This is a genomic window from Bradyrhizobium sp. Arg237L (assembly GCF_029990105.1).
In the GTDB taxonomy this organism is placed as follows: domain Bacteria; phylum Pseudomonadota; class Alphaproteobacteria; order Rhizobiales; family Xanthobacteraceae; genus Bradyrhizobium.
Genome location: NZ_JAQMIL010000037.1, coordinates 1 through 57,671 on the forward strand (window position 1 = coordinate 1; position 57,671 = coordinate 57,671).

Sequence of the window (57,671 nt, forward strand, 5' to 3'; positions counted from 1 at the left end):
AAGGACATCTATAAATGGCGCCACCTGATCGAGAACTTCTTCGGCAAGCTGAAGGAATTCAAACGCATAGCAATGCGATCCGACAAGACCGACAGCAGCTTCGAGGCGATGATCTACCTCGCCACCGCTGTTATCCATTCTAGATGAATCTCAACAGGCCCTAGTCAATGAAGCGAAGGGTGAGCTGCGATGCAGCCCACCCCTTGTTTCCTTCAGCCGGCTTCAACGCCTCTTGCCGGTCGAAATACGCAATTCTCCCATTCCGGTTGACGTGGAAATTCACCCGACGGCCACTTGCTTCAAGGCTGGAGGGCGTCTGGTTGAGACTTGACGAAGCCGAGCACCGCGCCGGCCTTGCCGGCGGCACGACGCGCACTATCGAAGGTCCGCTCTATGTCGCCGGTGCGCCGCTCTCGAAGGGCGAAGCCCGGCTCGACGACGGCACCGATGATGGCGAGATACTGCTCATGGAAGGCCAGGTGTTCGACACGGAGGGCAGGCCGATTTCCGGCGCGATTGTCGATGTCTGGCACGCCAATTCGTTCGGCTTCTATTCGTTCTTCGGTCCGCCCCAGTCGTCCTACAATCTGCGCCGCCGGATCGAAACCGACCTCGACGGCCGCTATCGCTTCCGTTCGATCATGCCGTCGGGCTATGGCTGCCCGCCCGGCTCCAACACCGAGACGCTGCTCGCGAAGATGGGGCGCCATGGCCAGCGGCCGGCGCACATCCATTTCTTCTTCACCGCGTCAGGCTATCGGCAGCTCACCACCCAGATCAGCATCGACGGCGACAAATACCTGCACGACGATTTTGCTTTCGGCACCCGCGACGACCTGATCCCACCGGTCGTACGCGTAACGGAAGCCACCGAAATCCGGGAAGCAGAGCTCAACAGGCCATTCGCGCGGATCGGATTCGACTTCAAGGTCACCCGCAAGGTCGCGGGCGCTCCGGCGACCGTTGTGCACCGCGAGCACGCGGTGGCGGCGTAACTCGAGGTGGTTAACAGCACTGCGCGAACGTTCCGATCCATGGGGAATCGTGCTGCCGTCTGATGCGTGTGAATCCGCGTGGCTCGCCGGGCACGCAGCTGGATTTCTGCCGGTGGCAGCTGACGCGGTGCCAGGATCTGCGGAACTGCTTGGCCAGCGGCCCTTGAAGTTGGACTCGCTCTCGCGCCCATGAACAGCGTCAGGCGGAAGATTGGATAAGATATCGCAGGCTCGGTTGGTGTGGGGAAACGCGGGAGCCCTCCCCCGCCACCAGATCTGCGAATTTACACGCCAGACTACATCTCGCACAGGCGGTGCAAATTTACCGCCGTAAAGCTCGATACTGCGCCGCGCATCAAACACCCAAATCGATCATTAGTTCGGGATGAGACGACGTCTTTCGAGTAAACGACGGCCTTAGCATTGGGTGACACTAGGTCCGTAGTCGAGGCGTGTCACAATACCGTCTTGCGCAGCGTCGTAAGTTGGGAGGAGTTTCTGATTGACCGGCGTCTGGTTCAATTCGTAACGGATCGATCCGCAGCCATCCGTGAGTCTCGTGTTTGCCAAGGTGAACCAGCATTTCATGAACATCGTCAGCTGGTGGAAGTGTGTGATCACGCGCGATCTTGCCGCTGTTGTCGCGCATTTGATGATGGTTTCGGCTCTGTGGCACGCATCGCCGGCGGGGGCGACTTCCTTCGACATCCCCGCGCAACCTCTGGCGTCTGCCATAGACGCGTTCTGCGCGGCGACCGGGACCGAGGTGTATTACGACGGCGCAGCGGCGATCGGACAGCGATCTTCTGCGGTGACCGGCGCCCTTGCGCGTGACGATGCTCTCAGAAACTTGCTCGCAGGGACGCAACTCGTCCCACTGCGCGCGCGCGAAAACAGCTACTTGCTAATTCATCCCGGCGACGATACGGCGCATGCGTTCGCTACGGCACGGATCGCCCAGGATGGTCAATATCAGCGCTATTTCGCCGTGGTGCAAGACGACATCCTGCGCATTCTGTGCCGGTATCCTGACACGCGCCCCGTGAGTTATCGGCTGGTGATCAAGTTGTGGATCGGTTCGTCGGGATTGGTGCAGCGCGCAGAACTCGAAGGATCGGCCGGCGAACAGGCAAGTCACCGGATGCTGTTGGCGACGCTTGGCAAGTCACGCATGACCGAACCGCCACCGGCGCAGATGCCGCAGCCGATCACCATGGTTGCGCTGCCGGGGGGAGCGGCCGACGCGAGGCTCTGCGCATCACCCGTCGACCAGAAGGCCGGGCGCTAGCATGTCGGTGCGCGAGACAGCGGGCGCGTACGATGCTCACGGGACAAGGGTCCAGGGTCGCGATTCCGCATGACCCACAGCAGCCGCGCCGAATTGCGCCGTTTTTTGACACTCTGCTATGATGATTTGCGAGCCAAGTTGGCCCGTCGATTGAATTCGGTGGAGCTTGCCGGTGACGCCTTGCAGGACACGTATATGGAGCTTTGCCGGGGCGCGGATCTGCCGCCGGTGCAGCGGCCGCGCTCTTACTTGCTGCGCATGGCCAAAAATATCGCCCTGAGGAAGTTGAGCTCGGAAAAATACACGGTTTCGCTCGATGACGCGAAGATCGCCTTCGACATTGCCGATGAAACGCCCGGTCCCCAACGAAGTCTGGAAGCGAAGATCGAGCTCGAAGCCTTTCAACATGCGATCAGGGAATTAACCCCGCGACGGCGCGTTATCCTGCATGCAGCGCGCGTCGAAGGAAGACCCCTGCACGCAATTGCAGCACAGTTGGAGATATCACAAAGACTGGTTGAGATCGAGTTGAAGCATGCGTTAGCCCATTGCGCGCTTCGTCTGGATCGGCAACTCGTGCAAAGATTCGGCCCTCAGCCCGTTCAGCAATCGCATGGACAGAGGGCCGACAAGCGTGTTGATGACAGGGATGACCGATAGCCCACCCGAAAAGTTGGACCGGATCGAGCGCGAAGCGCACGATTGGCTGGTCCGTTTCACCTCGGGGGAAGCAGGACCTGCGGACCTGCGGGAAGGCAAGATGTGGATCGAGCGCGATCCGGCGCATCGTACCGCGTTTATGAAGGCCACCCGGATGTGGGAGGCCTTGGGGCCGGAGGCATTTGAGGGGAATCGCCCAGCCGCGCGGACGTTCGCCTCTATCTCGATGTCACGTCGTGCCGTGCTTGGCGGCGGGGCCGCTGCCATCGCCGCGAGCGCGGCATATCTCGTCGTGCAGCCGCCGCTCGGCCTCTGGCCATCCTGGTCGGAAATGGCGGCCGACTATCGGACGCACACCGGCGAGCGGCGGCGTATTGTGGTGGCCGACACGACTTTCGTCGAGATGAATACCCAGACCAGCATTGCGCTGCGCCAGGTCGCGAAGGAGGCCGCGGGGATCGAGTTGATCTCGGGCGAGGCGCTGGTCGCGACGCCATCCGGTGCGGGGCCGGCCTTTGTCGTGACGTCCAGTCAAGGCCAAACCAGCGGAATTGAAGCGAAATTCAACATACGGAATGATGGGCACGCGGTTTGCGTGACCTGCGTCGAGGGGAACGTTCACGTCTCGTACGGCGCGGCGATAGCGTCGTTGCGCGCCCGCGAGCAGATCACCTATGATCGATCAGGCTTGGGGAAGCCCGCGTTCGTCGATGCAGCGATCGTGACCGCCTGGCAAGACGATCTGTTGATCTTCCACTCCAAGCCGCTACGTGAAGTCATCACGGAAATCAATCGTTATCGTTCCGGAAAAATCATCGTCGTGAATTCTGCGCTCGGCGCGCGGTTGTTCAGCGCCAATTTCCGGGTTCGCAACGTCGATGCGGTCCTCGAGCAAGTCGAGAAACTGTTTGGCGCGACCGTCACATCCTTGCCGGGCGGCATCGTCCTGCTGAGCTAAACGCCGTCGATCGCTCGGGAATTCCTGACCTCAAATTATTTCTTACTTTTTTTTCGGTGCCGCGCTTCGGCATGTCTCTACGCAGAGGGAAAGCGTCGCTTCGAGTGACGTCATCCACGTGAAATCAGCTTCACGTCAAAGTCTTTGCCGAGAGATCAAGCCATGTCCGTCCAGCCTGCCGCCTGCCGATTCCGCCGCGCTACCCTCAAGAACAACTTGCTCGTTGGGGTCAGTACCGCTGCTCTGCTGCTCGGCAGCATTGCGGGGGCGGAGGCGCGCAGCCTGGGGAGCGCAAGCACGGGTTCGGGTTCGGGTTCGGCTACGGCAGCCGCTGCCGCGGCCGCGCAGTTGGCCACCCAGCAGTCGTCGCTCGCGGCCAAGCAGGCGGTGGAGTCGATGGCGCGCGCGGCGGCTTCTTTGCAGGCACTGCGCGACAGTCAGGCCGCCGCGCGTGCGGCGGCGCTGGCGGCACAAAGCGCGGTCCCGAACGGACTGACTCCCGGAGGACTGGTGACGGCGCCGGGGGCCGGAGCCGTCCCAGGCGTCTGGACCGGCGCCGATCTGCCGACGCAGGCGCAGGGCGGAGGCCGCACCACGGTGACCGTTAGGCAGACCGAGCAAAAAGCAATCCTGAACTGGTCCAGCTTCAATGTCGGCCGCGAGACCAATCTATATTTCAACCAGACCGCCGGTGGTGCCGACGCCACCAACTGGATTGCGCTCAATCGTGTCCGGATCCTCGGCACGATCAAGGCCGAAGGACAAGTCTACGTCATCAACAGGAATGGCATTATTTTCGACGGCGCGAGCCAGGTCAACGTCAACACTTTCGTCGCCTCGTCGTTGGGCCTGTCGGATGAACAGTTCCGCGCCGGCATCAACAAACAGCTCATGGTCTTCGACGATCCATCGGGCAGCAGTATTGCCAAGCCGCAATTCGGCTATCTCGGACAACAAAATCCGAACCAATTTGTCGGGCTCAACGATCCCAGCCAGGTCGCAGGCGCGATCATCGGCGACGCTCCGGGCGATGTGCGGATCGAGGCCGGTGCGCAGATCACAATGGCGAGCGGCGGCAAGGCCCTGATCTTTGCGCCGCATGTCCTCAACTCCGGCCGTATCTCGGCGCCCGACGGCCAGGTCATCATGGCGGCGGGCGAACAGATCTACCTCACGACCGATCAGTCTGGCGTTCGTGGTCTCGACGTCGCCGTCTCGGCGCCGATGCGTTGGATGTTCGACTACTACCATATGGCGACGGTGACCGGTCAGGGAAACTGGGTCGGCGACAACGACTACACGCTGGGCCTGAAGGACGTCGTGTTCCCGGAGATGGCAGCGCGTGGCGCTTCGGTCGGTTACAACGTCGTCAATAATGGCATGGTGCGGGCCGACCACGGCAACATCACCCTGATGTCTCGCGAGATCGTGCAGAACGGCGCGCTCGAGGCCTCAACCGCGTTGAACAACCGCGAAGGCTCCATCCGGCTGCGCGCCTGGGGCGAGGGCATGTTGTCCTACGGCAGCTCGATGCCTGTTGGATCGCCGCTGCGCTACTGGTCGGCTGGCACGTTGGTTCTGGGATCAGGCAGCGTCACCACGGCGATGCCGGACCTCACTGATACCAGCGACATCGAGCTGTCGTCGCTGGCGACGCGTTACAGTCCCGGTCGCATCGAGATGCGCGGGAAATTCATCGATATCGAAGCCAGGGCCAGCGTCATCGTGCCGGCCGGCACCATCAGCATCGTTGCCAGCACGTCGCCTCTGTCGGGCGATGTCCCCATCACAGGGGAGCCGGTGAAGCGCGACGGCAGCCGCGTGTATATCGGCGAAGATGCCTATCTCAGCGTCGCGGGTCTGCAGGACGTCTTGCTCACCATGGAGAGCAACGTCGTCACCGGTGAATTTCGTATCAACGAACTGCGCGATTCGCCTTTGTATCGTGACTCGTGGCTGCGCGGACTGACAGTCAGCGTCGACAAACGCGTCAGCGGCTTGTTCGGGGACGGGCCGATGGCCGATGTCAACTGGATCGCAGGTTCGCCCGGCAAATGGGTTGGCACGCCGCTCGGCGATTTCTCCGGCTGGATCGGCGTTGGCAAGACAACACTGGGCGAGCTGTCTACCAAGGCAGGTTCGATCTTCGTCAAGTCGAGTGGCTCGATCGTAACCCGCGAAGGTTCATTGCTCGACGTTTCGGGCGGCTCGGTGCGCTATGCGGACGGCTGGATCACCACGACCAAGATTCGGGGGGCGGACGGTCGAGTCTACGATATCGGTGAGGCGACGCCCGATCGTCTCTATGTCGGTCTCGCGGGCGGTTTCACTCGCAGGCATGAGCGTGCCGGCATCACCGAGACCTGGCGCAACCCGCTGGATCGCAGTAACGGCACGCGGTTCGAGCAGGGCTATACCGAAGGTCGCGATGCCGGTTCGATCCAGTTCTTCGCTGCCGAAGCCATGGTGCTCGAGGGTGGCTACTGGGGTGGGGTCATCACGGGGGAACGGCAGGCGGCGTCCGGCCAGCTCGCCACCGCCGGCACGTTCACGATCGGCGGCAACGCCGACGAGCATCGCCAGTGGCTGCTGGGCAATCTCATCATCGCTGCCGAGCCGGAGACGCTGCCTGCCAACTTTACCGCGAGCAGCCCGTTGGATCCGAAATGGTACCACGGCACCCAGGATAGAGAGACATCGGTTCGCGATAAGACCACCTATCTCGATTCCGATGTGCTGGCCGAAGCCGGCATGTCGAAGCTTGCCTTCTATGTCGCCACCAGTTTCACGCTGGACAAGGACGAGAAACTCGAGCTCGCGCCGGGCACGACGTTCAACGTGATTGCCAATGTTGGCACTCAAAATCCGGCCAGCTTTGCTGTTGACGGCAGCATTCGCATTGCTGGCGGCAATGTTTGGTTTGCCGGCGCGGAGACGGCGACCTTCGGTCGCGGCGCCGCAATCGATGTCAGTGGCGAATGGATCAATGGCCCAGGCGGCGCGCAGCTTCCCGTGATCAAGGGCGGCACGATCCAGCTCACCGGCGATTTCGCGCCGGGCATCACCCTGGACGTGTCCGGCGGCGGCTGGTACGACACGCGCGGCGCGAAGCCGAAGTTGAAACTCGGCGATGCCGGCGCCATCACGCTGTCGGTCACGGATGCCAATCAGTTGTCGGAACTCGATCTGCGCGGCTACGCGGCAGGTTCGGGTGGCTCACTCACGATTGTTACGTCAGGATCGGTCCAGGTAGGCGGCACCGCTCCGGCCGATCCCGCTGTGTTGCGGCTGTCGGAGACGCTCTACAGCGAACGTGGCTTCCGCGCCTTGTCGTTGACGAGTACCGGCAACATCACGGTCGCGGATGGCGCCACGATTTCGCAGCTTCCGTTGAATGTCGATCTCGCCGGCGTCGATGTTTCCGCCTTTGCATCGGGCACACCGATCACTGCAATTGGCAAGCTCGCGTTGCTCCCGACGGCGGACCGGCTGGATCGCAAGCCAACTTCGCTGTCCCTGATCGGCGACAGCGTCACCGTCGGCGCCGGCTCTGTGGTGCGGACCGATGTCCGCGGCTCCGTCACGCTGGCTGCCATCGGTCATAAGGATCCGGCCACCGATACCACCATCCCCGGCGACGTGATCGTGCGTGGCGCGATCGACGCGCCGGCGGGCTCGATCTCCGTGTCGGCCAATGGCGAGCTCGCGCTTGCGGCAGGAGCGCAACTGCTGGCACGCGGCACATCGGTGACGGAGATCGACGCGCAAGGTCTGCGCTCCGGGACGGTGCTGGCCGGAGGCGGTGTCAGCCTCGCTGAGGCGGCGGTGATGAAGATCGAAGCCGGTTCGCTGATCGATGTCTCGGGGTCGAGCGACACTTTCGATCTGGCGAGGGGGCGGGGCGCGGTCTCGACCTACAGCCTCGCCAGTAACGGCGGTACGATTGCGCTCAAGCTGAGCGGCGCCGCCAATGATGTCGTCGCGGGATCATTCCAGGGATATGCCGGCGGCGCTGGATCGGTCGGGGGCACGATCGATATCTCGGTGGGGAGCACTTCGGAGCCGACGCCGAGCTTCATGCTTCCGGCGCTGTACTATGTTGACAGGGACACCGGGGCGGTCGTCGCGGTCAACCTGCGGCAGAACCTGGACATCTACAGGGAATACAGCTCGGGTTCGGACCCGGCCTTTCAGTTCGCTATCGTACGAAACGCAATTCGGGACGCGACAACCGCTCTCACGCGCGGCGGGGGATTGGCCATCATCGATCTCAACGCGGACTCGACGCCCGGCAGCCTCCTCCAGCCGCTGGCATCGGTTACGCCACAACTCACCAACCAGATCGCGTTGCTGTCGAAAAACTTCTTCACGGATCCTGCCGCCACTCAACGCCTGGAGTTGCCTACCGCCAACGTCAAGGTCACGAAGATCTCGGCCGACACCGTGAACAACGGCGGCTTCGGTACCCTGAACGTGAATTCGACCGCCTTCATGGTTGCGCCGGGAATCAATCTGTCGTTCGGCAAGTCGATCTCGATCGGCGGCGCGATCAACAGCGGCGGCGCAGGAACGGCTAAGGTGACCGCGCCCTATATCGCGCTCCTCGGAGGATCCGGTTCCGCCGGCCCGGCCGGTGTCGGCAAGATCGTGCTGACTGCCGATCTGATCGACATCACCAGAATGGCCTTTAGCGGATTCGCTGAAACGCAGTTGGTAGCGCGGGATCTCCGGATGGGCGGCCTGCTGACCGATCTGCGGTCAAACCGCACCTCGTCGCTCGATGCAGACGGCCGTCTCGAGCTGAAGGTCGGGCAGGTCTATCCGGCTACCGGCATCCTTGCTTCGATCAAGGCCGGCACGCAATTGGTCATCGAGCGCAACGGCGATACTGGGCTGCCGCTGTCGGCCGCTGGCACCTTGAACCTCGAAGCGCCGGCGATCGCGCAGAACGGCGTAGTGCGCGCGCCATTTGGCAGCATCACTTTCACAGCCACGGACAGCATCGCACTGGGCGCCGGAAGTATCACGTCGGTGTCCGGCGACGGTCTCGTGCTTCCTTATGGGACCTTGAGCAACAACGAGTTCTGGAACGATCCGCTCGCGAAGCCGACCGAGGCCAATCCGACGCCAACGCTAGGCAAGCTGCCGGAAAAGAATATTGTCCTCAATGCGCCCGGCGTCACGCTCGCGGCCGGTTCGGTTGTCGACATTCGCGGTGGCGGCGATCTTTATGCTTGGGAGCACGTCCCCGGCCCCGGCGGCTCGCACGACGTGCTGACCCAGCCAGGACTTTACGCGATCATGCCGGGGCTGAATGCATCGACGGCTTCACAGGATCAAATCTGGCTTGCCGGGGGCAATGGCCTCGCCGCTGGCTGGTACGCCTTGCTGCCGGCGCGCTATGCCTTGCTGCCCGGGGCGTACGCGGTGTCCGTCGTGAAGGGATCCGCTGGCAAGGAGGTCCTCAATTCCGTGCCGATGGCGGATGGTTCGGTGCTGATGAGCGGTTACCGGGCAGATGCCTATGGCGGCGGCTTCGAGCAGCTCCGCTCGACGTGGCAGGTGATGTCGGGCTCGACCTTGCGCAGCTACAGTGAATACAACGAAGCCTTCGCCAACACCTACTTCGCATCCGATGCGTTCAAGCTCGGGCAATACCGTCTCACCGGCATCAATATCGTTACGCCGCGGCTTCCGGCCGACGGCGGATCGGTGGTGTTCAAGGCGACAACCGAGCTCGTGCTGCAAGGTCTGCTGCGGTCGCAACCGGCCGCGGGCGGTCGCGGCGGTCTGGTGGATATCGCCGGGAGCAGGATCGCGATCGTCGGCAGCGGTCAGGATCGCAGCGATCTGACCGGCTATCTGGTGGTCGACGCGAACTCGCTCAGCAATTTCGGCGCCGGCAGCCTGTTGATCGGTGGCGTTCGCAGTGGTGACGCGAGAGGCCTGCGTATCGATGTGACAGCGAGCGACGTTGTCATTCGCAACGATGCGACGAGCGCGTTGACGGGATCGGAAATCCTCTTTGCGGCGAGCGGCACGATCGGCGTCGGCGACGGCAGCGTCATCCTCGCAAGGGGAACCGCCCCGGGCAGCAGCGTTGATCTCGTGATGGCGCCGCAGGTCAAGGCGGTCTACGGCGACATCGGCGGCGTGAGTGATGGCAATCCCGACAACGATGTGCTGTTGAGCCCGTCGAAGGATTACGGTGCGCTGCTTCGTGTCTCCACCGGCAATGCTGTCAAGGTGCTGCGCGAGAATGTCGACATCACGATGGGCGGGATCGTGACGATCGGCGCCAATGCGACACTTGCGGGTGGCAATGCGCTGCTGATCGATGCGACGCAGGACACGGTGGTCGCCGGCAATGCGAAGCTTTCAGGCGTGGCTCTGTCACTGTCGAGCGGCCGGATCGGCTTCGGCGGCGGCACCTCCGGCCTCGTGCTCGATGCGGTGTCACTGGCGCAACTGGCCAATACGCAGGCTCTCACCTTGCGCAGCTACAGCACGATCGACGTCTACACCTCCGTCAATCTTGGCGGTGCCGGTCTGAATGCGGTGACGCTGGATTCCGCCGGGCTGGTTGGTTACGGCAATGGTACCATCGCGATCAGCGGTCGCAGCATCGCGCTCGACAACAGCGGCGGCAGCTTCAGCAGCCCCGTCGGGGCCGGCCATCTCCAACTGACACTGAGCGCCGACGAAATCGTTCTCGGCGGTGGCAACAAGGTATTGCGGGGCTTCGACGCGGTCACGCTGAATGCGGGCCGCCAGATCGTCGGGCAGGGCAACGGCAGCATCGAAGCCGATATGGCGACCGTGACGTTGGCTACTCCGGTGGTGACCGGGCGCGGCGGCGCATCGCAATCGATCGTCACCCAGAGCGCGCTTCAGGTGATCGGCGGCGGCGATAGCGTCATCGATCGTCCCGAACTCAGCCTCGGTACCCGCTTTTCGCTGACAGGATCGAGCGTCGATCTCAGTGGACGCATCGTGGCGCTCGGAGGTGCCGTCAATCTGACTGCGACCGGTGGCAATGTCGTGATCGGTCAAGGCGGCCTAATCGATGTCGGTGGCTTCAGGAAGGAGTTCTTTGACGTCGCGCAATTCGCCGATGCAGGGAGCGTCGCATTGACGGCGGTTGGTTCGGTGCAACTGACTTCGGGCGGAACGCTCAATCTTGCCGCGCATGCCGATGGCGGCGCGGCGGGCAAGCTCTCGATGGCCGCATCCAACGGTGGCACCGTGGTGCTCGACGGGCGCATCCAGGCCCAGGCGAAAGCCGGTGAGAAGGGCGGTTCGTTTGCGCTGGACATCGCGACCCTGCCGGACTTTGCCACCATGAGCCAGACGCTGAACTTGTCGGGCTTCTCCGCGTCGCGGCAGTTCCGGATACGCTCGGGCAATGTGGTGATCGATGGCATCACCAACGTCGCGGACTTCGCGCTGGTTGCTGACCAGGGCTCAGTCACGCTGGCGGGCTTGATCGATGCTCGCTCGGAATATGGCGGCAAGATCGCAGTCAGTGCCGGCAATGGGCTGACGATGTTGAGCTCCGCCCGGCTCCAGGCCGGCGCCACCGGCGAATTCGGTGGCGGGCGCGTGACGCTGGAAGCCAGCGGCGGCCAGTTGGATCTGCGCGGCGGCAGCATCGACGTTTCCGGCGCCGAGGATGGTCGTGTACGCTTCCGCGCGCTGCAATCGGCCGGTCACGACGAGATCGCTGTCAGCAATCTACAGGCCAGTATTGTCGGCGCACGTTCGGCCGTGCTCGAAGGCGTCAGCGTCTATGACAGCAGCTCGGTTGACGCGGTCCGTGCGGCGGCGATTGCCGATGCCAACAATTTCGCTGGCCATGCCGCGGCGATTGCTGCCCGCCTCAATGCCTCGGGCAGCCTTGCCGTGATGCCCGGCATCGAGATCCGCAGCTCGGGCGACCTCGTCGCCGAAACCGACTGGAATCTGTTCGCCGACTTCGGTGCCAACGCCCGCGCCGGCGGACTGACGCTGCGTGCGGCCGGCAATCTCACCATCCTTGGCCATCTCAGCGACGGCTTCTCGGCGGCGGACCGGAGTGGTGTACTGCAGGATACCGCGTCATGGGATCTGCGGCTCGTCTCCGGTGCCGATCTGACATCGGCAAGCGCACTTGCGGTCGCTCCGCTGACGGCTCTGCCGTCAGGCAGCGGTTCGCTCATCGTTGGCGATGCCGCCGCCGGCAAGGTCGTTCGCACCGGCACCGGTGATATCGATGTCGTGGCTGGCCGCGATCTGGTTCTGGCGCACAACGAATCCGTCATCTACACAGCGGGACGAGTTGACCCGACCTCGTTTGCCGACTTCATTGCGCCGGTGAGCGCGACCTATGGCATCAACGGCGGTAATCTCAGAATTTCGGCGCAGGGCAGCGTGCAGTCGGTGCTGCCGGCCAATCCGGATGACAACCAGCTGTTCGTGGAGTGGCTGAAGAAGGTCGGCTCGACCGACAGAAGCTATGTCTATCTGCCGGGCCAGCAGAGCTCATGGTGGGTCGATTACGGCAATTTCCAGCAGGGCGTCGGTGCGCTCGGCGGCGGCAATGTGTCGGTCAACGCAGGCGGTGATCTGGTCAACCTGCTGGTGGCGCTGCCCACCAATGGCCGCGTCCGCGGCGGACTGTCGAGCGGCGAACGGAAGCTTCTCGAAGTCCGCAACGGTGGCCTGATGGAGGTCGAAGCCGGCGGCGCGATCCGCGCAGGCTATTATTATGTGGGACGTGGCGCCGGCACCATCAGCGCGGGCGAATTCGCCGTCGGACGTGCGGTGCTCGCACAGAAGTCGGCGACGCAGATCGACGTCTATGCCATTGCACCGGTGATTGCGCTTGGCGACGCGACGATGAAGGTCAGAACCGCTGGTGACCTGCTCCTGCAGACGGTCATGGATCCCCTGTTGCTCAGCTCCGACTCCCTGATGTTCGGCGGTCAGGATTTCTACAACGCGCATATGAGCGGCTACACCGATCGAACGGCGCTCGACCTGCTGGCGGTAGGCGGCAACGTCACGTTGGCCAACCAGGGGAGATTTCTCTCCAAGGACATCGATCTGGCCAGCGGCGGCGTCTACACGAGCGATATCGACTATTCGATCATCGGTCTGATGGCGACCAATCTCTATCCCTCAATGACGCGCATCGCTGCTCTCAACGGATCGGTGACCAACCTCAATCGTTTCTACACGGCTCCCGGAAGCCATCCCGAACTCCGTATCCTCGCCGAAACAGATGTGATGCTCGGTGAAATCACCATGTCACGGGCAAATCTCGAGATGATGCCTTCGCCTTTCAGGCCTGTCGGCGGAGGCTCAGGTGCGGATATCCAGCTCGTGAAGTTTCCGTTCGAAGCCGATTTCCAATCACCGGCGAACAGTGGATTTCATGCTCTCTTGTTCAATACCCTGACGTTCGAGAATCCGATCAGCTACAATTCGCATGGCGGCTATATCGAAAGCGTTCGCAATCCGGATCACTTGGCTAACGAGGGCGACGAGGAGCCCAGTCGTATCTTTGCAAGAAGTGGCACAATATCGAACTCGCCGATCGTTGCCGGCAACGTGATGCGCCTCGGAAAGGTCACCACCAACGAGCAGACCTGGTTCCGTGCCGGGGCCGATATTCGCAATATCAGCTACGACCTGCGTAACGTTCATCGTTCTGACGTCTCGCTGCTCGAGGCCGGCAACGATATCATCGGTTATAACATCGATATCCAAGGCCCAGGCATGATTGCCCTGGCGGCGGGGCGAGACGTCTATAGCGCGAATTTCGTGATCAACAGTCGTGGTAACTACTACGCCTACGCCGACCACCGCCCGGTCGAGACCTCGGAGGTTCGGGGACTGCCGCGCGACGGCGCCGCGATCTCCGTGATGGCCGGCCTCAAAGGCAAGCAGCCCTCCTACGATGCGCTGGCGGCAGCTTATCTCGATCCTGCCGATGTCACGGCGATGCCGGATTACCTGAAGGCGACGATCGATGGTGTCATGCTGCCAATCTATCTGACCGATGCCTTCGAAACGCGCGGCGGATCTTCGCACAAGGTCAGGTCCGGCCTGGTCTCGTTCATCCAGGAGATTACCGGCGAGACCTTGTCGCCGCTCGGCGCCTGGGCGCGCTTCCAGTCATTGCCTGCGCTGACGCAGCAGCGCTTCCTGCGCCAGGTGTATATTCAGGAGTTGAGGGCTGCCGGCGACGATCAGAACACGCTCGGTGCGGATGGTCGGCCGATCCACGGCGGCTACAAGCGTGGCTACACCGCGATCGAGACCCTGTTCCCCGGCAAGGACTGGAGCGGCGATATCAAGATCGGCAACACCGCGTTCCTCACTATGGCTGGCGGCGGCATCGAGACGCTGACACCGGGCGGCGGACTACAGGTGGCGGCACTTGGCACGGTCGCGCCGCCCGGCGCCGGCTTGATCACGCTCGGCAATGGCGACATCAACATCTTCGCCCGCGACAGCGTCACCGTGAACCGCTCGCGCATCCTCACCTTCGCCGGCGGCGATGAGGTGATCTGGTCGACGCTCGGCGACATCGATGCCGGCCGTGGTGCCAAGACCACGCGTGTGCCGTCGGCGCCGGAAATCGTCACCGATGCCGACGCCGTTACGAAAGTCATGGAAAGGGCTGACATTTCCGGCAGCGGCATCGGCACCATCATCGGTTTCACTGGTGTCGAGCCCGGCGACGTCTCGCTGATCGCTCCGGTCGGCACGGTGGATGCGGGCGACGCCGGAATCCGGGTCAGCGGCGACCTCACCGTGGCGGCGATGTATGTGCTCAACACCGACAACATCAAGGTCGGTGGTGAGACCAAGGGCGTGCCGAAGGTGCAGGCCCCGGCCGTCAATCTGACGGTCGAAACCAAGGACAAGGCGGCGGCCGACGCGGTCAAGGACGCGACGCAGCAGCCTGCGAATGAGCGGCCGTCGATCATCATCGTCGAGCTGCTCGGCTTTGGCGGCGAGAGCGATCAGGAAACGCCGCGACGCGATGAACAGCCGCGTCAGGAGGAAGAACGTGGCAGGAAGGAGCGGCGCAGTTACAACTACGATCAGACAAGTCCGGTTCAAGTATTGGGGGCCGGTGCGCTGTCGGATATGCAGACCGAGGCTCTGATCTACGAAAAGAAAAAGCAGGTGCGCTGACCCCAAATGTGGCCGATATCACCAGCGACTCTCCCGGTATCGTTGACCCGCGGCTGGGGCTTCGGCCGCGGAGTCTGATCACATGCCGCTGACTGAGCGCAGCGATCAATCTCTTGAGAAGCTGAACTCAGGCAGGGTCATAGACCCGACGACCTTCCGCGCTTGGTTCGAGATCCAGGACGCTACCGACAGATCTCTTGCGATCCTCGGACGGATTGCTCCCAAACGTGGATTTGTACGCCTTGCTGAGATGGGATCCGTCGACAAATCCGGTTTCCGCAGCGATGGCGGCAAGCGTCATCTCGGTCTTCATCATCCAGCGTGCATGCTTCAACCGCAAGCGCAAATAGGCGTTCTGAGGAGACTGGCCCGTCTCGTCCTTGAACAGCCGCTCGAGTTGACGCGTGCTGAGGCGGACCTTGGCCGCCAGCCGGGCAATGGAAAGGGGAGACGACAGGTTCTGCTCCATGATCAACAGGGCGCGCGAGATCCGACTATCATTGCCGACGAACTCCGTAGGCGGAGCCGATTGAGCCGATGAGCCGGGTCGCATCCGGTCGATCTGCATGATGTGAAGCGCTTTCTGCGCGTTGGACAAGCCAAGGCGCAATTCCACTATATTTGCCGCAAGGTAGGCGGCGCCGATCCCACCCGAGCACGTGATGCGCCGGCCATCGACAACGAACAATTGGTCCGCAATCGGCAACGTGTCGCCGAACTCCTCCAGGAAGTCGCGATAGTGGTACCAACTGATACAGCACTTCTTCTGGCGCAGGAGGCCCAGGCGCCAGAGAATGAAGCTGCCGGTGCAGACACCGACGATCGCCGCGCTTGAGTCGGCCGCCGTCAAAAGATATTTGCCGGTGCGCTCGTCTATCTGTGGGCCGTCGTGAAGCAGGCCCCCGACCACAACGATGTAGTCGAGCTCGGACGGGTCGATGAATTTGGAGGTGGGCGTGACCAGCACCCCGCTGCTGGACCTGATGGGATCGCCGCCCGCGGACATGATGTGCCATTGGCATCGGATTGGACGACTGTTGTCCCCGTCGTCGGCCGCCAATCGCACGACGTCCAGGAAGTTCGAGAACGCCGTCAGCGTGAAGTTGTTCGACAATATAAAGCCGACGCGAAGCGGTCGTATCGTCCTCTCCATCCTTGCCTCCGTGCGTGTCCGCGCGAGGGCCGGGGCTTCGGCCTTGTCGTGGAACCGCATCTCCCCAATCTCGCGATCGGGGCGTCATATTGCGGGTATTACGAAAGCAAAAACAAGACCATTCGGGAGGCCGCGAGCCCGGACTCTGCGCCAGCGACCAACCAAGCGGGGCGAGGCCGCAGCAGATCGATCGCTCAGGTCGGGCCGCTGTCGTCCTCCAGATCGAGGTAGGAAGGATCGCGGCCCGTAACGGCCAGGAACTTCTCGAGCGACTCCCGTGACAACGACGTCGTCCTCTGGTTGCTGAGGGGATGGCAATTGATCGTCGCCACGCCGGCCAATCGTTGGTCCAGTACGACCCTGACTTTTCGTTCCTTGTCGTTGACAACCGCCAGCACCGAGACGGCGCCGGGTTGGATGCCGAGCAACTCCAGCAGCGCATCGGCCGATCCGAACGATAGGCCTCCTTTCGCTCCGATCTTTCGAGCCAACTGCTTGAGATTGATGGCTGCGTCCTCGTCGGTCACGAAAAGAAAGTAGTTCTTCTTGCCGTCGCGCAGGAACATGTTCTTGGTATGCAAGCCGGGAATATCGCCGCGAAGGCTCTTCGACTCCTCGACGGTGTGCACCGGCGGGTGTTGGAAAGTGCGCGCCTCGATGCCGTTGCTCTCGAGATAGGCCAGAAGTTCGTCGCTTTGGTTCATGCTGCTGCCCATAGATCGCCTTCCTCTAGCCGCTGCTCATGCCAACCGCAACGGCAGCTTGATGTGTGAGGCATTGCCGCCACCACGAAGTACCTCGATCCGCAGTGGGCCCGTCGCGGGGATGCGCTGGAAATGGTCCGCATCGGCGCCCGTGAGAGACAATCTGATCCTGCTCCCCGCCAGAAAGGTCCAGGCGACCGGAAGCAGCGAAAGGCGAAACAGATGCGGTTGACCCGGCACCAACTCTCGCGCCTGATCTCGCCTACAACCGTGGAATATGCCAGGCGTCTGATAATTGCGCGGCATGGGACTTTCCGCCCGATGGAGCGCACGAAGGCACCCTTCGGTGACGTAGAGGGATTGCCCATCGTGGAGTATCTCGGAGAGATAGGCGTGGACGGCGAAGTCACGCGCCGGAGCCGAGATCCAGAGATTGACCAGGCAATGGCCGCTCAGTTCGGCGCTGTGAGGCAATTCGGAACTCGTGTAGTTCAGCATGGAGCGGTCGCGGCCATCCCAGTCCGTGTAGTACTGGCGACTGTCGATCGCCGCGATCCGCTCGTATCGCGTCTGTCTGCCTGTTCCCGCACCAAAGTCGATCTCGTGGGAGTCGGTCGCCGCTTTGCCTGCCGCATCCTCGAGCTTTCCGTCGAGCGCCAGAAATAGCGTTTTCGATGCGTCGAACGGCGGCCAGGTATCAGCGCCGCGCCACTTCTCGTCATGTACGGAGAAATAGTGCACCGGCTTCTCCGAGCGGAGGCCGGTCTCATGTCCGGCGAGGTGCTCGTCGAAGAACCTCAAGACCTCAGCGAGAATGTCGAATTCCGGGAGTTCGTCCGCGCGCCACCGTGAGCAATTGATGCGCGCGCCATGATCCCAAGGGCCGAGGAGAAGGTACTTGTTTTCGTTCGGCAAGGTGAGAAACCGGCTGATCGCTCCGTTCGCGTAACCGGCGCCGTCCATCCAGCCGGAGACGGAATAGACTGCCACATCTCGCCTGATACCCTCGCAATAGCTCGCAGGGCTGATGGCATCGGACGAGTGCCCACCGAATTGGGAAAGGGGTTCGCTCCTGTATTCCATGGCGCGCATCAGCTCCGGCATGCGGAAATTGCCGGAGTGTGCGTCGATCGCCGCTCTGCAATCGGAGCCATCCGGATCGTCATCGACCGGATGCGGTCCCCTGAAGGCGGGATTGGAGTAGTAGACAAATTCCCTGAGCAGATCGCGCTTATCCTGGTCGAGGCCGGCCATCAGGCGATCGTAGACCTCGGCGAGATTGGTCAGAAGTATCCCGCCCGGGTAATAGTTATCCAGATAGGTGTCCCAAACGGAGAACAGCGGGGCGATCGCCTTGACAGCAGGATGCGATGTGGAGGCAAGGAAATCGCTCGCTGCTCCGAGATAGGATATGCCGGTCGCACCGATCGCGCCGTTCGCCCAGGATTGTTGGACAATCCATTGGGCCACTTCGTAAGCGTCGTCGCGCTCGCGGGGAGACCTGAAAATGTCGCGCGTACCAAAGCTCGCTCCCGTACCTCTGATGTCGACGACGACAAGCGCATGTCCTCGCGGGACGAAAGTATCGCGGTATTTGGCGACGTTCGGCGACGACTCCACATTTTCGGCTGACGGATCGACCGCGAAGCGCCGGTAGTACGGTGTCTGAATCAGGATGGTCGGCCAGCGCCCGCCTTCTTCCGTCGCGTCGGGAAGATACACATCGACGGCCAGCCTGCAGCCATCCTTCATTTTCAGGTAGATCGATTTCGGCTGAGTTACCTTGTGGGTCGCGGGCCTGCCGCGGATGTACCGGCTCGGCGATACCATCCAGGCATCTCCGCGCATGTCGTTGTCGGCCATCTGAAAATCCGTAAATTCGGGGTTCTGCCGCCTCGCGACGAGCGGCTCGGCAAGGAGCCGATCATCATGGCTGCGCGTCCATAGGCAAGATGCGAGGCCGTACGTGTCGCGTCGTTACGCGGACGATGTCGCAAGCTTCCAACCGCGAAGGGATGCGAAAGTGCACATTGGTTCACGGTTCGAACAAACGCGCCGCTCGGGTCATCCACGAGCCGACCACACAGTCAGGGGGAAATTCAAATGGGAGATATCACGGTCTATCGGGCGCGGAAAGTCATCACGATGGATCCGGGTCGTCCTTTCGCCCAATGCGTGGCGGTCAGGGATGGTCGCGTCCTGTCAACCGGTACCATCGAGACCATGCAGCCCTGGCTGAAACGGTACCCCTACAAGATCGACGACACCTTCGCGGACAAGGTCATCCTGCCGGGATTCATCGACCCCCACACGCACTTCGCGTTCTCGGCCGGCTATCTCGCGATGCACTACATCGGCCCGATCGACTCGCCGGGACCCCACGGCATCAACAAGGGACTGCCCACCCGCGCGGAAGTTGTCGCCAAGCTTCGCGAAGCCGCCAATGCCGACCCTGATCCGAATGCGCCGCTGATTGCCTGGGGATTGGACCCCGCATCGCAGGGCGGACATCTGCATCGCGATGAGCTCGATGCCATCTCCCTTAAGCGGCCGATGTGGGTGATCTCTTACGCTCCGCATTTCATCTACCTGAACAGCGCGGCGCTGGAACGGGCCAAGGTTCCAGACAACACGAACGTGCACGGCGTGATGCGGTATCCGGACGGCAGGTTGAACGGACAGTTCGTCGAACTGGAGGCGGGACGCCTGGCGCTCGGCGCGATGCGCGAAGCGATCGCAGAGCGCGGCGGCGTCGATGGCCTGAGGAGAATGGGTGACATCGCGCGGAAAGCCGGCGTCACCACGACCGCCGAAATGATCTTCGGCAAGGGAAACTTCGAGAACGAATGGGCGCTTCATTCGAAAGTGGTTCCGGACGAGAGCTTTCCGTTACGCATGGGTCTTGTTTCGCTCGAACTTGCACTCCACGCCGATCACGGCAGCAAGGGCGCGGATTTTCTTCTCGACGCGATGAAAAGGAGCGGCGACAAGCTTTTCTTTCATGGCGTGAAGTTTCTGTCCGACGGGTCGTTTCCCGCGATGTCCCTGCGGCTGAACTTTCCCGGCTATCTCGACGGAAGCAACGGTCTGCGCAACGATGTCCCGTGGGACGAACTCCACGAGCGAATGCTTCCCTATTGGAAGGCGGGTATCCAGATCCACTGTCACGCAAACGGTGACGAAGCGGTGGACGCTTCGCTGAATGCGCTGGCCAGGCTTCAGAAAGTGCAGCCGCAATTTGATCATCGCTTCACGCTGGAGCACTACTGCATCAGCACGCCCGACCAGGCCCGCCGGCTCAAGACGCTCGGCGGTGTCGCCAGCGTGAACAATTATTTCGTGCACTATCGCAGCCAGCTCCACGCCGAAGAGGGCTTCGGGCCGGATCGTTCCGAAGCGGTGGCGAGACTAGGATCCCTTGAGCGCGAAGGCGTGATCTTCGCGCTGCATTCCGACTATTCGCTGGTCCTGGTTCCGCTCCATCCGTTGACCGCCGCCTGGGTCGCGGTCAACCGCATCGCTCTGGACGGAAAAACGGTGTTGGCTCCGGGCGAGCGGATCGGTGTCGAGCGCGCGTTGCGTGCAATCACGATCGATGCGGCTTACGTGCTGGGCGCAGAACAGCGACTGGGGAGTCTGGAGCCCGGGAAATTCGCCGATTTTGCCATCCTCGAAGCTGATCCATTTGAGGTCGATCCCGTCGATCTCAAGGACATCAGGATCTGGGGCACGGTCCTCGGCGGCAAGCCGCAACCTGCATGACCGCCGGATCCCACGATCGAGCCGACGACATTATCGTGCCCGTCAGTCCGGCCGCCGGCAAAGAGACTCTGGCCATGTTGATGGGCATCTTTGAGGCCGCGAGGGTCGTCCCCCGCGCGGTTGCCACGGTATCGCTGCCGCTGACGATCGTCAGCGGCTTCCTGGGATCCGGAAAGACGACCCTGGTGAACCGTCTCCTTTCCGAGCCCGGCGGCAGGAGGATCGCCGTACTCGTCAATGATTTTGCGGCCGTAAACATCGACGAGGAACTGATCCGCTTTCAAAGCGAGGATACGATCGGCCTGACAAACGGTTGCGCGTGCTGTTCGATCAACGGCGATCTGGTCAACGCGATTCAGCGGCTGATCGAGCGAAAAGAACCTCCCGACGCCATCGTTCTCGAAGCGAGCGGGCTTGCGGATCCGCGCGGCATCGCGCAGGTGGCATTGGCCAATCCTGCGATACGGCTCGACGCCATCCTCACATTGGTGGATTGCGAAACATTCCCCGAGCGCATCAGGGATGAGAGAACCCGGCCGACGATGCTGGCGCAGTTGTCTGCGGCCGATATCATCGTAATGAGCAAATCCGACCTCATCGAGGATCGCCGGGACGCGATCAAGGGCCTGATCGAATTATCGGCTTCGGGCCGCACCATCCTCGAGGCGATGCACGGCAACATTCCTGCGGACATCGTGCTGGGCGTAAACGCCAGCCCCTCGTCCGCGTTCCGATGCTCTGCCGCTGACCATCACACCTCATTCGCATCAACGACGCGAAGCTGGTCGACACCGATACAAAGAGACGTGATCATGCGGGCGTTGCGCGAGCTTCCGCAGAATATCATACGGGCAAAAGGTCTCTTCTGCTTCAAGGACGACGAACGTCGAAGATTCGTCTATCAGCGAGTCGGCAAGCGCGAGAGTCTCGAGGCGGCGCCGGAGCTGTCGTGGATTGCCCAGCATGGCTCAAGGCTTGTCCTCATCGGCTTTTCCGACCAGTGGGATGAAGCGGAGGTGTCCCGGCTCATACCATGACCGGGCTCCGGCTATGCACTTCGGCCTGGTGAGGTGCCCCGGTCGCTACCGTCTGGGCCGAAAGTCAGGCGCCTCTGGCGACGTCAGCCGTCGGGATGTCGCTTTCATCCAACAAGCACGGCGAGCGGATGCTGGCGAGATCGTATCGGCAGGCGATAATAAATCGCAGTCATTCTGGCACGGGTACCCATGAGACGATTCTCTGCAATTTCCTTGTTTCGCGAAGCTCTCGGGGGACACGAGAAGTGGCCACGGCAGTGGCGTTCGCCCGAGCCGAAACCTGCCTACGACGTCGTGATCGTCGGAGGCGGCGGGCATGGCTTGGCGACGGCGTTCTACCTGGCTGAACGATACGGAATAACTGACGTCGCCGTGGTGGAGAAGGGATGGATCGGCGGCGGCAACACCGGTCGCAACACGACGATCATCCGATCGAACTATCTCTTTGACGAGAGCGCCAGGTTCTACGAGCATGCCTTGAAGCTTTGGGAAGGGCTCTCGCAGCAACTGAACTACAATGTGATGTACTCCCCGCGGGGCGTGCTGATGCTCGCCCACAACATTCACGACGTCCAGAGCTTCAAGCGGCACGTCCATGCCAACAGGCTCAACGGCATCGACAATGAATGGCTGTCGCCACAGGAGTGCAAGGAGTTCTGTCCTCCGCTGAATGTCGGCGGTGCCATGCGCTATCCCATCCTTGGCGGTGCTTTGCAGCGGCGGGGCGGTACGGCCCGACACGATGCGGTCGCGTGGGGATACGCAAGGGCCGCGGACGCGCGTGGCGTTGACATCCTGGAAAACTGCGAGGTCCTCGGCATCCGCCGCGCGATATCGGGCCGGGTAGAAGGACTCGAAACGTCGAGGGGCTTCATTCGGGCCGGCAAGGTCGGAGTCGTCGCGGCCGGCAATACCAGCGTCGTCATGAACATGGCCGGGGTAAGGTTGCCGCTGGAGAGTTTTCCGCTCCAGGCCCTGGTCTCGGAGCCCGTCAAGCCCGCCTTTCCCTGCGTGGTGATGTCAAACACCATCCACGCCTACATCTCGCAATCCGACAAGGGAGAGATGGTCATCGGTGCCGGCACGGATGCTTACACATCCTATTCACAGCGGGGCGCCCTGCATATCGCCAGCCACACGCTCGATGCCATTTGCGAGCTTGTGCCGATGTTCAGAAGACTGCGGATGTTGCGCAACTGGGGTGGCATCGTCGACGTGACCCCCGATCGATCCCCGATCGTGGCGAAGACGCCGGTGCCCGGGCTCTATCTTAATTGCGGTTGGGGCACCGGAGGCTTCAAAGCGACGCCGGGCTCAGGTGACCTGTTCGCCTGGACGATCGCAAAGGACGATCCTCATCCGATCAACGCGCCCTTCACGATCGAGCGCTTTCGCGATGGCGTGATGATCGACGAAGCCGCTGCTGCGGCCGTGGCCCACTAGTCTTGGAAATTCAGTCACATGCTTCTCATCAAGTGCCCCTTCTGCGGCCCGCGGCCAGAACTCGAGTTCTCCTATGGAGGACAGGCGCATATCGCGCGCCCGAAGGATCCGGCGTCTCTCGATGACGAGGCGTGGGCGGAATACCTGTACATAAGAAGCAATTCGAAAGGACTGCACGCGGAACGCTGGAGGCATATTCACGGCTGCGCGCGTTTCTTCAACGTGCAGCGGAATACGGTCTCCGACGCGATTGTGTCGACCTACAAGATTGGCGAGGAGCCTCCCAAGCCGGTCGAACCGGGGCTGGAAGAGCGGTCCAGCAGGAGCGGAGCGGCGCTATGAGATACCGGCTCCCCGCGGGCGGCCGCATCGATCGCGACAAGCCCATGTCGTTCCACTTCGACGGAAAGAAATATTCCGGGTTCGCAGGCGACACGCTCGCTTCGGCACTTATCGCCAACGGCGTCCATCTCGTCGGCAGATCGTTCAAGTACCATCGTCCTCGCGGCATCATGTCCGCCGGCGCGGATGAGCCGAACGCGCTCGTGGGTGTGGGCAACGAGGAATCGCGCTATACGCCGAACCTTCGCGCAACGCAGGTCGAGCTCTACGACGGCCTCGTGGCCGAGAGCCAGAACCGTTGGCCATCCCTGTCGCTGGACTTCAGCGGCGCAAACGACCTGTTCTCGCGATTTCTCCCGGCGGGCTTCTACTACAAGACCTTCATGTGGCCGGCGTCGGCGTGGAAGAAGCTGTACGAGCCGATGATCCGGCGCGCCGCCGGGCTGGGGCGCGCCCCGAACGCGGCCGACGCCGACCGTTATACGCAAGTGTACGGGCATTGCGATGTCCTGGTCGTCGGGGCGGGGCCAGCCGGGCTTGCGGCCGCCCTGGCGGCGGCGCGATCGGGAGTGAGGGTCTTCGTCTGCGACGAGCAGGACCAGATGGGAGGCTCGCTGCTGTCGGAGCGGGAAGCAACCATCGACGGGCAGGCGGCCGCTGATTGGCTGGAGCAGACTATCCAGGAATTGAAGTCGCGAACGAACGTGGTCCTGTTGCCGCGGACCACCGCGTTCGGTTGGTATCCGCACAATTTCCTTGGGCTATGTGAGCGCGTCACGGACCATTTGGGACCGGCAATCACAAAGCAACCGCGGGAGCGGATGTGGCAGGTACGGGCTAGGGAAGTGGTTCTCGCGACGGGTGCGATCGAAAGGCCGATGGTGTTTCCAGGCAATGATCGCCCCGGAATCATGATGGCTGAGGCGGCGCGAACCTATGCCAATCGCTATGGGGCGTTGCCCGGCACCAGGGCAGTCGTCTTCACCGCTTGTGACAGCGCTTATCGTGCGGCACTCGAGCTGAAGAGCGCCGGGATAGAGATCACCGCGATAGCGGACGTGAGATCAAATCCGAACGGGCGGTGGATCGAGCGGGCGCGAGCGGCCGGCATAGACGTGCGTCCCTCCACTGTAGTTACCGGCACTTACGGCCGTCTGCACATCTCGCATGTCGATGTGGCCAGGATCTCGGGAGGAAGCGCAGGGCATCCCGAAACCTTCGCGTGCGACCTTCTGCTGATGTCGGCGGGCTTCACGCCGAGTGTGCACCTGTTCTCGCAGTCGCGCGGCAAGCTCGTCTACGACGAGGATCTGAAGGCATATCTGCCGGGTGAATCGGTCGAGCGCGAGCGTTCCGTGGGAGGTTGTCGAGGCGTGTTCGACCTCAGCACATCTCTCGCCGACGGGTTCGCGGGAGGACTCAGCGCGGCAAAAGCGGCGGGAGGGACTGTGGCGGCCGAGCACAAATTTTCGGTTTTCGCCCAATCGTTGGGGAGAGACGGTTTCGTTGGCGCGCCGCCGAGCGGCGGCGGATCGCGTCGAACACGGGCCTGGGTCGACTTCCAGAACGACGTCACCGCAAAGGACATTGAACTTGCGACGCGCGAAGGCTTTCGCTCCATCGAGCACGTCAAGCGCTACACGACGACGGGTATGGCGACCGACCAGGGCAAGACGTCCAACATGAACGCGTTGGGTATCGTCTCGCAGACTCTGGCGCTGCCCGTCTCCAAGGTCGGCCTGACGACCTTCCGTCCGCCATATACGCCGACAACCTTCGGCGCATTTGCCGGTCAGTCGAGAGGAGAGCTGTTCGATCCGGTTCGGAAGACGTCGATCCACGAATGGGCACGCGAGAACGGCGCCGTCTTCGAGGACGTGAGCCTTTGGAAACGGGCCCATTACTTCCCGCGGCCGGGCGAGGACATACACGCGGCGGTCAGACGCGAATGCAAGGCTACGCGGGAATCTGTCGGCATTTTCGATGCCAGCACGCTCGGCAAGATTGAGGTCGTCGGCAAGGACGCCGCCGAGTTCATGAACCGGATGTACACCAATGCGTGGACGAAGCTCGAGCCCGGACGTCTACGCTATGGAGTCATGCTGCGCGAGGACGGCTTCATCATGGACGACGGAGTGGTCGGGCGGATGTCACTCGACCGATTCCACGTCACAACAACGACAGGTGGCGCAGCCCGCGTACTCGCCCTCATGGAAGATTACCTGCAGACGGAGTGGTCGGATCTTGACGTCTGGTTGACGTCGACAACGGAGCAATGGGCAGTCATCGCCGTCCAGGGACCGAATGCACGCAAGGTGCTCGAGCCGCTTGTCCAAGGCATCGACATCTCCCAACAGGCGATGCCGCACATGAGCGTGCAGGAGGGACGTATCTGTGGGGTGCCGACGCGGCTTTTCAGGGTCTCCTTCACCGGCGAACTGGGCTTTGAGGTCAACGTCCCCATGGGATACGGGCGCGGTGTGTGGGAGGCGATCTGCGCCGCGGGACGTGAGTTCGGCATCACGCCCTACGGCACCGAAACGATGCACGTTCTTCGGGCCGAGAAGGGATACATCATCGTTGGCCAGGAGACCGACGGCACTGTGACCCCCGACGACCTGGGGGTCGCCTGGGCGATCGGAAAAGCCAAGAAGGACTTCGTTGGCAAACGTTCGCTGGCGCGGCGCGCCATGAGCCGAAGCGATCGAAAGCAATTGGTCGGGCTGCTCACCGTGGATCCGAAGATCGTATTGGAGGAAGGGGCGCAGGTCGTCGCCGACCCGTCCGAACCTGTCCCCATGACGATGATCGGTCACGTAACGTCATCGTATTGGAGCGCCGCGCTCGATCGTTCGATCGCTCTTGCCTTGGTGCAAGGAGGCCGGGCGCGGATCGGCTCACGTCTGAGCGTTCCGATGCCAAGCGGGCCTCTCACGGTCGAAGTGGTCCAGCCGATTTTCTACGATCCGGAAGGGAAGCGTCTCGATGGTTGAGGCAACGATCGTCAGGGTGAACTCGCTGGCGGCCGTCAGCCGCGACAGCGCAAATTCTCCGCAGGCTTGCTTAGCGGTGCTGCCTGACGCTGCGAAATTAGTGTTTCGCGGACGTCCCCCGTCGGTTGGCGCCGCCGCAGAGGCATTCGGCGTCGAGTTGCCCCAAACCGCCAATCGTTTCAGCGAGGCGGGGCCGCGCAAGGCCTATTGGTTGGGCCCGGACGAGTGGCTGCTGGAAGCGATCGGGCAGGATTCTTCGGAACTCTTCTCAGCGATGGCCGAAAGGCTCGCCTCCCATTCCTGCTCTCTCGTCGACGTCAGTCATCGATCCGACTCCATGGAAATGAGGGGACCGATGAGCGAGTACGTGCTCAACCACGGCTGCCCGCTCGATCTTTCGGAACGAGCGTTCCCGATCGGGATGTGCACGCGCACCATTCTCGGCAAGTCGCCGATTATACTCTCCCGAACGGAGCCTGAAGTGTTTCACCTGGATGTTTGGCGCTCGTTCTCGCCTTACGTCTGGTTGCTTCTGGATGACGCCCGCCGGGAATTCCTCGACGATGAGTCTGCCAGGTCGCCCACGTGATTTCATGATCGGGACGTTCGAGCTCTTCAAGATCGGTATCGGCCCATCGTCGTCCCATACGGTCGGCCCGATGAAGGCGGCGGCCCGCTTTGCCGAGAGCGTAGAGCTTGCTGGTCTGCTGCCACGCGTGGCGCGGGTGCGGGTCGACCTGTTCGGATCGCTCGCCTGGACCGGCAAAGGACACGGCACGGACAAAGCCGTCATTCTCGGCCTTGCCGGCCAGCTTCCTGATACGGTCGATCCCGATGATGCCGACAGGATCGCCGCGTCGGCCAGGCAGGGCAGGGTACTCCATTTCGCAGGCAAGTATCGGATCGCGTTCGATCCCGAGGCGGACATCGTGTTCGACGGCATCACCCCTCCGGTCCATCATCCGAACACGCTGGCGCTTACGGTCTTCGATTCAGCCGGGGAGCGGCTCCTTGAGCAGCGATGGTGCTCGGTCGGAGGCGGCTTCGTCGTTCCGGAAGCCGAGGTGGGAAAACCATCACCTATCTCGTCGACGCCGGTGCCCTATCCCTTCCGCTCGGGCCGTGACCTCCTCACGATGGGAGCTTCGTCCGGCCTCTCCATTGCCGAGATGGTTCTGGGCAACGAGACCTCGCGGCTGCCGCGCGAGGAGGTCGAGAGCAATCTCGATCGCATCGTCGCGGTCATGATGGCTTGCATAGACCGCGGCATGGTGACGGAGGGAGAGCTCCCCGGCGGTCTCGAGGTGCGGAGGCGGGCGCCTGCGCTCCATCGGAGGCTCCTCTTGGCATCGGGAGCGAACAATCGCGCGCAGCATGCCGTGATGGATTGGGTCAGCCTGTACGCGATCGCCGTCAACGAGGAGAACGCCGCCGGAAGCCGCGTCGTCACCGCGCCGACCAACGGCGCCGCCGGCATCATTCCGGCCACGCTGCGTTACTTCCGCGATCATTGTCACGACGCCGATGCGGAAGGGCTGCGCCGCTTTCTTCTGACCGCTTCCGCGATCGGAGCCCTGTTCAAGATGAACGCATCCATCTCCGGCGCGGAGGTCGGATGTCAGGGGGAAGTCGGCGTCGCCTGCTCGATGGCGGCCGCGGGATTGGCGGCCGTTCTCGGCGGCACCAACGCGCAGATCGAGAATGCAGCCGAAATCGGCATGGAGCACCATCTCGGCATGACCTGCGATCCGATCGGTGGTCTGGTGCAGATCCCCTGCATCGAGCGAAACGCGTTCGGGGCCATCAAGGCCATCAGCGCTGCCTCGCTGGCGCTCCAGGGCGACGGGACACACGTGGTGTCGCTCGACAAGGTCATCGCGACGATGCGCGAGACTGGCCGGGATATGCAATCCAAATACAAGGAGACCTCGCTCGGAGGACTCGCGGTGAATCTGGCGGAATGCTGAAGGAAACACACATGGGACAGGTTGCGTCGAACAAGTTCTTCACCACCGACATCTCGATTCTGGATCCCGAGATAGCCTCGGCTATAGCGGACGAGCTGAGGCGACAGCAGGAAGAGATAGAGCTGATCGCTTCCGAGAACATCGTGTCGCGCGCGGTTCTGCAGGCGCAAGGCTCGGTTCTGACGAACAAGTACGCGGAAGGCTATCCGGGACGACGCTACTACGGCGGATGCGCGCATGTCGACGTGGCGGAGGAGGTCGCGAGGGAGCGCGCGAAGAAACTCTTTGGCTGCGCCTTCGCGAACGTGCAACCGAATTCGGGCAGTCAGGCCAACCAGGGCGCCTTCATGGCTCTCATGAAGCCGGGCGATACTTTCATGGGACTGGACCTGGCCGCAGGGGGCCATCTTACCCACGGCGCGAAGCCGAACATGTCAGGCAAATGGTTCAATGCGGTGAGATACGGCGTGCGTCCGGATGATCACCGGATCGACATGGACGCGCTGGAGCGCCTCGCACGGGATCATAAGCCGAAGGTCATCGTTGCAGGCGGGTCGGCTTACTCGCGCTTCTGGGACTTCGCGGAATTCCGTCGGATCGCTGATACAGTCGGCGCATATCTCATGGTCGACATGGCGCATTTCGCCGGCTTGGTTGCCGGTGGCGTGCATCCGTCACCCATCCCTCATGCGCATGTCGTAACCTCGACGACCCACAAGACGCTGCGCGGTCCTCGCGGGGGTCTGATCCTGTGCAACGACGCGGAGTTGGCAAAGAAGATCGACTCGTCGATCTTTCCGGGGCTTCAAGGCGGGCCGCTGATGCATGTGATCGCCGCCAAGGCGGTTGCGTTCGGCGAAGCACTGACGCCGGAGTTCCGCCGATACGCAAACGAAGTCGTCGGCAACGCCAAAACGTTGGTGAACACCCTGATGGAACGGGGATATTCCGTTGTTTCTGACGGGACCGACAATCATCTGTTTCTGGTCGATCTGCGTTCCAAGAACCTCAACGGCAAGACGGCTGAAGCCGCGCTCGGGCGCGCTAACATCACCTGCAACAAAAACGGGATACCTTTCGACCCCGAGAAGCCGACCGTTACCTCGGGAATTCGGCTGGGAACTGCGGCAACGACATCGCGGGGGTTCGGTGAAAGAGAATTTCAGACGGTGGGCAATCTGATCGCGGACGTATTGGACGCCGTGTCGCTCGCGAATACCGGCGCGGCGCCGGCCGTCGAGCAGCGCGTGAGAGGGCAGGTCGCCGAGCTCACGAAGGCGTTCCCCATCTATCCGCTCGCTTGAAGTGACGCGTTGTCCGGCACCTTCGCGATCGGTGGATCCCGACGGAATTTTCGTCCGCGGATTGCTGGTCAACTCGCCCGTCGATCTCATCGACCGGACGACGATGCGATCCCTGGAGGTTGATTTGGACTTGTCGATTGATCTAAGCAGGGCCGCTTCGAGTGACAACCTGGCGGATACCGCGAACTACTCGGATCTCGTCCGCGAGATTTCGCGCGCCTTCGCGTCGTCCGATCACGCCTCCCTCGCTGAGGCAGCGGCATCCGCTGCGGAGGCGGTCCTTGCGGCCGCCGCCAATGCCGATGGAGTGAAGCTGACCGTGCGCGATCCTCGTGTGACGTTTGGGACGGCCGTTGGCAGGATCGGTGTGTCGGTGGAGCGGAGCAGGCGCGGAACCGTCGAAGTTGCGCCACATGATGATGCGGCCAACATGCGTCTTTCCGCGAAGCGAGGATGGGCCTGAAGCAACGAGAGGCGAAAATGTCGAGCAATTTGGCACTGGGAAATTTCCGGCTCAGCTACGGCCCCGATGCCGGCGAGGGCGCGTTCACGACGAGGCCGGAAATCGTCGGCGCGTTCGGGGTGGTCGCTTCGACTCATTGGCTGGGAACCGCCGCAGGCATGCGCATCCTCGAAAAGGGAGGCAATGCCTTCGACGCCGCCGTGGCCATCGGCTTCGCGCTCCAAGTCGTCGAGCCGCATCTCAACGGCTTCGGCGGTGAGGTCCCGATCATCTTCCATGACGCGAAATCGGGACGGGCGCGCGTGCTGTGCGGGCAAGGAGTCGCGCCGGCGGGCGCCACGATTGAGGCGTTCGCCGGGCTGGGTCTCGACATCATTCCTGGAAGCGGGTTTCTTCCCGCGTGCGTTCCCGGCTCGTTCGGCGCCTGGATGAGGCTGCTCCAGGACTACGGGACAATGGGCGTGGGCGACGTTCTGGAATCCGCCATCACCTACGCTCGCGACGGTTACGTGATGCTTCCCAGGATTGCCGCGGCGATTCAAACGGTCGCTCCCCTTTTCCGGGAGGAATGGCCGACATCGGCGAGCGTCTATCTGAAAGATGGCCTGCCGGCGCCAGGCTCTCTATTTGCGAATCCGGACCTTGCATCGACGTATGAGAGAATCGTCCGGGTCGCCGAGGAAACGCGCGGGACGAGAGAACAGAAGATAGAAGCCGCCCGCAAGGCGTTCTACCAGGGGTTTGTCGCCGACGCGATCGAGCGGTTCGTCCGGACGCCCGTGATGGATACGTCGGGATCGCGGCATGCCGGACTCATCTCCGGACAGGATCTCTCGCTCTGGCAAGAGACGTACGAGGATCCGCTTTCCCTGAGCTATGGCGACTTTCAGGTGCTCAAGCCGGGACCGTGGACGCAGGGACCGGTGTTCCTCCAGCAGCTCGCCCTGCTCAAGGGATTCGATCTGTCCTCGATGGATCCCCTCGGCGCCGACTTCATTCACACCGTCACCGAGTGCTCCAAGCTCGCGTTCGCCGATCGCGAGAAGTATTACGGCGATCCGAATTTTGTCGATGTGCCGATGGCAAGGCTTCTGAATGAGGACTACGCGAGCGCGCGACGAGAGTTGGTGGGCAGCGCTGCCTCACTGGACTTCCGGCCGGGCTCGATCGAGGGCTTCGATCATGCCGTGCCCTATACCGTTGGCGACGCCGAGGACGGGAGCGCGGCGCTGGGCGCCGGTGAGCCGACGGTCGCCCGCTCCACGGCCGTTAGCGGAGAGCCCGCGATCAGCCGCCGCGGGGCCGTGCGTGGCGATACGGTCCATCTCGACGTGATCGATCGGCACGGCAATATCGTTTCGGCAACGCCGAGCGGAGGCTGGCTGCAAAGTTCGCCGGTGATCCCTGGACTCGGATTCGCGCTCGGGACGCGAGCGCAGATGTTCTGGCTCAAGCCGGGGCTTCCATCGTCGCTTGCCCCCGGCAAGCGGCCCAGGACAACACTTTCCGTTTCGCTGGTGTACAGGGACGCGGACCCATACGCGAGTTTCGGTACTCCGGGCGGCGATCAACAGGACCAGTGGAGCTCGGTCTTCTTTCTGCGCCACGTGCATCACAATCTCAATCTGCAGCGCGCGATCGACGCACCGATGTTTCACAACGACCACATGCCGAGCTCGTTTTTTCCGCGCCGCGCCAAACCCGGTTCATTGACCATGGAAAGTCGTTTTTCAATGGACGTGCAGAAGGAGCTTGCGGACAGGGGCCATCGCATCGAAATCGTCGACGGATGGTCGCTCGGAAGGCTTTCGGCGGTTTCCAAAAGAGGGAGGGTTCTGCGCGCGGCGGCGAACCCTCGCTATATGCAGGGTTACGCCTTTGGTCGTTAAGTAATACCGCGCGATCATCAGCCGATGGATGGGTGGCCTTGCTCGGCCAGCTCAATGAAGGCGCGGACCGTCTTGGACCTGTTCGTTCTTTTCCAGACCAGAAGCGTTTCCAGACAGAACCGTTGATCGTCGATCGGACGCAGATCGATGTTCTGACCGGCGAACCCGATCAAGCTCTTCGGATAGATCGTAACGCCGAGGCCGGCCGCGACCAGTCCGAGCAGCGCCATCGGATTCGACGCTTCCAGGCTGACGTTCATGCTCAGGCCTTCCGCCGAGAAGATGTCGCTCAGGCGCCAGCGATACGCTTCCCACTCGCCCATATCTCCGAGAATAAGATCCTGCCCGGCGAGATCGGCTGGACGTATCGTTGGTGCACGGGTCAACGCGTGATCCCGCGGCGCAACGAGATAAAGCGGCTCCACGCAAGCCACCAGGCTCTGGAAATCGGGATGGTCGAACGGCCCGATCATGTAGCCTACGTCGATCTCGTCATGTGCGAGCGCCAGCTTCTGACCCTGGGTACGCATGTAGCGCAGGTTCAGCGCGACATGCGGGTAGAGTCGTCTGTACCGAGAGACTGCCGAAGGCATCAGCGTCGTTGCCGCGAAAGACATGTAAGCCAATCTCAGCTCTCCGGTCTTGCCCTGCGCAACGAGACGAGCCGCGCCGACCGCCCGTTCGTAACCCCGCAACAGCTCGACATTTGTTTCGTAAAACGAGCGGCCCGCTGGCGTGAGCGAAACTTCTCGGGTGGTACGCTCGAACAGCTTGAATCCGAGCTGCTGTTCCAATCGCTGAATACGACGGGTCAGAGCCGACTGATCAATATTGAGGCGTTGGGCGCCGCGTCGGAAGCTGAGTTCCTCGGCAACCACCACAAAGGACTGCGTGAGTTCGATACCTTCGTCTCCGCACATTCGGCGCCTTCCCTACGGGCGAGTGAAGGATATCGATTGATGCAGGCCGTGCAACAACAATTGGTGAACGGTCACTTCCGCTCGCGCCGCCTTTCGTCATGATGGCCTCGATGGAGCCGTCGGTCAGGGCGGCCGGACAATGAGGAGATTGACCGTGCAGGACGTCGACAATCGTGAGCTCAATCGCATGTTGCAGCAGGCCTTCGATGCTTCGACGAAGATCTATCAGGAGCGCGGTTTCCAGCGTCGCATCGGATTCGGAACACGTCCGGCGCTGGTGAGCGTCGACCTCGCCAACGCCTGGACGCGCCCGGGCAATCCCTTCACTTGCGATCAGGAAGCGATGGACAACGAGATCATCCCGGGCATGCAGCGGCTCCTGAAGGCCTGCCGTGCGAACGGCCATCCGGTGATCCACGTGACCACGGCCTACGAGATCACCGACCGGAATGCACCGTTTACCGACATGGGCTTGTGGCACTGCAAAATACCGATCGAAGTCGTCAATCTCAACGATCCGGCGCTCTGGGCCATCGACGCGCGCATCGCTCCGGTCGAGGGGGAATATACGTTGCTGAAGAAACGGGCGAGCGCGTTTCATGGCACGGGCCTTGGGGGAATTCTGCGCGCTGCCGGCGTCGACACCATCCTGGTAACTGGCGTGACCGCGACGGCATGCGTCCGTACGACGATCTGCGATGGCTTGGCGGACGGTTTTCGCACCATTGCCGTTCGTGAGTGCATCGGCGACCGCGTACCCGGTGCGGTCGCCTGGAACCTCTACGACATCGACGCCAAGTTCGCTGACGTGCACAGCGTCGATGAATGCGTTGACTATTTGAACAGCATGGGATCGACGCGCATAGCGGCCGAGTAGCGCTCTCGTGGCGACGGCGAGATAGACAGAGTCTCGCCGTCGTTGGTCATGAACGGTTCGCAGCTACAGCGACTTGAACATCACAAGCGCATCGACATAGTCGCCAGAGGGCCGACGGAAGGCGAGTGGCAGGCGACCGACGTCCCGGAAGCCAAGAGAATGCCAGAGGCTGACGGCGCGCTCATTGCTGCTGACAACGAAATTGAATTGCATCGCGGAAAATCCCTGGCTCTTCGCCTGCAACAGGGAGTGTTCGCACATCCGCCGAGCGATGCCTTTTCCCTGCGCGCTCGGGTGCGTCATGTAGCCGCAATTGGCGACATGCGATCCGCCTCCGGCCTGATTGGCGCGAAGGTAGTAGGTGCCCAGCGCGATTCCGTCTTGCACCGCAATCAAGGTTTGACGATCTGTCCCCATCCAATAGCTGAGAGCGTCTGCCTCCGACATGTCCTTAGGGAGTGCATACGTCTCGCCGGCGCGAATGACGGGGCCGATGATCGACCAGATCGATGCGCTATCCTCACTTGTGGCAGGCCTTATCTTCAGCATGAGTGCTTGTTCCATGGGTATGTCGAGAGAGAGGATAGAGAGCCTCGCCGATGAAGCTCGGGACGAGCCAATTCTATTCTAATACAGAGAACGGCGATCCAAGTGCTCCGGTCCTCACATCAGGCGGCGCCGCGCCGTGACTTGCCGTGTTGTTGAGGCAATCGCAAACGTAGCTCAACCTGGGCATCACTTCTGAAGTGTAGAACTACGCCAGGTCGATGGCGATGCGATCGTGTGCCGTTTGCTTAGCCGATGGGCGGCCATCTGCATACTTGCTGCACATTGCTCGGGTCGTGCGACGCGACGCCCGTAGCGTCTTCCAACAGCTACAATTTTCATGTCGCATTCATACAAGCCCCGGCTGGCAGTGCACGTATACATTTTTGTGACTTTCGGAACGCGAAAGCAAGAGGGGACACGGGAGGGCACTTGCTGCTTTGGCAATGGCGCCAAAGGAGCGAGTGGCACAACGGAGGGACGCATGGGCTATCTGATCAACCGGCGCGGGTTTCTTGCGGGTGCAACGAGCGCGGTGGCGCTCACGTTAGGCGCGCGCGGTGTCCGTGCCGAAGGCGGCCAAATCATCGTCGCCAATTGGGGTGGGGACTGGAACGATCGCACGGTCCAGTTCTTCGAAGCACCCATTGTCGAGAAAGCCGGTTACACTGTTGTCCGCGACCTCGACGGGTTCGACCAACGCAGAACAAAGATCATTGCGAGCCGCAGGCTGCCGCGTGCGCCGATGGATGTCGCGCATATGGACGACGCGACTGCGTTTGAATTGGCCTCGCTAGAAGCGCTTGACGCGATCGATGAGCAGGCCGTCCCACGACTGAAAGATACCCTGCCCATCCTGCGAACGCCTACGTTCGTTCCCTGGCAATACAGCGCCTGGATCATCGGTTACAATCCCAAGAAATTGAAGGAGGCTCCCAAGAGCTTTGCCGATCTCTGGGACCCCAAATACAAGGGTATCGTCGGTTTGAGCGACGCCCACTGGTTTCACCACATCGAGTCCACGGCACTCAAGCTCGGAAAGTCCCTCGACAACATCAATATCGAGGCCGTGAAAGCCAGCATGATGGAATGGAAGAAAGCGGCCAGCCCGCGCATCTATCCGAACCATCTGCAGATCGAGCAGGCGCTCAAGAACGAAGAGATCCTCGTCGCCCCCGAATACAAGGCCCGAATCCTGCAATTCGCTTCGGAGGGTGTCGATGTGGTTTCCGCGTATCCGGCGGAGGGCGGCATCGGCATCATCTTCGGCCTGGTGATGCCGAAGAAGGGACCGAATCCTCAGGCGGCCAAAGTCTACTGCAATGCGTTGCTTGACCCGGACGGGCTCACGGCTCTGGTCCAGAAGTCATTCTATTCGCCATCAAACACCAAGTCGGTGTTGCCTGAAGCTGCCGCCAAGCAGATCGAATTCACTGAGCAAGAGAAGAAGGCGATCCATAACCGGCCCCATGCATTCTGGCTGAAGAACCGCAATGATCTGCTCGACTGGTGGAACAAAGAATTCAAGAGCTGAACGCGTCTAGATGACCACGCTAGTAGTCGCACGAGAGTCGAGCGGCATGCCTGCCGTCGCAAGACGCACCCGGTGGGCTGCCCCTTATGCCTTATCGGGACCGGCCTTCGTATTTGTCTCGCTACTGCTGATGCTTCCGCTTCTCATGATGCTGCGGCTGAGCTTCTACCAGTACGACGCGGCGCAGATGTACATCCAGGCGTTCACGCTGGATAACTACGTCAGGTTCTTCAAGGACGAATTCTACCGTCAGGTGTTGTGGACGACCCTCTGGGTCTCGGCAGTCACGACTTTGCTGTGTCTGATCGGTGGATTGGCTGTTGCGTACTTCATGGCCAGGACGAATTCGACCATACTGAAGCGGTATTTGATTATCGCAATCGTCTTGCCGCTGTTCATGGGGAACGTGGCGAGGACCGCCGGATGGATCATCATCCTCGATAACAAGGGCCTATTGAATTTCCTGCTGCAACAACTCGACCCGGGAGGGGAAACGCTGCAGCTACTCTACACGTCCGGCGCGGTAATCACGGGTCTGACGTCGGTCCTATTGCCATTCATGATCGTGACGCTCAACAGCGTCATGCACAATATCGACGTATCGCTGGAGGAGGCGTCGCTAAATCTGGGGGCTTCGGCGCTGACAACGTTTCGCCGGATCATCCTTCCTCTTCTGATGCCGGGTATCTTCGCCGGCTGCGTACTGTGCTTTATCCTGTCGATGAATGCCTATGCGACACCAATTCTCATCGGTGGGCCAAAATTCTACATGATGGCGCCGACCATCTACAAGCAGATATCGGCGGCCATGAACTGGCCGTTCGCCTCGGCGCTGGCGTTCATACTGATCTCGCTGACGATGGTGCTCACCGTCGCGTCCGCCGTAATGTTCAATCGGACGGCACGGGTAGGCGCCCTCCGATGACGAGTATCAGCAAAGCGAGCCCACTCAGGTGGACCTATCTGATCTTCGTATGGGCCATCATACTCTTCGTGCTCGTCCCGCTCGCGACAACGATATGGGTTGCGTTCTTCAGCAACAAGATCCTTTCGTTTCCTCCCGAGGGATATACGGGAACCTGGTTCGTTCAGGCTTGGAGCCTCGAAGCCTTCAGGAGCGGCTTCTTCCTGAGCTTTCAGGTCGCGGTTAGTGCGTCGGTGCTCGCGCTATGCCTGGGCGTTCCCGCAGCGCTCGCGATCGGCAGATACAAGTTCCGGGGACGGGAGTTCATCAACACTGTGCTGATGTCGCCGCTGATGATCCCGGCCATCGTCGCCGGCAGCGCGATCTACCTGTTCTACATTGAGCTCCAGATCTGGAGCGACGTTCAGTTCGCCTCTACGGTTTACGGCCTGACTTTGGCCCATGCCTTGATCGCGATACCGTGGGTGTTGCGGCTGCTCGTTGCATCCCTGGCGGGGGTCGATCCGGCGATCGAGGAAGCATCGCTTAGTCTCGGCGCGACGCGGCTTACGACTTTCTTCCGCATCACGCTTCCGCTGATACGCCCGGGTATCACGGCTGGCGTTCTGTTCGGATTCATCGCTTCGTTCGGCGATCTTGAGAAGTCGCTCCTGCTGGTCGGCCCAGGCCGCATCACGTTGCCGATAGCGATGCTCAACTATCTGGAATACCGAACCGATCCGACAATCATGGCGGTCGCGACCATCCAGGTTCTCATCATCGCGATCGCGCTCATCATTTCCGACCGATACGTGCGTCTCGGCCGAACATTCTGAAGAATAGAAGGGCTAACGGTGTCCCAGGTCACCCTCAAGAACGTGGTGAAGCAATACGACTCCTTCGTCGCTGTGAGGGAAATGTCGCTCGATATTGCGAACGGAGAATTCCTGGCGCTTCTTGGGCCCAGCGGATGTGGAAAGACCACGACGCTTCGGATGATCGCGGGCTTTATCGACGCGAGTGCGGGCCGGATCTTCTTCGGCGATCAGGACGTGACCGATCTTCCGCCCAACAAGCGCAACACGGGAATGGTCTTTCAGGGCTTTGCCCTGTTTCCCCATATGAACGTCCATCAGAACATCGCCTACGGACTGGAGATGCGCCGGGTTCCCAAAGGCGATATCGGACAGCGCGTCGCCAAGGTTCTGGACCTGGTGCAGCTCGGCCGTTTCGCAGAACGCATGCCGCGACAATTGTCGGGAGGGCAGCAACAGCGGGTCGCGTTGGCTCGCGCGCTGGTCATCAATCCGCATGTGCTGTTGCTGGACGAGCCGCTGTCGGCCCTTGATGCGAAGCTACGACACGATGTTCGGTTGCAGATCAGACGATTGCAACAATCGCTTGGGCTGACGACCGTGTTCGTCACACACGATCAGGAGGAAGCGCTCAGCCTGGCAGATCGGCTCGTGGTGATGAACGGGGGTGCCATCGAGCAGATCGGGAGCCCCGCCGATCTCTACGAACGACCGGCTACGCCTTTCGTCGCCGACTTCATCGGTAAGACAAACTTCTTCAAGGGAACGCTGGCTGGCGATAGGTTCACGACCGATGCGGGAATTTCCCTCAGGGTTGCGCCCAAAGTCGCGCGGGCGACGCTGCTTGGGGTGAGACCCGAGAAAATCAAGATTGCCGTCGGCCCGGCATCCGCGGCAACGGTGCACGGCGACGCGAACGAGATCGACGGGGTGGTCGAGCTCATCAGCTATCTCGGACCTTTCACCGAGTATCAGATTAAGGTCCCCGGCGAGCAACGTCTTCTGGTTCAGCAGGCCAATCGGGACGTGCCGGAAGCGGTCAACCCAGGACAAGCGGTCAGGCTCACGATTGCTCCGGAGTGGTGCTTTCTCTTCAATGCGGACCCAGGCACGAATGCGAACCTGGAGAGCGAGCCCTAACGGAGCATTCACTTGGTACCGGCGGCGTCCCCATCGCTGCCCGGCGTTCGAACATCGATTTGCGTCAGGAGGACAAGAACATGTCGTCGCAACTGCACGAGCGCTCGATCGTCATTGACGGTCTGATCATCTCCAATTTTGGCCGGGATATATTCGAGGACATGCGAAAGGGAGGGCTTACGGCCGCCAATTGCACGTGCTGCATTTGGGAGGGGTTCACCGAGACGATGCGGAACGTGATGCACTGGAAACACTGGTTCCGCGAACATGGCGATCTGATCAAACAGGTCTATACAACCCAGGACATCATGGCTGCGAAAAAGGAAGGAAGAACCGGGATCATACTGGGGTGGCAGAATATCACCGGTATAGAGGATCAGATCGGCTATCTCAGCCTCTTCAAGGAGCTCGGTGTTGGCATCATTCAGATGGCCTACAACACCCAGAACCTCGTGGGGACCGGCTGTTATGAAAGCAAGGACGGTGGGCTGTCCGACTTTGGACACGAGGTGGTTGCCGAGATGAACCGACTTGGCATCCTGTGCGACCTCTCGCATGTCGGTCCTCTGACGAGCACGGACGTGATCCTTGCTTCCAAGAACCCCGTGACTTACTCGCACTGTCTGCCCGCCGGGCTTAAGTCCCATCCGCGCAACAAGAGCGATGAGCAACTGAAGTTTATCGCCGATCGCGGCGGGTTCGTCGGCGTTACGATGTTTCCTCCTTTCCTCAAACGCGGCGTGGAAGCCACGGTTGACGACTACGTCGAAGCGATCGAATACGTAATCGACATCTGCGGCGAGCGAAACGTCGGTGTCGGCACCGATTTCACGCAAGGTTACGCGCAGCCCTTCTTCGATTGGATCACGCACGACAAAGGCTACGGACGCAAGCTCACGGACTTCGGGAATGTGATCAATCCGGAGGGCATGCGCACCATCGGTGATTGGCCAAATCTCACGGCCGCGATGGAGAAACGCGGCTGGAATTCGAGCAAAATCGAGGGCGTGATCGGAAAAAACTGGCTGTCGGTCTTGCGCGAAGTCTGGGGAGCCTAGATCGCCCGGGTATGCAGATCGTCATGAAGGAGGACGAAGCTGATTCCGGTTAGCAAGAAAGGCAAGCCTCTGCGGCTGGGCTCGTTCGAATTCGGCATAGTCATTGCTTGCCACCCCTTGCGTACGCGGGTTTGTTGAGGGTGCCTCCATGAGGAACTGGTTCACGCAGTTGAGGGCATCGCTTAGGTTCAAAGGAGACGTCAGCGATTTTCACATCTGTCCCGACGGTGCGCAGGTGTCGTTGCCCACAGGAATAAAACAAAGCGATGGGGTTCTTGACTACCATGGTCGTACCGGCCTCGAGCCTGAAATTATCGAACATGGTCCGGTTCAAAGCGAGAAGGATGGCCGAGTTGGAAGAGGGCGATAGCTTCTCATTCTTGCCTGACACATTCTTGGCTTTAGAGCGTTTTCGAGCGAAGTGGACACCGGTTCGCGTGAAGAAAACGCGTCAAGACAAGAATCTAGAACTTCGGCTCTGATTCAATCAGAACCGAAATGCTCTAGCCGCTGCATTTGGGCATAAGGCCATTCACATCCTGCACCAGGCTGGGCATCACTTCCGCGGCGGGGCGCTTGCCCGTCACCAGGCTTTCCGTGTGGCTCTTGATCACCTCGATGATCTTCAGCGAATTGCCACCCGGAAAGGACGCCCAGTCCGTCAGCACCGGCAGTTGCTGAATGCTGGTCATGTGGTTGGGGTTCTTGGCATAGAATGCCCCGAGGAGCTCGGGCGACTTCACCGCGATCTCATTGCCGGGCATGTAACCGGTATAATTCACCATGAGCGTCTGACCGATCGGGCCGGTGACAAACTTCACATACTCCCATGCTGCCTTCCGCCGCTCGGCATCCTTGGCGAAGATCATGGCGACATTGCCGCCCGCAGGCAGCTTGCCGTCTGGTGTTGACAACGGAAACGCGACCGTCTTGAAATCAAAGCGGTTGCCGATCTGGCGGTCTGCCGCAGCCACATAGGACGTGGAATCGACGAGAATGGCGAGGCTGCCGGCGACGAATGACTGACGCGCCTGGCTGATACCGAAATTGGGCATTCCCGACTTGCCAAAAGACTCCAAGGTCTTGAGTGCCCACATGCCGGCATCGTCATTGAACGCTATCGTGCAGCCGTCGGCCTTCAGCATGTGCCCGGCGCGGCTGGTGACGAGTGACTGCAACAGCCAGTTTCCGGTTTGGTCCCACTGGTAGTAGAATCCCGTCACGCCGGCTCCGGCGCTTGCCTGAATTTTCTGACCTGCGGCGACCAGTTCGGGCCAGGACTTGGGCAGGGCAGCCGGATCGAGGCCGGCCTTCTTCACCAGGTCGGCGTTCACGTAGAGCACAGGGGTTGAGACCGCAAAAGGCAGACCATAGAGCTTGCCTTTCCATTGGCCGAGCGCTGCGAGCGTGGAGTAGTAGCCAAGTTTGTCGAGGCCGCCATCCGCCGCCACGAAGGTATCGAGGGGGGCGCCGAGACCGCGATCCACGAACAAGCCGATCTGGTTGATGCCGTTGAACGCGACATCCGGCACGCTGCCGGTGATCTGGTCACGCAGGATCTGCTGTGCCCCTTCTTCGTATCCGGCCACTGGATTGCGAAACTTCACCTTGATGTCGGGATGGGTCTCGGTGAAGCGCTTGGCCAGCTCCTGCTGAAGAGCATTGAAGGTCCCCGGCGTGGTGTAAAGCACGTCCAGCGTCATCTCCGCATGGGCAGGGGTGACCGCGAAGGCGGCCAGGAATGTGGCACCCACGCCCCTCAACACGCGGCGCGGCAGCAGTCTGTCGAGCATGACAATCTCCCTTTGGTCACTTCATGGCAGTGGTCGCCAGCCCGTCGATGAAGCGGCGCTGGGCGAAGAGGAAGGCGAGTAGCAGTGGGGTGACGATGATCGTGGCGCCGGCCATGAGCGGGCCGAGGAATTGACCCGCCTCGTCGTCGCGGAACAGGAGGATGCCGAGGGCCGGTGTCGAGATGTCTTCGCTCCGCACGGCAATGAGCGGCCAGAACAGGTCGTTCCAGTGGGCCACTACCGAGAAGATGCCGAAAGCGGCAAGCGCCGGCGCGCTCATGGGCATCATGATGCGCCAGATGATCTCGAACTCACCGAGTCCATCGAGCCGCGCGGCGTGGATGATCTCGTCGGGGATGGATCGGAAGAACTGGCGCAGCAGGAAGATACCGAAGGCAGAGACGATCCAGGGAAGAATGAGAGCCGCGTAGGTGTCGAGCAGCCCGAAGACGTAGAGCAGGACAAAATGGGGAATGGCCAGGGCCTGCGGGGGTACGAGAAGCCCCACCAGTACCGCGGAAAACAAGGTGTCGCGTCCGCGGAAGCGCAGTTTGGCGAGGGCGTAGGCGCATGGCACGCAGATCACGAGCTGCAGCGCGAAGATGACCGCGCAGACGAAGACACCATTGAGCAGGAAACGGAGCATCGGCGCGGCGGTCAGTGCAACGCGATAATTCTCAACGCCGTGGAAGGTTTTGGGCCAGAGGTGGAAGTCGGGTTGAAAGATCTCATCCGGTGGCTTCAGGGACAAGCTGACCATCCACACGAAAGGCAGCAACGCGAATGCTGCCGAAACGACAAGCAAAGCGTGGCGCGCGATGCGTCCCGCGACCCGGGATCGGCGGCGATGCGCGCTCATGAATAGTGCACCCGGCGTTCGATGAAGCGCGCCTGGGCAAGCGTGAGGGCGATCACGATAGCAAGGTAGACCACTGTCAGGGCTGCGCCGTAGCCGGTGCGCAGATAGTCGAAGCTTTCGGAATAGAGCCGATTCAGCAGGACCTCGGAGGCGTAGTTCGGACCGCCCTGGGTGAGCACGCGCACGCTATCGAACACCTCAAAGGCGCGGCTTGCGGTGAGGACGATGACGAACATGGTGACCGGCCCCAACATGGGGAGAGTCACGATGCGCAGCCGGTCAAAGAGGCCGTCCGCTCCATCGACTGCAGCGGCATCGTAGAGCTGTTGGGGCACCGCCTTCAGGCCGGAGACAAAGAGCACCATCGCGAAGCCAAAGCCCTGCCAAATGCCAATAAGGGCGACGGCGAGGAGCGCGGTGTGCTCGTCCCGCAGCCAATTGATGCCGGTCAAGCCGAATGTGGCGAGCGTCCGGTTGACCAGGCCGATGCTGGGATGAAGCATGGTGCCCCACACCACGGCCATCGCCGACATGGTGGACATGACCGGCAGAAAGTGCACCGCGCGATAGAAGCCGCGCAGGCCAGGGCTCGCCTCGATGAGCAGAGCTGTGGCAAGGCCAAGCCCCACCGTCCCCGGCACCACGATAGCGACATAGATGCAAGTGTTGACCAGGGCCTTCCAAAAGGGCGGGTCCGCCCACAACGCAGCAAAATTCTCGATACCGACGAAGTGGAAGGTCGTGGCGCCCAACTGCCAGTCGGTGAACGAGAACAGGATCACCGCCGCGGCCGGGCCAAAGAGCAGGCAAATCAGCAGGATCAAGGCCGGGGAGACGGCGAGCCAGCCGACCGTGGCCTCTGCAGCCTGATGTTGCCGACGACGGGCAACCGGGCGAGCGCGGCGGTGGACCAAGGCCATCACGCTCATGCTGCCACCCGCTCGATATCGCCGCAGCGCCTGCCAGCCTCGTCGAACTGCATCAGTCGCGCAGCATCGACCTTGAGCCCAACCGCGCAGCCGAGCGAAAAGCGTGGTTCGTCGGGGGCGGTGCGGATCACGACGGTTTCCGAGCCGTCGCGGAGCGCCACATGCACGAAGATATCTGAGCCGAGATTTTCAAGATCCGTCACGGTGCCACCGGGCAGGCCAGCGGTTGGCGTGGTCAGGACGGCTCCTTCTGGACGAAATGCGAGGTGCTTGGTCTGCGGTGCAAGGATTGCCGACAGAATCGGTCGATCGTCCGCCCAATGGCCGCGAGCGACCACGTTGATCTTGGGGCTGCCGATCATCTCGGCCACCCTCAGATCCTGCGGGTCGCGATAGAGCTTTTCTGGAGGACCCACCTGGAGCAGCTCGCCGCCGATCACCACGGCCACGCGGTCCGCCATCGTCATGGCCTCCGACTGGTCATGCGTGACATAAACGAAGGTGACGCCGAGGCGGCGGTGCAGAGCGGTGATTTCCGTGCGCATCTGCACTCTGAGCTTGGCGTCGAGATTGGATAGCGGCTCGTCCATCAGAAAAACGGTGGGATGCCGCACCATTGCGCGCCCGAGGGCGACGCGCTGGCGTTGCCCGCCGGAAAGCTGGCCGGGCTTGCGGTGGAGCAGATGGGCCACGTCGAGCATGGTGGCGGCCTGCTCCACCTCCATGCGAATGCTCCTTTCGATGCCGGTGCGACCCGGCAGGAGGCGTCCGATGAGCGGCAGGCGCTGTGCGAAGGAGAGCCGCCGCGTGCGCAATGGCAGCGCGATGTTGTCGAATACGGTGAGATGGGGATAGAGGGCGTAGGACTGAAACACCATGGCGACGTCCCGGTCCTTTGGACGGGCGCCATCCACGGGCCGGCCGCCCACGCTCACCTCGCCGGCGTCTTGATCCTCGAGCCCGGCGATGATCCGCAGCAAGGTGGACTTGCCGCAGCCGGACGGCCCCACCAGGGTCAGGAATTCCCCATCCTGAATCTTCAGGGAGACGCCCTTCAGGACCGACACCTCCCCATAGCGCTTCTCGATGCCGCGCAGCTCGATCTCAGCCACAGCCGCCTCGCTGTAGCGCGTTGCCGTCTGTGCCGGAGCCGGGCAGACCGAGATGAGCAAGAATGGTAGGCGCGATGTCGATAACCGAGGCTGCTCTGGAGCGCACCGCGCCGGCCAAGAAGCCCGGACCCGAGATCATCAGGAAAGGCGACTGCTCGGCAGCCCCAAGCCCACCGTGCTGACCTGCGCCGATGACATCTTCCTTGCCTTCGGAACGCTTGGCGGCAAAGCTCGTCCCGACAATGCCGAAAGCGTTGGGAGCCTCGGTCTCGCGCATGGAGACGGCACAAGCGAGTCCGTTGTCGGTGGACTGGCCAATACGGTGCAACTCGGCCCTCGTCAGTACGGTTCCGGTCCAGTCTTGGCCAGCCAGGAAGCTTGCGATTGCCGCCTCGCGCCCAGCGGCGTCCGGGTGAAGATAGATCAGTGCCGAAGTGCCGTTGGAGGCCACCACCACCTCGTCGGAATCGAGACTTTCCTTGAGGCCTGCGGCGACCAGCTCAGCCTCGACGTGAATGACGTCGCTCACGGTTTGATGACCGTGATCGGATCCAAGGAGAAAGAGCACATCCTCGCGGTCGGGCAATTGCGCCACCGCGTCCATGACGCGCTTCGCGTTCCGATCGGCTTCCATCAGGACGGCCAGGTGTTCGGGCGAGCCCAGCGGCAGAGCGTGCTGGGACGAGTCGGGTTCGCCCAGCCACATCAGAGTGAGGGCGGGAGGACTCGCGGCCAGCACAGTCTCCGCAATGAAACGCTCGGTCATGGCTCGATCGCCAGCCACGTCCAGGGTCACGCGAAGCTGCTCAGCTTCGGGTAGGGGAATGCGGCCTCGCCCGAACGAGCCGGCGCGATGATAGATGCGTCCGTGGCCGTCGGGATCGTGAGCATAGGCCGCACCAGGCGACACGTTGCTGAATATCACCGCACCACCGTTCTCACGCAGCCGCTCGGCAAGAGTCGGAACGCCAAGGGACCGTCCGGTGACACGTCTTTTGTGCTGGAGAAAATCCGGCCGGCCCGCATCGTGACGCACAAGGCGGCCGTCTTCAACGAGGACCATGGTGTTGCCCTGGAGCCCGTGGCGCGCCGGCAGGCAGCCGGTGGCGAGGCTGGCGGAGACCACGCGCGTGCATGAAGGAAAGATCGTGCTGTAGTCTGAGAATTGCTCGGCGTGCGCGGCGAAGGCGGCCAAGTGCGGCGTGGTCTCGGGACCGACGAGGTCCCGGCGCAGGCCGTCGAGGATGACGAGGATGGCGCGGCGCACGTTTACGCTTCCACCTCGTTGAGCAGCACGAAAGAGGCGCGGCATTCGCGCAGCACCCGTGCTGGGTCGCTGGTGCGACCGGCCTTCAACCGATGTTCGACCGTCTCTGGCCGCACGGGCCACGCGCGGAGTTTTCCGTTCACGTCCTGAGCAACCCGGATCGGCGTCGGTTCACCATTTTGCATGTCGTTCCATCGTTTGCGCCTGAGAGGAGGCGACTCCTAACGGTGGCCGACGACACTTTTGTGACTATACAGGTACATTTGTTCCATGCACCGAATTGCGATGTGGATCGGGCAGCAAGGAGGCCGGATGTGCTGGACCAAGCAAACAAAGACGAAAACGCGCGCGGCGCTGATTTTGCGCTCATGGCGCGGGTCTGCTGGCACCACTTCAAGGAAGACAAACCCAGGATGTGATCGCCCAACATCTCCAATGTCTGTGACTACGTTCACCCTAGGTGCGCTTGCGCATGATCGAAGGCTCCTCGAAGTCTGTCCGGCGGATCTCGTTGAAGAGTGCTTCAGCGGCTGCCGATAATGTGCGACCGCGCCGACGGATCAGATAGATCGGACGAGAGATCCGTGGCGCTTGCAGAACTCTAACGCCAAGTGTCGGACGCTCGAACTGGTGGAGGCTAAGCGACGGAACTATTGTGATGCCCAGACCCGCTTCTACCATGCCGGCAAGCGTCGCCATGTAATTCGCCTCGAGATGGGCTTTTAGTTTCACGCGCTCAAAGGCGGCATCGAGGGCGCGGCGAACACTACTATTGCGTGTCAGGTGAATAAACGGATAGGACGCGATGTCAGCGGCAGCGATCTTCTTTTTCGACAGCAACTCATGATCTTTGCGGCAGACGAGGTAGAAGTGATCAGTCGCCACGACCTGCCCGTCCAAGTCTTCTGCACCGTCAAGCGTCGACAGGGCAAAGTCAACGTCGCCGTTGCGTACCAATGATACGCACGTCTCCGCCATTGCGTCGGTCAGCGACAACTGAACGTTTGGATGCCGGGCTGCAAATCTCGACAGTATTTTCGGCATCCAGCCGGCAGCGACCGATGGCAGCGCCGCGATCGACACCCGGCCTCGGCGGCGCGCCGCCCGGTCGCGGAAAATCTGAATAACGTCGGACAAATCTGCATGCAACTGATGAGCGAAAGGCTCGAAGACCTCACCATCGGGGGTCATTTCGACCCTGCGTGTGGTCCGGTCGAACAGCTTGGCTCCTAACGCGTGTTCGAGCGACGAGATGCGGGTGCTGAACGCCGACTGCGACAGCCCGCATCGCGCGGCCGCCCGGGTGAAATTCTTTTCCTGAGCAAGGGTGAGGAAGATATGGAGGTCCTGGCTCGTTATATTCATAGGATCGATCAATCATTATGATCTTTCGATTTATCAGATTTGTGGCCCACAAGTAAGCTTCCTTCACAAATCCTAAGGAGCAGGGTCACCATGGTCGGACTGTCTCGCAGGTCTTGGTTGGGCGGTGTCGGTGCGCTGTCCCTGGCCGCGTCGTGGCCCAGGAGATCGTCGGCGAACGATAAGTTCCCGTCACGGCCTATCACGCTGATCGTTCCGTTTCCGGCCGGTGGAACGGCCGATACCACGTTCCGCGTTCTGGCGACGGCCGCGGCAACGCACCTCGGCCAGCTGATCGTGGTGGAAAACCGTCCAGGCGCCAGTGCCACGCTAGGCGCGGTTGCGATGCTGTCGGCGTCGCCCGATGGCTACCGCATCGCAGTCACGCATTCGGCGGTTCTGCGCGTCCAGCTCATGCAGAAGACGCCCTATGACGCGTTGCAGGATTTCACGCCAATCATCCAGATCGGCGCTTTCAACGTCGGCATGGTCGTTCGTCAGGATTCACCGTTCAAGACCTGGGGCGACTTTATCGCCGAGGCCCGCAAGCGGCCCGAGGAGGTCAACTACGGGACGAACGGTCCGGCGACCGCGCAGAACCTGGCGATGGTTCAGGTCGCCGATATCGAAAAGATCAAGCTGATCCACGTGCCGTTCAAGGGGGACTCCGAGGGCATTGCCGCCTTGCTCGGCGCCCACATCGACGCCCACGCGGGCGGCACGATCCTCGGCGATCTGGTCGACAACGGGCAAGCGCGCTGGTTGGCGGTCTTCTCTGACGAGCGGTTGAAGCGTTGGCCCGACGCGCCGACCCTCTACGATCTCGGCTATGACGTGACCGCCGCGAGTCCGAACGGTTTGATTGGTCCGAAGGGAATGCCGCAGGAGGTGGTCCAGCGGCTGCACGACGCTTTCAAACTGGCGCTTTTTGATCCGCAACATGTCGCGATCCAGGAAAAATACGGACAGTCGATCCAATATCGAGATGGCGCCGATTTTGGCGAGGTGATCAAAAAGAACTTCGAGATCGAACGCGAGAAGATCCGCCGCGCCGGCCTTCTGCGGTCTTGAGCGACTTCAAATCCAACGGGGTGAAGAATGCAGGTTGGCGTCGAGATTGGCGGGACGTTTACGGACCTCGTCTGGGTGGACGAGGAAGGCGTGGTCTCCGTCGGCAAGGTTCCGTCGACACCGAGCCAGGTCCACAAGGCGGTTGAGAACGCGGTCGATCAGGCTGCCGTGCGGTTAAAGGAGGTGACGCGCTTCTCGCACGGCTCGACGATCGCGACCAACGCATTGATCACGCGGCGCGGTGCGCGCACCGGGCTTCTCACCACCAAGGGCTTTCGCGACATCACCGAAATCGGTTTGCACGATCGCGTTGGCAACATCTATACGGCTTTCTATCACAAACCCCGCGCACCGGTAGAGCGGCGCGCTTCATCCGTGAGATTCCAGAACGTATCGACGGGCGCGGCAATGTGGTCGAAGCCCTCGATGAAGAGGTGGCACAACAGGAAATCCAGTTCCTCCTCGACCACGGCGTGACGTCGATTGCGATCTGCCTGTTGCACGCTTACCGCAATGGCGTTCACGAGGATCGCCTGCGCGAACTCATTCTCTCGATGAGCCCGACAACGTGCGTCGGCTGTTCGAGCCGCGTATCGCCTGAATTCCGTGAGTACGAGCGCACCGTGACGACGGTGGTCAATTCCTTCGTCTCCCCGGTGGTCATCGACTACGTCGATCGGCTGGATCGCGGCCTGACCGATCGCGGCTGCAGCAGCGGCTTGCAGATCATGCAGTCGAATGGCGGCATCATGCCGGCGGAAGCAGCGGGCGACAACGCCGTGCGCATGCTGCTGTCGGGGCCGGCCGCAGGCGTGCAGGCCGCCGCATGGTTCGCACGTCGCAACGGCATCAATGACATCATCACGATCGATATGGGGGGCACCAGCACGGATGTGGCGGTCGCGCCCATGCTGGAGCCGCGGGTGGTGCAAGAGCTTATGGTCGATGACTTGCCGATCCGCACCACCGCGCTTGACATGGTTACGGTCGGTGCCGGCGGCGGCAGCATCGCGGCGCTTGATTCCGGCGGCTTCCTCAATGTCGGGCCGGCCAGTGCGGGAGCCGAGCCTGGGCCGGCATGCTACGGCCGCGGCGGCAAGCTGCCGACGGTGACAGACGCGCAGTTGATCGCCGGACTGCTGCGGCCGTCGCACTTCTTCGCAGGCAAGATGACGCTCGATGTCGGGGCTGCGAAAGATGCATTCACGTCGCTGAAGGTGCCGGGCGACCTCAGGCACAAGGCGGATGCCGTGTTGCAGATGGTCAACAGCAACATGGCGGCGGCGGTTCGTCTTGTCTCGACTGCGAGGGGCATCGATCCGCGTGACTTTACGCTCGTGGCCTATGGCGGTGGCGGCCCGCTGCACGCAGCGACAGTGGCCGACGAGGTCGGCATGAACCGCGTTCTTGTTCCGTGGTCGCCCGGCATCACCAGCGCTTTCGGCCTGCTGATCGCCGATCTCAAGGTCGACTTCATCAAGGCGAGATTGCAGCCGTTGACTGCCGAGTCGCTCGCCGAGATCGGCGTAGCCGATCTGGCCGCGACATGTGACGGCTATGCCGCGAGTCTCGGCTTGGCCGCTGGCGGCTACGACGTCCAGATGGGACTCGATCTGCGCTACGCGGGCCAGGGATTCGAGTTGACGGTCTGGACAGACGTGGCACGGGCAAGCCCGTCGGAATTGCGTGACGTTTTCGAGAGCCTGCACCGTGAGCGCTATGGCTACACGCGACCGAACTTGCCGGTTCAGATCGTCAACGCGCGGGCGCGGCTTACCCGCAAGAACAAGCTCAACGTCGTTACTCCCAAGGGAGATCCTGGTCGGAACGGTAAGCGCGAGACGTGCGATATCGTCCTCCAGGGCAAATCCATCGCTGCGACCTTCATGGATCGTTCTGATCTTGATTTCGGCGAGACAATCACGGGCCCGGTCATTCTCGAAGAGCCGACGACCACGACACTGGTGCCGCCGGGCTGGACGGCGCGCTGCTGCGAGAGCGGCGATCTGCTGCTGGAGAAAAAGTGATGTTCGGCGAACAGACCAAGCTCGCGATCCTTGCCAACGCGATCCGAGCGATCGCGAATGAGATGGGGGCAATTCTTGTCCGCTCTGCGTTCTCGACCATCGTGCGCGAGGCTCGCGACTGCTCGACCGCGATTCTCGACGCGCACGGCAACGTGGTGTCGCAGGCCGAAATGATCCCGATCCACAATGGCGGGTTGAGCGAAGCGTTCAGGGCATCCGTCGCGCAACTCGACATCTCCGGGATCGGGCCCAACTCCGCGATCCTGCTCAACGATCCCTATGCCGGAGGGCAGCATCTCAACGACTTCATCATCTTCCAGCCCGTGTTCGCCGATGAGGTCCTGATCGGATGGGTCGGTAATACGGCGCATCATCTCGACGTCGGAGGCGGCGGCGCCGGGATCAACATTGATGCGACTGAATTGCTGCAGGAAGGGATTGTCATTCCGCCGCTGCTGATCGATGTCGAAAGGGACCTGATGGGCGGCGCGATCGACCGCCTGATCTTCGCCAACGTCCGGACGCCAGAAGTCGGCCGCGGCGACTTCTACGCTCAGCTTGCCGCCAATCGGACCGGCGTCGAGCGTCTCCAGCAACTGGCCGAACGTCACGGCTACGATCTGGTGGTCCGCGCGATGGCGGAGGCGCTCGATTATACGGAGCGCCGCATGCGGGCAGCCATCGCGACGATTCCGAACGGAACATGGACCGGCGAGGCATGGATCGACGCGGGCGTACGTGGCGATATTCCGCTAAAGGTCGTTGCGACCGTTACGGTCGCTGACGGAGCCATGGTGCTGGACTTCACCGGCACGGCACCAGAGGTGCACAGCATGTTCAACAGCTCGAAATCGTCGTCCATCGCCGCGGCGATCTCGGCGGTTCGCTGCCTGCTCGCCGACAAGGACATTCCGGCCAACGATGCCTGCAATCGCCTGATTGATATCCGGCTGCCCGAGGGCACGATCGTCAATCCGACGCCCGGCCGACCGGTGCGTGCCCGCATCGCCGTGTCCTATCGCGTGCTTGATGCGATCCATGAGGCGCTCGGAAAGGCGATTCCGGATCGGGTTCCCGCGCAGGGCTTCAATTCCACCACCGGCCTCTACCTTGTGCAGGAGCGCCCGAACGGCGGCACGCGCATCTACGCGGACGTGCTCGGCGGCGGCTATGGGCGGCGCCGATGGAGCCCTCGCATCGTTGAAGGTGATCCGAGGCAAAGACGTCATCGACCTGCCAACCACCGCGGTCATGACCCTGCAGAAAGGCGATATCGTTCAGCTCACGGTCGGCGGCGGCGCCGGTTGGGGCGATCCGGCGAAACGCCCGGTCGAACTCGTCGAGCGTGACCTCGAGCAAGGGCTGATCACCGCGGAGTTTGCGATAAGACACTACCCCCAGGCTTTCAAGCCAGCGCACGTTGCCTGACGGGAGGTCTCGCATGTTCTACCGTCCCGAACGCACCCTGGCGACCGACACGGCTGCTATCGATCTTATGTCGGAGCTTGGCTTCGCGCTTCTGGTTTCGACCGAAAACGGTGAACTGCATTTCTCCCACATCCCGGTGCTGGTTGATGTGAAAAACGGTGCGGCAACCCACATTCGCGGTCACGTCGCGCGCGCCAACGAGCATTGGAAATCGCTGGAGCGCCAGCCGAAGGCGGTGTTCGTCTTCAACGGCCCAAATGCGTATGTGTCGGCTCAGTGGTACACGAAGGAATGTCCGGCGGCGCCGAGCTGGTCGTATGCGGTGGTCCATGCCCATGGTGACGTCCGCCTGCTTGACCGCGCTGGCCTCGATCAGGTTGTCGATGACCTGGTGCGTGTGAATGAAAGCCGCTTTCCCAGCCAGTGGTCGATCGCGGACTACAGCCCGCCGCGCCGCGCCGCCTTGATGCCGCACATCGTTGGCTTCTCGATGGCAGTGACGCGGCTCGAACCCAAATTCAATATCAAGCGGCATTACAGTGACGCAGACAAGCGCGGCGCCATCGCGGGGCTCATCAAGACCGGCAAGGATGATGCCCGACAGATCGCAGGATTGATGGCTGAGACGCTCTCGGCGCAGGGTGATCGCCCGGCTAGCGACATTCTTGAGAATTATTCAAAGGGCCAGCGTTGAGCTCGCCCTGAGCGACCACGGGTTGGCCGCCAGCGACTAAGCGTCGACGACGCAGACGGAAGAACCGTCGATCAATCCGTACGGAAGACAGGTGTCGCGCTGGGGACAGCCAATAATGAGTCCCGCAGCATGTCCAACTCGGGACGCCCCGAGATTGTGAAATCCTATTCCAGAATTCACTCGAACTATGAAGTCTATTTTTAGCTCGAAGCCCCTATAAGTCCTGGATACGCAACCGAATTGCGCAACGGCGCTGCTAGTCTTTCCGCAAGGCAGAAATGTCGTGTGGAGCGAGCAGCAGGAAATGCGAACGATTGGCTTGATCGGCGGAATGAGTTGGGAAAGCACCGCCGTCTATTACCGACGGCTCAATGAACAGGTCCGAACCCGGTTGGGTGGACTTCACTCCGCTGAAATCCTGATGCGATCGGTCGACTTCGACGCGATCGTCAACCTGCAGAAGCAGGGACGCTGGGATGAAGCCTGCAGGATTCTTGCAAACATCGCCCGTGAGCTGGAGGAGGGGGGCGCCGGCTGCCTGCTGATCTGCACCAACACCATGCACAAGCTCGCTGACGAGGTGCAGCGGGCGGTATCGATCCCGCTGTTGCATATCGCCGATGTTACCGCCAGCGCGATCAAGGCCGGCGGATGCAAGCGCCCGTTGCTGCTGGCGACACGCTACACCATGGAACAGGATTTTTATGTGCAGCGGCTGCGCGAGCAGTTTGCGCTCGATCCGATCATTCCCGACGAAGCAGATCGCATCGCTGTCCATGACATCATCTTCGATGAGCTATGCCAAGGCGTCGTCAGCGACCGGTCGCGCCGCCGCTACCTCGATGTCATCGCGCGCGGAAAGTTAAACGGTGCCGACAGCGTGATCCTCGGTTGTACCGAAATCTGTCTGTTGGTCGGACCGCAACACATTGATCTTCCGGTGTTCGACTCGACGATGCTGCATGCTGACGCCGCCGTGGATTTCTCCATGACGAAACAAGCCTCTCATCCGCGTGCAGCGCAGGGAGTGCAATCCTGAAGTGGCACCGATCTTGCCTAAAAATCTGCGAGCCGCGGGTAGGTTTGTAAAGAAGTGAGTGACATGGCTTTGACTATCAATGCAGTGAAGCCCGTTCTCGATCACGCCGTCATCAATGTGATGGGGAAGCTCGACGAGGCGGCCGCGCAATATGGCCGGCTCGGCTTCAAACTGACAGAACGTGGTCATCATTCGCTCGGCTCGAGCAATAACCTCGCCATCTTTGGCGAGAACTACCTGGAACTGCTCGGATATCTGCCGGGGAGCGAGACCAGGCGCGCCGATCTGTGGACGCATCCGCCGGGGCTGACCGGGCTGGTGTTCAAATCAGTCGACCCCGATCTTGTCTTTGCCGCCTTGAAGCAGCGCGGCGTTCCAGCGGAAGAGCCGATGAGCTTTTCGCGCCCAGTGTCGCTTCCGGGCGGTACGCAGGATGCGCGCTTCAGGGTGGTTCGCGTCGGCAGCGAAGAGGTGCAGAACGGCCGTACCTTCTTCTGCCACCACGATACTCCGGAACTGGTCTACCGACCGGAATGGCGTGTGCACCCGAACGGTGTGACCGACATCGTCGAATTCGTCATCGCGTCGAAAGCGCCGTCGCGCACCGCTGCACTGTATGAGCGAATGTTCGGCGTGCCTTTGCTCAGTGAGGTGCCTGGCGGCGTATTGTTCCGTGCCGGCACCGCCACCATCCGTGTGCTGGAGCCATCGGCAGTTGCCAAACGCTATGCCGATGCTGCGCTGGTCAGCGAGAACGGCTCGGATCGCATGGTCGCGCTGGTGTTCAAGGTGCCTTCGCTCGAGGCGCCGCGGACGGTGTTCGAGAGGTCAGGGATCGGTTACCGGCCCTACGCCGACGGGATCGTCGTCAGCCATACGGATGCAGCCAACGTGGCACTCGGGTTCACGGTGCCATGATGATCGATTTCACCGAGAGCTTTGCCTTGGACTATGCGGGCGCCCGCGCCAAATTCCGCGCGACTGCGGCGGAACTGGGTGGCGCGCTTTTCGAATATCGTCATCCGACCCTGAGGACGCCTGACGGCCAGGATCTCGTGGTCGACGTCGCGCGGCTCGGCGATGCCGCCGCCCCGTCGCAGTTGATCGTGATCAGCGGTACGCACGGCCTTGAAGGTCTCAGCGGCTCGGCGGCGCAGGTCGCGTGGATGAAGGGCGTTCCGGCGCGGGCGCTGCCGCCGCATGTCTCAGTGTTGCTGGTGCATGCGATCAATCCGTATGGTTTCGCGTGGGGCACCCGCACGACCGAGAATAACGTCGATCTCAATCGCAATTTTGTCGATCACGAGGGGCCGCATCCAGCCAATCCCGGCTACGCAACGCTGTACCCTCATCTGGTCCCGGATGATTGGACGCCGGCGGCCCTTCAAGGCTATGCTACGGCGCTCGATCGTTTTCGTGCTGCGCATGGCGATGATGCATTGTTCAATGTGCTTGCGAGCGGGCAGTACGACTTCCCCAATGGCAACAATTTCGGCGGCGTCGCGCGCGAGTGGTCGAACGTTACGCTAGAGAAGATTGTCGCCGATCACCTCGGTCAGGCCGAGCGTGTCGGCTTGATCGATTGGCATACCGGCATCGGAGGCTGGGCCGAATCGTTCTTCCTTTGCTTCAACGACGAAAACGGACCGCTGCACGCCGAGGCCGTGCGCTGGTGGGGCAAGGAGCGGCTCATCGGCCAGCGGCCACACAACATGGCGCGGCCGAACTATCAAGGGCTGGTGTTCCACGGCCTGACGAAATTCCTCGGTCGCCGGCCGATGGTCGGCGCTGTCGTCGAGTTCGGTACCCGCGGCGTTCATGTCCAGCGCGCGCTGCAACTCGATCTATGGCTCAAGTTCAAGGCCGAACGCGACAGCGAACGGGTGCGGCTCTTGAGAGCCGATCTTCACGACTGCTTCGTGCCGGTATCGGCCAATTGGCGCGAGCAGACCACCGAACAGGCGATTTCGATAACCCAACAGGCGATCGACGGACTGGCGACCTGGTCGCTTGCCGCGGCGGCCTAACACGGAGCTGAATGACAAGATGCGTGCCCTAGTCCTTCGCGAACATGGCGACAACGACAAGCTTCAATTCGTGCCCGATTATCCAACGCCGAAGGCGGCGGAGGGTGACGTCGTCGTGCGGGTCAAGGCCTCCTCGATCAACTACCACGATGTGTTCACCCGCCGCGGCATGCCCGGCATCAAGGTGCCGCTGCCGGTCATCATCGGCCTCGACGTGGTCGGTGAGATCGCGGAGATCGGCGCGGGCGTTACCGGCTGGAAGGTCGGCGATCGCGTGCTGATTGATCCGGTCAACCGCGTTGAGGGCGGCTTGATGGGCGAGACTCAGGACGGCGGCCTCGCGGAATATTGCCGGGCCAAGGCGCACCAATTGGTCAGGATTCCCGACAATGTCGGCTTCGAGCAGGCGGCGGCGCTGCCGGTGGCTTACGGCACGGCGATCCGCATGATGAACACGATCGGCAAGATCAAGCCGGGCGAAAAAGTCCTGATCCTTGGCGCGAGCGGTGGCGTCGGCGTCTGCTGCGTGCAGCTCGCCAAACTGGCGGGTGCCTATGTGATCGCCTGCGCCGGCAGCGAGGAGAAGGGGCGGCGGCTCAAGGAGCTCGGCGCCGACGAAATCATTCTCTACACACAGACCGATTTCATGAAGGCAGTCTTCGAGCGCCACGGCAAGCCGCATCGCCGGCGCTTCGTTGAAGGCGGCGGCGTCGATGTGGTGGTCAATTTTACCGGGGGCGACACCTGGGTGAAGTCGCTTCGCTGCCTGAAGCTGGGAGGCCGTCTCCTGACCTGCGGCGCCACGGCTGGATTTTCGCCCACCGAGGACCTCCGTTTCATCTGGACTTTCGAGCTGCAGGTCCTCGGTTCCAACGGCTGGGAGCGCGAGGATATCGAAAAGCTGTTCGATCTGGTGCAGGCGGGCAAGCTGCAGGTCCTGATCGACAAGTCCTATCCGCTTGAACAGGCCAAGGAAGCGGTGCGCGTGATCGAAGATCGGGCGGTGTTCGGCAAAGTCGTGGTGACGCCGTGAGCAAGACAGAAGTCACCACGCTTACCGCGGCCGATATCCAGAAGATGCTGGATGTCTCGCCGTTCAATCTGTTCCTCGGTCTGACCGTCATGGACGCCGATCCGGTCAAGCAGGAAGTCACCATGCGCTCGGCGATGCGTCCCGAATTCGAGCGTCGTCCCGGCTCGAAGCAATGGCACGGCGGCGTCATCGCTTCCGTCATCGACACGGTCGGCGATTTTGCCGTCGGCATGATGGTCGGGCGGGGCCTGCCGACTGTCAATTTCCGCGTCGACTACCTCAGGCCTGCGGTCGATACGGCGCTGGTTGCAGTGTCACGCGTGCGGCGCGCCGGCAAGAGCGTCGGCGTCGCTGATGTCGATGTGTTCGACGAGAAGGGTTCGTTGCTCGCGATCGGAAGGGGCACCTATTCGACGCTGGATACAAAGTAACAGCAAGAACGGGACGGATGCGCGCTGCAATGAGGCCGGTTCGACGCAATCATAGAGGGGCCAGACGATGAGCAGGTTTTCGAGACGTGACTTTCTGATCACCACGGCGGGTGCCGCGCTCGCATCAAGCATGGCCGAACCTGCGCTGGCTGGGCTGGAAACGCCAAAGCGTGGTGGTACGCTGATCGGCACCTGGGGCGGCTTCGAGCCGCAATCCCTGTTCGTGCCGCCGGGCGGCGGCTCAAGTCCATACTTCACCTCGACCAAGGTACTGGAGCGCCTGATCCGGCTGACGGTCGATCTGAAGTTCGAGCCGGTGCTGGCCGTCGACATCAAGCCATCGGCCGACTTCAAGAGCTATACGATCAAGCTGCGCGAGGGCGTCACCTGGCATGACGGCAATCCGTTCACCGCCGAGGATGTCGTTTTCAACGCGATGCAGTACTGGAAGCCGATCTCGGCCGGCGTCTCTCTCGATGCGCTCGAAAGCGCGGAGGCTACCGACCCGCTCACCGTGGTGCTGAAGTTCAAGGCCCCGGTCCCTGAATTCTTCCTCAAATCTGTGCTGGCCGGCAAATCCGGCTTGGTAATTCCAAAGCACATCTACGCCGGCAGCAACATCATCACCAATCCGATCAATAACGCGCCTATTGGTACCGG

45 protein-coding genes and 1 pseudogene (1 of these 46 running past the window's edge) are annotated in these 57,671 nt (G+C 61.7%); 34 read left to right on the forward strand and 12 right to left on the reverse strand.

The features are described from left to right. From OZ411_RS22420 to OZ411_RS22445, 6 genes and pseudogenes are all read left to right on the forward strand, one after another. Positions 1-147 (forward strand): annotated as a pseudogene (locus tag OZ411_RS22420) (transposase); the annotation flags it as partial. 173 nt (positions 148-320) lie between these two features. Beyond that, entirely contained in the window at positions 321-995 is a 675-nt protein-coding gene (locus tag OZ411_RS22425) for a catechol 1,2-dioxygenase (protein WP_349017028.1), read from the forward strand. A 550-nt stretch (positions 996-1,545) separates the two neighbouring features. Beyond that, positions 1,546-2,283, forward strand: a complete 738-nt coding sequence (locus OZ411_RS22430) for an STN domain-containing protein (RefSeq protein ID WP_282529685.1) — start codon at positions 1,546-1,548, stop codon at positions 2,281-2,283. Positions 2,284-2,352: 69 nt separating this feature from the next. After that, positions 2,353-2,943, forward strand: a complete 591-nt coding sequence (locus OZ411_RS22435) for a sigma-70 family RNA polymerase sigma factor (RefSeq protein ID WP_282529686.1) — start codon at positions 2,353-2,355, stop codon at positions 2,941-2,943. Then, entirely contained in the window at positions 2,924-3,901 is a 978-nt protein-coding gene (locus OZ411_RS22440) for a FecR domain-containing protein (RefSeq protein WP_282529687.1), read from the forward strand. The genes OZ411_RS22435 and OZ411_RS22440 overlap by 20 nt, the downstream gene beginning before the upstream one ends. Before the next feature lie 162 nt (positions 3,902-4,063). Then, positions 4,064-15,088, forward strand: coding sequence for a filamentous haemagglutinin family protein (locus OZ411_RS22445; protein WP_282529688.1), 11,025 nt, complete (start codon positions 4,064-4,066; stop codon positions 15,086-15,088). Positions 15,089-15,215: 127 nt separating this feature from the next. Here OZ411_RS22445 and OZ411_RS22450 read toward each other — a convergent pair whose 3' ends face one another. The 3 genes from OZ411_RS22450 to OZ411_RS22460 all read right to left on the reverse strand — a co-directional run bounded on the left by OZ411_RS22450 (position 15,216) and on the right by OZ411_RS22460 (position 18,808). Further along, positions 15,216-16,154, reverse strand: coding sequence for a GlxA family transcriptional regulator (locus tag OZ411_RS22450; protein ID WP_282529733.1), 939 nt, complete (start codon positions 16,152-16,154; stop codon positions 15,216-15,218). A 281-nt stretch (positions 16,155-16,435) separates the two neighbouring features. Further along, positions 16,436-16,957, reverse strand: a complete 522-nt coding sequence (locus tag OZ411_RS22455) for a prolyl-tRNA synthetase associated domain-containing protein (protein ID WP_282529689.1) — start codon at positions 16,955-16,957, stop codon at positions 16,436-16,438. Between the two features lie 24 nt (positions 16,958-16,981). Continuing rightward, the gene (locus OZ411_RS22460; protein WP_282529690.1) at positions 16,982-18,808 is read right to left on the reverse strand and encodes a CocE/NonD family hydrolase; all 1,827 of its coding nucleotides are present in this window, start codon (positions 18,806-18,808) and stop codon (positions 16,982-16,984) included. 240 nt (positions 18,809-19,048) lie between these two features. On the opposite strand from OZ411_RS22460, the gene OZ411_RS22465 reads away from it, so the two are divergent. The 10 genes from OZ411_RS22465 to OZ411_RS22510 all read left to right on the forward strand — a co-directional run bounded on the left by OZ411_RS22465 (position 19,049) and on the right by OZ411_RS22510 (position 32,145). Next, complete coding sequence (locus OZ411_RS22465; protein ID WP_282529691.1) at positions 19,049-20,707, forward strand: amidohydrolase; 1,659 nt, start codon at positions 19,049-19,051, stop codon at positions 20,705-20,707. Next, positions 20,704-21,744: a GTP-binding protein gene (locus tag OZ411_RS22470; protein WP_282529692.1), complete on the forward strand. Its 1,041-nt coding sequence runs from the start codon at positions 20,704-20,706 to the stop codon at positions 21,742-21,744. The genes OZ411_RS22465 and OZ411_RS22470 overlap by 4 nt, the downstream gene beginning before the upstream one ends. A gap of 189 nt (positions 21,745-21,933) precedes the next feature. After that, the gene (locus OZ411_RS22475; RefSeq protein WP_282529693.1) at positions 21,934-23,187 is read left to right on the forward strand and encodes a sarcosine oxidase subunit beta family protein; all 1,254 of its coding nucleotides are present in this window, start codon (positions 21,934-21,936) and stop codon (positions 23,185-23,187) included. 18 nt (positions 23,188-23,205) lie between these two features. After that, positions 23,206-23,529 (forward strand): sarcosine oxidase subunit delta, encoded by a 324-nt coding sequence (locus OZ411_RS22480; protein ID WP_130580089.1) that lies wholly within the window; start codon positions 23,206-23,208, stop codon positions 23,527-23,529. Continuing rightward, a complete protein-coding gene (locus OZ411_RS22485) occupies positions 23,526-26,522 on the forward strand; it encodes a sarcosine oxidase subunit alpha (protein WP_282529694.1) in 2,997 nt (998 codons plus the stop codon). The genes OZ411_RS22480 and OZ411_RS22485 overlap by 4 nt, the downstream gene beginning before the upstream one ends. Next, positions 26,515-27,111: a sarcosine oxidase subunit gamma family protein gene (locus tag OZ411_RS22490; protein ID WP_282529695.1), complete on the forward strand. Its 597-nt coding sequence runs from the start codon at positions 26,515-26,517 to the stop codon at positions 27,109-27,111. The genes OZ411_RS22485 and OZ411_RS22490 overlap by 8 nt, the downstream gene beginning before the upstream one ends. Before the next feature lie 4 nt (positions 27,112-27,115). Then, positions 27,116-28,489: an L-serine ammonia-lyase gene (locus OZ411_RS22495; RefSeq protein ID WP_282529696.1), complete on the forward strand. Its 1,374-nt coding sequence runs from the start codon at positions 27,116-27,118 to the stop codon at positions 28,487-28,489. 11 nt (positions 28,490-28,500) lie between these two features. Continuing rightward, positions 28,501-29,793, forward strand: a complete 1,293-nt coding sequence (gene glyA / locus OZ411_RS22500; RefSeq protein WP_282529697.1) for a serine hydroxymethyltransferase — start codon at positions 28,501-28,503, stop codon at positions 29,791-29,793. 31 nt (positions 29,794-29,824) lie between these two features. Continuing rightward, positions 29,825-30,256, forward strand: coding sequence for a dihydroneopterin aldolase (locus OZ411_RS22505; protein WP_165421217.1), 432 nt, complete (start codon positions 29,825-29,827; stop codon positions 30,254-30,256). Then, positions 30,247-32,145 carry a gamma-glutamyltransferase family protein gene (locus OZ411_RS22510; protein ID WP_282529698.1) on the forward strand — a complete coding sequence of 633 codons (1,899 nt, stop codon included), beginning with the start codon at positions 30,247-30,249 and terminating at the stop codon, positions 32,143-32,145. The genes OZ411_RS22505 and OZ411_RS22510 overlap by 10 nt, the downstream gene beginning before the upstream one ends. Before the next feature lie 17 nt (positions 32,146-32,162). Here the strand turns inward: OZ411_RS22510 and OZ411_RS22515 are convergent, their stop codons facing one another. Further along, complete coding sequence (locus OZ411_RS22515) at positions 32,163-33,026, reverse strand: LysR family transcriptional regulator (RefSeq protein ID WP_245475986.1); 864 nt, start codon at positions 33,024-33,026, stop codon at positions 32,163-32,165. 178 nt (positions 33,027-33,204) lie between these two features. On the opposite strand from OZ411_RS22515, the gene OZ411_RS22520 reads away from it, so the two are divergent. Then, positions 33,205-33,942 carry an isochorismatase family protein gene (locus tag OZ411_RS22520; RefSeq protein WP_282529699.1) on the forward strand — a complete coding sequence of 246 codons (738 nt, stop codon included), beginning with the start codon at positions 33,205-33,207 and terminating at the stop codon, positions 33,940-33,942. A 63-nt stretch (positions 33,943-34,005) separates the two neighbouring features. Here OZ411_RS22520 and OZ411_RS22525 read toward each other — a convergent pair whose 3' ends face one another. Next, positions 34,006-34,488, reverse strand: coding sequence for an N-acetyltransferase (locus tag OZ411_RS22525; protein ID WP_282529734.1), 483 nt, complete (start codon positions 34,486-34,488; stop codon positions 34,006-34,008). A 484-nt stretch (positions 34,489-34,972) separates the two neighbouring features. On the opposite strand from OZ411_RS22525, the gene OZ411_RS22530 reads away from it, so the two are divergent. The 5 genes from OZ411_RS22530 (at position 34,973) to OZ411_RS22550 (ending at position 39,939) form a co-directional block, all read left to right on the forward strand. After that, positions 34,973-36,022: an extracellular solute-binding protein gene (locus tag OZ411_RS22530; protein ID WP_282529700.1), complete on the forward strand. Its 1,050-nt coding sequence runs from the start codon at positions 34,973-34,975 to the stop codon at positions 36,020-36,022. A 46-nt stretch (positions 36,023-36,068) separates the two neighbouring features. Continuing rightward, complete coding sequence (locus OZ411_RS22535) at positions 36,069-36,947, forward strand: ABC transporter permease (protein WP_282529701.1); 879 nt, start codon at positions 36,069-36,071, stop codon at positions 36,945-36,947. Continuing rightward, on the forward strand, positions 36,944-37,762 hold the full coding sequence (locus OZ411_RS22540) for an ABC transporter permease (RefSeq protein WP_282529702.1): 819 nt from the start codon (positions 36,944-36,946) through the stop codon (positions 37,760-37,762). Before OZ411_RS22535 ends, OZ411_RS22540 begins: the two co-directional genes overlap by 4 nt. Positions 37,763-37,843: 81 nt before the next feature. Continuing rightward, positions 37,844-38,881 (forward strand): ABC transporter ATP-binding protein, encoded by a 1,038-nt coding sequence (locus OZ411_RS22545; RefSeq protein ID WP_282529703.1) that lies wholly within the window; start codon positions 37,844-37,846, stop codon positions 38,879-38,881. Between the two features lie 80 nt (positions 38,882-38,961). Next, positions 38,962-39,939, forward strand: coding sequence for a dipeptidase (locus tag OZ411_RS22550; RefSeq protein ID WP_282529704.1), 978 nt, complete (start codon positions 38,962-38,964; stop codon positions 39,937-39,939). 503 nt (positions 39,940-40,442) lie between these two features. On the opposite strand, the gene OZ411_RS22555 is transcribed toward OZ411_RS22550, so the two are convergent. The 6 genes from OZ411_RS22555 to OZ411_RS22580 form a co-directional block, all read right to left on the reverse strand. After that, positions 40,443-41,642 carry an ABC transporter substrate-binding protein gene (locus OZ411_RS22555; protein WP_282529705.1) on the reverse strand — a complete coding sequence of 400 codons (1,200 nt, stop codon included), beginning with the start codon at positions 41,640-41,642 and terminating at the stop codon, positions 40,443-40,445. Between the two features lie 106 nt (positions 41,643-41,748). Then, complete coding sequence (locus OZ411_RS22560) at positions 41,749-42,591, reverse strand: carbohydrate ABC transporter permease (RefSeq protein ID WP_282529706.1); 843 nt, start codon at positions 42,589-42,591, stop codon at positions 41,749-41,751. After that, positions 42,588-43,511 (reverse strand): sugar ABC transporter permease, encoded by a 924-nt coding sequence (locus OZ411_RS22565; protein ID WP_207234454.1) that lies wholly within the window; start codon positions 43,509-43,511, stop codon positions 42,588-42,590. Before OZ411_RS22565 ends, OZ411_RS22560 begins: the two co-directional genes overlap by 4 nt. A gap of 5 nt (positions 43,512-43,516) precedes the next feature. Next, positions 43,517-44,632 (reverse strand): ABC transporter ATP-binding protein, encoded by a 1,116-nt coding sequence (locus OZ411_RS22570; RefSeq protein WP_282529707.1) that lies wholly within the window; start codon positions 44,630-44,632, stop codon positions 43,517-43,519. Beyond that, positions 44,625-45,899, reverse strand: coding sequence for an alkaline phosphatase family protein (locus OZ411_RS22575; protein WP_282529708.1), 1,275 nt, complete (start codon positions 45,897-45,899; stop codon positions 44,625-44,627). Before OZ411_RS22575 ends, OZ411_RS22570 begins: the two co-directional genes overlap by 8 nt. A gap of 2 nt (positions 45,900-45,901) precedes the next feature. Next, positions 45,902-46,084 carry a hypothetical protein gene (locus OZ411_RS22580; RefSeq protein ID WP_282529709.1) on the reverse strand — a complete coding sequence of 61 codons (183 nt, stop codon included), beginning with the start codon at positions 46,082-46,084 and terminating at the stop codon, positions 45,902-45,904. Positions 46,085-46,126: 42 nt separating this feature from the next. On the opposite strand from OZ411_RS22580, the gene OZ411_RS22585 reads away from it, so the two are divergent. Further along, positions 46,127-46,318, forward strand: coding sequence for a hypothetical protein (locus OZ411_RS22585; RefSeq protein ID WP_282529710.1), 192 nt, complete (start codon positions 46,127-46,129; stop codon positions 46,316-46,318). A gap of 37 nt (positions 46,319-46,355) precedes the next feature. On the opposite strand, the gene OZ411_RS22590 is transcribed toward OZ411_RS22585, so the two are convergent. Then, positions 46,356-47,276, reverse strand: a complete 921-nt coding sequence (locus OZ411_RS22590) for a LysR family transcriptional regulator (protein ID WP_282529711.1) — start codon at positions 47,274-47,276, stop codon at positions 46,356-46,358. Positions 47,277-47,354: 78 nt separating this feature from the next. Between OZ411_RS22590 and OZ411_RS22595 the strand changes: the two genes are divergently transcribed. From OZ411_RS22595 to OZ411_RS22645, 11 genes are all read left to right on the forward strand, one after another. Beyond that, entirely contained in the window at positions 47,355-48,332 is a 978-nt protein-coding gene (locus OZ411_RS22595) for a tripartite tricarboxylate transporter substrate binding protein (RefSeq protein WP_282529712.1), read from the forward strand. Positions 48,333-48,359: 27 nt separating this feature from the next. After that, positions 48,360-48,809 carry a hydantoinase/oxoprolinase N-terminal domain-containing protein gene (locus tag OZ411_RS22600; protein WP_282529713.1) on the forward strand — a complete coding sequence of 150 codons (450 nt, stop codon included), beginning with the start codon at positions 48,360-48,362 and terminating at the stop codon, positions 48,807-48,809. Then, positions 48,743-50,359, forward strand: a complete 1,617-nt coding sequence (locus OZ411_RS22605; protein ID WP_282529714.1) for a hydantoinase/oxoprolinase family protein — start codon at positions 48,743-48,745, stop codon at positions 50,357-50,359. The genes OZ411_RS22600 and OZ411_RS22605 overlap by 67 nt, the downstream gene beginning before the upstream one ends. Continuing rightward, positions 50,359-51,708 (forward strand): hydantoinase B/oxoprolinase family protein, encoded by a 1,350-nt coding sequence (locus OZ411_RS22610; protein ID WP_282529715.1) that lies wholly within the window; start codon positions 50,359-50,361, stop codon positions 51,706-51,708. The genes OZ411_RS22605 and OZ411_RS22610 overlap by 1 nt, the downstream gene beginning before the upstream one ends. Positions 51,709-51,800: 92 nt before the next feature. After that, a complete protein-coding gene (locus OZ411_RS22615) occupies positions 51,801-52,481 on the forward strand; it encodes an FMN-binding negative transcriptional regulator (RefSeq protein ID WP_282529716.1) in 681 nt (226 codons plus the stop codon). A 304-nt stretch (positions 52,482-52,785) separates the two neighbouring features. Beyond that, entirely contained in the window at positions 52,786-53,520 is a 735-nt protein-coding gene (locus OZ411_RS22620; protein WP_130578647.1) for an aspartate/glutamate racemase family protein, read from the forward strand. Positions 53,521-53,583: 63 nt separating this feature from the next. Further along, positions 53,584-54,438: a VOC family protein gene (locus OZ411_RS22625; protein WP_282529717.1), complete on the forward strand. Its 855-nt coding sequence runs from the start codon at positions 53,584-53,586 to the stop codon at positions 54,436-54,438. Continuing rightward, a complete protein-coding gene (locus OZ411_RS22630; protein ID WP_282529718.1) occupies positions 54,435-55,547 on the forward strand; it encodes a M14 family metallopeptidase in 1,113 nt (370 codons plus the stop codon). The genes OZ411_RS22625 and OZ411_RS22630 overlap by 4 nt, the downstream gene beginning before the upstream one ends. Positions 55,548-55,566: 19 nt before the next feature. Further along, entirely contained in the window at positions 55,567-56,580 is a 1,014-nt protein-coding gene (locus OZ411_RS22635) for a zinc-binding dehydrogenase (RefSeq protein WP_282529719.1), read from the forward strand. After that, on the forward strand, positions 56,577-57,011 hold the full coding sequence (locus OZ411_RS22640; protein ID WP_207234451.1) for a PaaI family thioesterase: 435 nt from the start codon (positions 56,577-56,579) through the stop codon (positions 57,009-57,011). Before OZ411_RS22635 ends, OZ411_RS22640 begins: the two co-directional genes overlap by 4 nt. 67 nt (positions 57,012-57,078) lie before the next feature. After that, positions 57,079-57,671, forward strand: partial view of an ABC transporter substrate-binding protein gene (locus OZ411_RS22645; protein ID WP_282529720.1) — the start only. It continues 1,012 nt past the right edge of the window; 593 of the gene's 1,605 nt are visible here — the first part of the coding sequence; the start codon lies at positions 57,079-57,081; the stop codon falls past the right edge of the window.

Bases quoted from the DNA above. Each gene is read 5' to 3' on its own strand.
- OZ411_RS22435 (WP_282529686.1), top strand. From the start codon at position 2,353: ATGACCCACAGCAGCCGCGCCGAATTGCGCCGTTTTTTGACACTCTGC.
- OZ411_RS22440 (WP_282529687.1), top strand. From the start codon at position 2,924: ATGACAGGGATGACCGATAGCCCACCCGAAAAGTTGGACCGGATCGAG.
- OZ411_RS22445 (WP_282529688.1), top strand. From the start codon at position 4,064: ATGTCCGTCCAGCCTGCCGCCTGCCGATTCCGCCGCGCTACCCTCAAG.
- OZ411_RS22455 (WP_282529689.1), bottom strand. From the start codon at position 16,957: ATGGGCAGCAGCATGAACCAAAGCGACGAACTTCTGGCCTATCTCGAG.
- OZ411_RS22460 (WP_282529690.1), bottom strand. From the start codon at position 18,808: ATGGCCGACAACGACATGCGCGGAGATGCCTGGATGGTATCGCCGAGC.
- OZ411_RS22465 (WP_282529691.1), top strand. From the start codon at position 19,049: ATGGGAGATATCACGGTCTATCGGGCGCGGAAAGTCATCACGATGGAT.
- OZ411_RS22470 (WP_282529692.1), top strand. From the start codon at position 20,704: ATGACCGCCGGATCCCACGATCGAGCCGACGACATTATCGTGCCCGTC.
- OZ411_RS22475 (WP_282529693.1), top strand. From the start codon at position 21,934: ATGAGACGATTCTCTGCAATTTCCTTGTTTCGCGAAGCTCTCGGGGGA.
- OZ411_RS22480 (WP_130580089.1), top strand. From the start codon at position 23,206: ATGCTTCTCATCAAGTGCCCCTTCTGCGGCCCGCGGCCAGAACTCGAG.
- OZ411_RS22485 (WP_282529694.1), top strand. From the start codon at position 23,526: ATGAGATACCGGCTCCCCGCGGGCGGCCGCATCGATCGCGACAAGCCC.
- OZ411_RS22490 (WP_282529695.1), top strand. From the start codon at position 26,515: ATGGTTGAGGCAACGATCGTCAGGGTGAACTCGCTGGCGGCCGTCAGC.
- OZ411_RS22495 (WP_282529696.1), top strand. From the start codon at position 27,116: ATGATCGGGACGTTCGAGCTCTTCAAGATCGGTATCGGCCCATCGTCG.
- glyA (WP_282529697.1), top strand. From the start codon at position 28,501: ATGGGACAGGTTGCGTCGAACAAGTTCTTCACCACCGACATCTCGATT.
- OZ411_RS22510 (WP_282529698.1), top strand. From the start codon at position 30,247: ATGGGCCTGAAGCAACGAGAGGCGAAAATGTCGAGCAATTTGGCACTG.
- OZ411_RS22520 (WP_282529699.1), top strand. From the start codon at position 33,205: ATGAGGAGATTGACCGTGCAGGACGTCGACAATCGTGAGCTCAATCGC.
- OZ411_RS22530 (WP_282529700.1), top strand. From the start codon at position 34,973: ATGGGCTATCTGATCAACCGGCGCGGGTTTCTTGCGGGTGCAACGAGC.
- OZ411_RS22535 (WP_282529701.1), top strand. From the start codon at position 36,069: ATGCCTGCCGTCGCAAGACGCACCCGGTGGGCTGCCCCTTATGCCTTA.
- OZ411_RS22540 (WP_282529702.1), top strand. From the start codon at position 36,944: ATGACGAGTATCAGCAAAGCGAGCCCACTCAGGTGGACCTATCTGATC.
- OZ411_RS22545 (WP_282529703.1), top strand. From the start codon at position 37,844: ATGTCGCTCGATATTGCGAACGGAGAATTCCTGGCGCTTCTTGGGCCC.
- OZ411_RS22550 (WP_282529704.1), top strand. From the start codon at position 38,962: ATGTCGTCGCAACTGCACGAGCGCTCGATCGTCATTGACGGTCTGATC.
- OZ411_RS22555 (WP_282529705.1), bottom strand. From the start codon at position 41,642: ATGACGCTGGACGTGCTTTACACCACGCCGGGGACCTTCAATGCTCTT.
- OZ411_RS22560 (WP_282529706.1), bottom strand. From the start codon at position 42,591: ATGAGCGCGCATCGCCGCCGATCCCGGGTCGCGGGACGCATCGCGCGC.
- OZ411_RS22565 (WP_207234454.1), bottom strand. From the start codon at position 43,511: ATGGCCTTGGTCCACCGCCGCGCTCGCCCGGTTGCCCGTCGTCGGCAA.
- OZ411_RS22580 (WP_282529709.1), bottom strand. From the start codon at position 46,084: ATGCAAAATGGTGAACCGACGCCGATCCGGGTTGCTCAGGACGTGAAC.
- OZ411_RS22595 (WP_282529712.1), top strand. From the start codon at position 47,355: ATGGTCGGACTGTCTCGCAGGTCTTGGTTGGGCGGTGTCGGTGCGCTG.
- OZ411_RS22600 (WP_282529713.1), top strand. From the start codon at position 48,360: ATGCAGGTTGGCGTCGAGATTGGCGGGACGTTTACGGACCTCGTCTGG.
- OZ411_RS22610 (WP_282529715.1), top strand. From the start codon at position 50,359: ATGTTCGGCGAACAGACCAAGCTCGCGATCCTTGCCAACGCGATCCGA.
- OZ411_RS22615 (WP_282529716.1), top strand. From the start codon at position 51,801: ATGTTCTACCGTCCCGAACGCACCCTGGCGACCGACACGGCTGCTATC.
- OZ411_RS22620 (WP_130578647.1), top strand. From the start codon at position 52,786: ATGCGAACGATTGGCTTGATCGGCGGAATGAGTTGGGAAAGCACCGCC.
- OZ411_RS22625 (WP_282529717.1), top strand. From the start codon at position 53,584: ATGGCTTTGACTATCAATGCAGTGAAGCCCGTTCTCGATCACGCCGTC.
- OZ411_RS22630 (WP_282529718.1), top strand. From the start codon at position 54,435: ATGATGATCGATTTCACCGAGAGCTTTGCCTTGGACTATGCGGGCGCC.
- OZ411_RS22635 (WP_282529719.1), top strand. From the start codon at position 55,567: ATGCGTGCCCTAGTCCTTCGCGAACATGGCGACAACGACAAGCTTCAA.